Origin of the sequence: Streptomyces aculeolatus, from assembly GCF_020400605.1 — a bacterium.
GTDB classification, from domain to species: domain Bacteria; phylum Actinomycetota; class Actinomycetes; order Streptomycetales; family Streptomycetaceae; genus Streptomyces; species Streptomyces aculeolatus.
In genome coordinates this window covers 914,368-970,138 of the sequence record NZ_JAINRD010000001.1, presented here as the reverse complement: position 1 = coordinate 970,138, position 55,771 = coordinate 914,368, and the positions used below count along the sequence as shown (strand labels likewise).

Annotated in this window: 51 protein-coding genes (2 of these 51 running past the window's edge); 19 read left to right on the top strand and 32 right to left on the bottom strand. The window is 74.1% G+C overall.

The window, feature by feature from the left end:
• Both LG396_RS04250 and LG396_RS04245 read right to left on the bottom strand, forming a co-directional pair.
• A protein-coding gene (locus tag LG396_RS04250) for a bifunctional FO biosynthesis protein CofGH (RefSeq protein WP_225793596.1) crosses the window boundary here: on the bottom strand, positions 1–356 show its 5' portion. Its footprint begins 2,362 nt before the window's first position; the window shows 356 of its 2,718 coding nt (coding positions 1–356); it begins with the start codon at positions 354–356; its stop codon lies beyond the left edge, outside the window.
• An 87-nt stretch (positions 357–443) separates the two neighbouring features.
• Positions 444–1,361, bottom strand: a complete 918-nt coding sequence (locus LG396_RS04245; protein WP_225793595.1) for an LLM class flavin-dependent oxidoreductase — start codon at positions 1,359–1,361, stop codon at positions 444–446.
• A gap of 106 nt (positions 1,362–1,467) precedes the next feature.
• Here LG396_RS04245 and LG396_RS04240 point away from each other — a divergent pair, with 106 nt between their 5' ends.
• From LG396_RS04240 to LG396_RS04225, 4 genes are all read left to right on the top strand, one after another.
• Entirely contained in the window at positions 1,468–1,848 is a 381-nt protein-coding gene (locus tag LG396_RS04240; protein WP_225793594.1) for a hypothetical protein, read from the top strand.
• A gap of 181 nt (positions 1,849–2,029) precedes the next feature.
• Positions 2,030–3,532 (top strand): CehA/McbA family metallohydrolase, encoded by a 1,503-nt coding sequence (locus LG396_RS04235; protein ID WP_225793645.1) that lies wholly within the window; start codon positions 2,030–2,032, stop codon positions 3,530–3,532.
• A 486-nt stretch (positions 3,533–4,018) separates the two neighbouring features.
• Positions 4,019–6,934, top strand: a complete 2,916-nt coding sequence (gene afsR / locus LG396_RS04230) for an SARP-family global regulator AfsR (RefSeq protein WP_225793593.1) — start codon at positions 4,019–4,021, stop codon at positions 6,932–6,934.
• 612 nt (positions 6,935–7,546) lie between these two features.
• Positions 7,547–10,444: an AfsR/SARP family transcriptional regulator gene (locus LG396_RS04225; RefSeq protein WP_225793592.1), complete on the top strand. Its 2,898-nt coding sequence runs from the start codon at positions 7,547–7,549 to the stop codon at positions 10,442–10,444.
• Between the two features lie 20 nt (positions 10,445–10,464).
• Here LG396_RS04225 and LG396_RS04220 read toward each other — a convergent pair whose 3' ends face one another.
• A complete protein-coding gene (locus LG396_RS04220; RefSeq protein ID WP_225793591.1) occupies positions 10,465–13,398 on the bottom strand; it encodes an AfsR/SARP family transcriptional regulator in 2,934 nt (977 codons plus the stop codon).
• Positions 13,399–13,558: 160 nt separating this feature from the next.
• On the opposite strand from LG396_RS04220, the gene LG396_RS04215 reads away from it, so the two are divergent.
• Positions 13,559–13,891 carry a helix-turn-helix domain-containing protein gene (locus tag LG396_RS04215; RefSeq protein WP_225793590.1) on the top strand — a complete coding sequence of 111 codons (333 nt, stop codon included), beginning with the start codon at positions 13,559–13,561 and terminating at the stop codon, positions 13,889–13,891.
• A gap of 279 nt (positions 13,892–14,170) precedes the next feature.
• Here the strand turns inward: LG396_RS04215 and LG396_RS04210 are convergent, their stop codons facing one another.
• From LG396_RS04210 to LG396_RS04200, 3 genes are all read right to left on the bottom strand, one after another.
• Positions 14,171–14,551 carry a helix-turn-helix domain-containing protein gene (locus LG396_RS04210; protein ID WP_225793644.1) on the bottom strand — a complete coding sequence of 127 codons (381 nt, stop codon included), beginning with the start codon at positions 14,549–14,551 and terminating at the stop codon, positions 14,171–14,173.
• A gap of 495 nt (positions 14,552–15,046) precedes the next feature.
• On the bottom strand, positions 15,047–16,273 hold the full coding sequence (locus tag LG396_RS04205) for a flavin-containing monooxygenase (protein ID WP_225793589.1): 1,227 nt from the start codon (positions 16,271–16,273) through the stop codon (positions 15,047–15,049).
• A gap of 88 nt (positions 16,274–16,361) precedes the next feature.
• Positions 16,362–17,015 (bottom strand): TetR family transcriptional regulator, encoded by a 654-nt coding sequence (locus tag LG396_RS04200; RefSeq protein ID WP_037745503.1) that lies wholly within the window; start codon positions 17,013–17,015, stop codon positions 16,362–16,364.
• Positions 17,016–17,256: 241 nt separating this feature from the next.
• Between LG396_RS04200 and kbpA the strand changes: the two genes are divergently transcribed.
• The gene (gene kbpA / locus LG396_RS04195; protein ID WP_225793588.1) at positions 17,257–18,117 is read left to right on the top strand and encodes an AfsK-binding protein KbpA; all 861 of its coding nucleotides are present in this window, start codon (positions 17,257–17,259) and stop codon (positions 18,115–18,117) included.
• A gap of 226 nt (positions 18,118–18,343) precedes the next feature.
• Positions 18,344–21,001 carry a protein serine/threonine kinase AfsK gene (gene afsK, locus LG396_RS04190; protein ID WP_225793587.1) on the top strand — a complete coding sequence of 886 codons (2,658 nt, stop codon included), beginning with the start codon at positions 18,344–18,346 and terminating at the stop codon, positions 20,999–21,001.
• Between the two features lie 28 nt (positions 21,002–21,029).
• Here afsK and LG396_RS04185 read toward each other — a convergent pair whose 3' ends face one another.
• The gene (locus tag LG396_RS04185) at positions 21,030–21,920 is read right to left on the bottom strand and encodes an NAD(P)-dependent oxidoreductase (RefSeq protein WP_225793586.1); all 891 of its coding nucleotides are present in this window, start codon (positions 21,918–21,920) and stop codon (positions 21,030–21,032) included.
• Positions 21,921–22,032: 112 nt separating this feature from the next.
• Between LG396_RS04185 and LG396_RS04180 the strand changes: the two genes are divergently transcribed.
• Together LG396_RS04180 and LG396_RS04175 are read left to right on the top strand one after the other, a co-directional pair.
• Positions 22,033–22,530 (top strand): winged helix-turn-helix transcriptional regulator, encoded by a 498-nt coding sequence (locus tag LG396_RS04180; protein ID WP_225793585.1) that lies wholly within the window; start codon positions 22,033–22,035, stop codon positions 22,528–22,530.
• A 184-nt stretch (positions 22,531–22,714) separates the two neighbouring features.
• The gene (locus tag LG396_RS04175) at positions 22,715–23,773 is read left to right on the top strand and encodes an XRE family transcriptional regulator (protein ID WP_225793584.1); all 1,059 of its coding nucleotides are present in this window, start codon (positions 22,715–22,717) and stop codon (positions 23,771–23,773) included.
• On the opposite strand, the gene LG396_RS04170 is transcribed toward LG396_RS04175, so the two are convergent.
• On the bottom strand, positions 23,751–24,746 hold the full coding sequence (locus LG396_RS04170; RefSeq protein ID WP_225793583.1) for a helix-turn-helix transcriptional regulator: 996 nt from the start codon (positions 24,744–24,746) through the stop codon (positions 23,751–23,753). The two genes, LG396_RS04175 and LG396_RS04170, sit on opposite strands and share 23 nt — an antisense overlap.
• A gap of 62 nt (positions 24,747–24,808) precedes the next feature.
• Here LG396_RS04170 and LG396_RS04165 point away from each other — a divergent pair, with 62 nt between their 5' ends.
• Positions 24,809–25,204 (top strand): RidA family protein, encoded by a 396-nt coding sequence (locus tag LG396_RS04165; RefSeq protein WP_037745482.1) that lies wholly within the window; start codon positions 24,809–24,811, stop codon positions 25,202–25,204.
• A gap of 23 nt (positions 25,205–25,227) precedes the next feature.
• On the opposite strand, the gene LG396_RS39110 is transcribed toward LG396_RS04165, so the two are convergent.
• Positions 25,228–25,728, bottom strand: a complete 501-nt coding sequence (locus LG396_RS39110) for a hypothetical protein (protein WP_026276593.1) — start codon at positions 25,726–25,728, stop codon at positions 25,228–25,230.
• Positions 25,729–25,889: 161 nt separating this feature from the next.
• Positions 25,890–26,417: a DUF1062 domain-containing protein gene (locus LG396_RS04155; protein ID WP_225793582.1), complete on the bottom strand. Its 528-nt coding sequence runs from the start codon at positions 26,415–26,417 to the stop codon at positions 25,890–25,892.
• A gap of 406 nt (positions 26,418–26,823) precedes the next feature.
• On the opposite strand from LG396_RS04155, the gene LG396_RS04150 reads away from it, so the two are divergent.
• Positions 26,824–27,723, top strand: coding sequence for a GNAT family N-acetyltransferase (locus LG396_RS04150; RefSeq protein WP_225793581.1), 900 nt, complete (start codon positions 26,824–26,826; stop codon positions 27,721–27,723).
• Positions 27,724–27,789: 66 nt separating this feature from the next.
• Here the strand turns inward: LG396_RS04150 and LG396_RS04145 are convergent, their stop codons facing one another.
• Complete coding sequence (locus tag LG396_RS04145; RefSeq protein WP_225793580.1) at positions 27,790–28,299, bottom strand: DinB family protein; 510 nt, start codon at positions 28,297–28,299, stop codon at positions 27,790–27,792.
• A 55-nt stretch (positions 28,300–28,354) separates the two neighbouring features.
• Positions 28,355–28,921, bottom strand: a complete 567-nt coding sequence (locus tag LG396_RS04140; protein ID WP_225793579.1) for a hypothetical protein — start codon at positions 28,919–28,921, stop codon at positions 28,355–28,357.
• 139 nt (positions 28,922–29,060) lie between these two features.
• Here LG396_RS04140 and LG396_RS04135 point away from each other — a divergent pair, with 139 nt between their 5' ends.
• The gene (locus tag LG396_RS04135; protein ID WP_225793578.1) at positions 29,061–30,344 is read left to right on the top strand and encodes a glycosyltransferase family 4 protein; all 1,284 of its coding nucleotides are present in this window, start codon (positions 29,061–29,063) and stop codon (positions 30,342–30,344) included.
• A gap of 12 nt (positions 30,345–30,356) precedes the next feature.
• Here the strand turns inward: LG396_RS04135 and LG396_RS04130 are convergent, their stop codons facing one another.
• The gene (locus tag LG396_RS04130; protein ID WP_225793643.1) at positions 30,357–31,679 is read right to left on the bottom strand and encodes an MFS transporter; all 1,323 of its coding nucleotides are present in this window, start codon (positions 31,677–31,679) and stop codon (positions 30,357–30,359) included.
• 271 nt (positions 31,680–31,950) lie between these two features.
• Between LG396_RS04130 and LG396_RS04125 the strand changes: the two genes are divergently transcribed.
• Complete coding sequence (locus tag LG396_RS04125) at positions 31,951–32,919, top strand: SGNH/GDSL hydrolase family protein (RefSeq protein WP_225793577.1); 969 nt, start codon at positions 31,951–31,953, stop codon at positions 32,917–32,919.
• 67 nt (positions 32,920–32,986) lie between these two features.
• Positions 32,987–34,033, top strand: coding sequence for a GlxA family transcriptional regulator (locus LG396_RS04120; RefSeq protein ID WP_225793576.1), 1,047 nt, complete (start codon positions 32,987–32,989; stop codon positions 34,031–34,033).
• Here the strand turns inward: LG396_RS04120 and LG396_RS04115 are convergent.
• On the bottom strand, positions 33,977–34,813 hold the full coding sequence (locus LG396_RS04115) for an NAD(P)H-dependent oxidoreductase (protein WP_225793575.1): 837 nt from the start codon (positions 34,811–34,813) through the stop codon (positions 33,977–33,979). The genes LG396_RS04120 and LG396_RS04115 overlap by 57 nt on opposite strands.
• 325 nt (positions 34,814–35,138) lie before the next feature.
• Positions 35,139–35,639: an ATP-binding protein gene (locus LG396_RS04110; protein ID WP_018839465.1), complete on the bottom strand. Its 501-nt coding sequence runs from the start codon at positions 35,637–35,639 to the stop codon at positions 35,139–35,141.
• Between the two features lie 426 nt (positions 35,640–36,065).
• Between LG396_RS04110 and LG396_RS04105 the strand changes: the two genes are divergently transcribed.
• Both LG396_RS04105 and LG396_RS04100 read left to right on the top strand, forming a co-directional pair.
• A complete protein-coding gene (locus tag LG396_RS04105) occupies positions 36,066–36,359 on the top strand; it encodes a helix-turn-helix transcriptional regulator (protein ID WP_199850179.1) in 294 nt (97 codons plus the stop codon).
• A complete protein-coding gene (locus LG396_RS04100; RefSeq protein ID WP_225793574.1) occupies positions 36,356–36,952 on the top strand; it encodes a hypothetical protein in 597 nt (198 codons plus the stop codon). Before LG396_RS04105 ends, LG396_RS04100 begins: the two co-directional genes overlap by 4 nt.
• Positions 36,953–36,971: 19 nt before the next feature.
• On the opposite strand, the gene LG396_RS04095 is transcribed toward LG396_RS04100, so the two are convergent.
• Entirely contained in the window at positions 36,972–37,388 is a 417-nt protein-coding gene (locus LG396_RS04095) for an STAS domain-containing protein (RefSeq protein WP_018839462.1), read from the bottom strand.
• Positions 37,389–37,704: 316 nt separating this feature from the next.
• Between LG396_RS04095 and LG396_RS04090 the strand changes: the two genes are divergently transcribed.
• Both LG396_RS04090 and LG396_RS04085 read left to right on the top strand, forming a co-directional pair.
• Positions 37,705–38,280, top strand: a complete 576-nt coding sequence (locus tag LG396_RS04090) for a sigma-70 family RNA polymerase sigma factor (RefSeq protein ID WP_100299714.1) — start codon at positions 37,705–37,707, stop codon at positions 38,278–38,280.
• Positions 38,277–39,422, top strand: a complete 1,146-nt coding sequence (locus LG396_RS04085; protein ID WP_225793573.1) for a zf-HC2 domain-containing protein — start codon at positions 38,277–38,279, stop codon at positions 39,420–39,422. The genes LG396_RS04090 and LG396_RS04085 overlap by 4 nt, the downstream gene beginning before the upstream one ends.
• 34 nt (positions 39,423–39,456) lie before the next feature.
• Here LG396_RS04085 and purU read toward each other — a convergent pair whose 3' ends face one another.
• From purU to LG396_RS04065, 4 genes are all read right to left on the bottom strand, one after another.
• On the bottom strand, positions 39,457–40,305 hold the full coding sequence (gene purU, locus LG396_RS04080; protein ID WP_225793572.1) for a formyltetrahydrofolate deformylase: 849 nt from the start codon (positions 40,303–40,305) through the stop codon (positions 39,457–39,459).
• A 21-nt stretch (positions 40,306–40,326) separates the two neighbouring features.
• Complete coding sequence (locus LG396_RS04075) at positions 40,327–40,764, bottom strand: SCO4402 family protein (protein ID WP_018839458.1); 438 nt, start codon at positions 40,762–40,764, stop codon at positions 40,327–40,329.
• An 89-nt stretch (positions 40,765–40,853) separates the two neighbouring features.
• Positions 40,854–42,452: a hypothetical protein gene (locus LG396_RS04070; protein ID WP_225793571.1), complete on the bottom strand. Its 1,599-nt coding sequence runs from the start codon at positions 42,450–42,452 to the stop codon at positions 40,854–40,856.
• A gap of 39 nt (positions 42,453–42,491) precedes the next feature.
• A complete protein-coding gene (locus LG396_RS04065; protein ID WP_225793570.1) occupies positions 42,492–44,027 on the bottom strand; it encodes an NsdA family TPR-like regulatory protein in 1,536 nt (511 codons plus the stop codon).
• A 193-nt stretch (positions 44,028–44,220) separates the two neighbouring features.
• Here LG396_RS04065 and LG396_RS04060 point away from each other — a divergent pair, with 193 nt between their 5' ends.
• On the top strand, positions 44,221–44,916 hold the full coding sequence (locus LG396_RS04060; protein ID WP_026276588.1) for a bifunctional DNA primase/polymerase: 696 nt from the start codon (positions 44,221–44,223) through the stop codon (positions 44,914–44,916).
• Between the two features lie 285 nt (positions 44,917–45,201).
• Here the strand turns inward: LG396_RS04060 and LG396_RS04055 are convergent, their stop codons facing one another.
• The 12 genes from LG396_RS04055 to LG396_RS04000 all read right to left on the bottom strand — a co-directional run.
• Positions 45,202–48,264, bottom strand: a complete 3,063-nt coding sequence (locus tag LG396_RS04055; RefSeq protein ID WP_225793569.1) for a LysM peptidoglycan-binding domain-containing protein — start codon at positions 48,262–48,264, stop codon at positions 45,202–45,204.
• A 312-nt stretch (positions 48,265–48,576) separates the two neighbouring features.
• The gene (locus tag LG396_RS04050; RefSeq protein ID WP_037745442.1) at positions 48,577–48,939 is read right to left on the bottom strand and encodes an SH3 domain-containing protein; all 363 of its coding nucleotides are present in this window, start codon (positions 48,937–48,939) and stop codon (positions 48,577–48,579) included.
• A 150-nt stretch (positions 48,940–49,089) separates the two neighbouring features.
• Positions 49,090–49,431 carry a hypothetical protein gene (locus LG396_RS04045; RefSeq protein WP_225793568.1) on the bottom strand — a complete coding sequence of 114 codons (342 nt, stop codon included), beginning with the start codon at positions 49,429–49,431 and terminating at the stop codon, positions 49,090–49,092.
• A 43-nt stretch (positions 49,432–49,474) separates the two neighbouring features.
• Positions 49,475–49,969 carry a TadE/TadG family type IV pilus assembly protein gene (locus LG396_RS04040; protein WP_225793567.1) on the bottom strand — a complete coding sequence of 165 codons (495 nt, stop codon included), beginning with the start codon at positions 49,967–49,969 and terminating at the stop codon, positions 49,475–49,477.
• A complete protein-coding gene (locus LG396_RS04035) occupies positions 49,966–50,361 on the bottom strand; it encodes a TadE family protein (RefSeq protein WP_018839450.1) in 396 nt (131 codons plus the stop codon). Before LG396_RS04035 ends, LG396_RS04040 begins: the two co-directional genes overlap by 4 nt.
• Before the next feature lie 139 nt (positions 50,362–50,500).
• Positions 50,501–51,010: a TadE family protein gene (locus tag LG396_RS04030; protein ID WP_225793565.1), complete on the bottom strand. Its 510-nt coding sequence runs from the start codon at positions 51,008–51,010 to the stop codon at positions 50,501–50,503.
• Positions 51,011–51,052: 42 nt separating this feature from the next.
• The gene (locus tag LG396_RS04025) at positions 51,053–51,301 is read right to left on the bottom strand and encodes a hypothetical protein (RefSeq protein WP_018839448.1); all 249 of its coding nucleotides are present in this window, start codon (positions 51,299–51,301) and stop codon (positions 51,053–51,055) included.
• Between the two features lie 38 nt (positions 51,302–51,339).
• Complete coding sequence (locus LG396_RS04020) at positions 51,340–52,284, bottom strand: type II secretion system F family protein (RefSeq protein WP_037745433.1); 945 nt, start codon at positions 52,282–52,284, stop codon at positions 51,340–51,342.
• Entirely contained in the window at positions 52,284–53,204 is a 921-nt protein-coding gene (locus tag LG396_RS04015; protein ID WP_018839446.1) for a type II secretion system F family protein, read from the bottom strand. The genes LG396_RS04020 and LG396_RS04015 overlap by 1 nt, the downstream gene beginning before the upstream one ends.
• A 6-nt stretch (positions 53,205–53,210) precedes the next feature.
• The gene (locus LG396_RS04010) at positions 53,211–54,527 is read right to left on the bottom strand and encodes a TadA family conjugal transfer-associated ATPase (protein ID WP_026276586.1); all 1,317 of its coding nucleotides are present in this window, start codon (positions 54,525–54,527) and stop codon (positions 53,211–53,213) included.
• Positions 54,524–55,636: a ParA family protein gene (locus LG396_RS04005; RefSeq protein ID WP_225793564.1), complete on the bottom strand. Its 1,113-nt coding sequence runs from the start codon at positions 55,634–55,636 to the stop codon at positions 54,524–54,526. The genes LG396_RS04010 and LG396_RS04005 overlap by 4 nt, the downstream gene beginning before the upstream one ends.
• A 38-nt stretch (positions 55,637–55,674) precedes the next feature.
• Positions 55,675–55,771, bottom strand: partial view of a CpaB family protein gene (locus tag LG396_RS04000; RefSeq protein WP_026276585.1) — the 3' portion only. Its footprint extends 629 nt past the window's final position; 97 of the gene's 726 nt are visible here — the last part of the coding sequence; its start codon lies beyond the right edge, outside the window; it ends in the stop codon at positions 55,675–55,677.

The window sequence follows — 55,771 nt, the reverse complement described above, 5'->3', positions numbered from 1 at the left end:
GCGATGTCCAGCACCTCGTCGGGGGACATGAACATCCCGTGCCCCTCGCGGCGGAGCTTGCCGGGGACGGTGACGAACGTGCAGTAGTGGCAGCGGTCGCGGCAGAGCCGGGTCAGCGGCAGGAAGACGCTGCGGGAGTACGTGATGACGCCGGGCCGGCCGGCCGCCGCCAGACCGGCGTCGCGCACCCGGGCGGCGGAGGCGGACAGGTCGGTCAGGTCCGCGCCGCGGGCCTGGAGGAGCACGGCGGCCTCGGACACGTCGAGGGCGACGCCGTCGCGGGCGCGCTTCAGCGCGCGGCGCATGGCGTTGGCGGTGGGGGCGGGGACGGGCGGGGGCTTCATCTTTCCGAGCATACGAGGCAGGTCGGACACCCGGGCGGGCCGCGGTGCGGGGGTGGCGGCTGCGGCGGGCGGGTTGCGATGTACGCGGTCGTGCCCTGGTCAGAGGAAGCGGGCGTACGCGTCAAGCGCGCGCAGCACCTCCGTCTCGCCGGCGGGCGGGAGTTGGACGACCGTCTCCCGTACGCCCTGCGCGGCGAAGTACGCGAGCTTGCCCTCGCTCGGCCGCACGGCGTACGGCACCACCTCGAGAGCCTGCGGATCCCGCCCGGCGTCCTCCCACACCTGCCGCAGCCGGGGGATGCTGTCGGTGAGCCCGCCGCCGCCGATGGGCATCCAGCCGTCCGCGTACTCGGCGACGTGCGCGAAGAGCTTCGGCCCGGGCCGCCCGCCGAGCAGGGTGCGCGGGCCGTGGAGCGGGGGCGCGTCCTTGCGCGTACGGGGGGCCCGAACGGGCTTGGGGTGCGCGTCGGAGGCCCGTACGGCGGTACGGGCGGTGGGGGCCCCGTCGCCTGTGCCGCCGTCGCCTGTGCCGCCGTCGCCCGCGTCGGCGGAGTCGTACGCCGTGGGCTCCGGTGCCCAGAGCGCGTTCATCAGCCCCATCCGCCGCCGCACCGGCTCCCGCCGCCCGCGCCAGTCGACGCCGTGGTCGTCCGCCTCCTCCTCGTTCCACCCGAAGCCGACGCCCAGCGTGAACCGGCCGCCGGAGAGGAAGTCGAGCGTCGCGACCTGCTTCGCCAGCACGATCGGGTCGTGCTGGGCGACGAGCGTGATGCCGGTGCCGAGCGCCAGCCGCTCCGTGACGGCCGCGGCCTGGCCGAGGGCGACGAAGGGGTCGAGGGTGCGCCCGTACTCGCGGGGCAGCGGCTCGCCCATGGGGGCGGGCGTGTCGCGGCTGACGGGGATGTGCGTGTGCTCGGGGAGGTACAGCCCGTGGAAGCCGCGTTCTTCCAGCTCACGCGCGAGGACCGGGGGGCGGACTGTCTCGTCGGTGAGGAAGATCGTCACGGAGATACGCATTCGCGCAGTATCCGGCGCGGGCCGTACGCTGGAAAGGACCGCAGCAGCGATTCCCCCGCACTGATCCGGGAGGTTCGTGGTGCTCGTCCGACGGCATCGGTTCGGGATGCTTCCGTTATGGCTCGCGTGCGCCGTCGCGTCGTGCGTGCTCCTGCTGCCGGGCGCCGCGGCGGCCCAGACGTCCGGCGGCGGCATCGGCAGCGCGAGCAGCGCCGCCGGGCGCTACGTCGACCCGGGCATGAACGCGGGGTCCACGATGGGGGCGACCGTGGGGACGGGGACGACGACGTTCTCCGGGGGTTTCTCGTCGGGTACGGGGACCGCCTCCTCCGGCGGCACGGGGACCACGGGCGGCGACGGCGACGTCGGCTGGCAGCCGCTGCTGCTCGTCGTCGGCGGCGTGTTCCTGGTCTACGCCCTGGCCGGGAGGGCGACGCGCCTCGCCGGCGCCGCGGCGAACGCCGTGCACCGCCGCCGCGGGCGCTGACGGCGGCCCCTGCCGCACCGCCCGTCGCTCGCGAACCACGCGTCCCGCACTGTTCCCTTCCGCGTCACCTGCCTATAGGACCCGTGTAGGACCGTATCGGCGACGGCCGAACCCACGCGAAGGGACCGCACCCGTGGACAGACGCGACCTGTTGAGGCTCTCGGCGGCCACCGCCGGAGTGATGACGCTCGCCCCCGTGAGCTTCGCCCGCGCGGCGGACGGCGACGCCGGCTCCGGCTCCGGCTCCGCAGGCGGGTCCGAGGACAGCCGGACCGTCACCGGTCATCTGGAGCCGGGCGCGCCGGACTTCGTCTACCTGCCGGTCGACGTGCCGCGCGGGGTGCGCGAGATCCACGTCTCGTACGGCTACGACCGCCCCCAGGTCCCCGCGGGCACGACGGGCAACGCCCTGGACATCGGCATCTTCGACGAGCGCGGCACGCGCGACGGCGGCCGCGGCTTCCGCGGCTGGTCGGGCGGCTTCCGCACGGAGTTCGCGATCAGCGCGGACCGGGCGGCCACGACGCCGGCGTATCTGCCGGGGCCGGTACGGGCCGGCCGCTGGCACGTGGTGCTCGGCCCGTACACGATCGCCCCGCAGGGCCTCGACTACGAGGTGACGATCACCCTGCGCTACGGCCCCGCCGGCGAGACCGCACCGCCGCGGTTCCCACCGGAGCGGGCGAAGGGCCGCGGCCGGGCGTGGTACCGCGGGGACTGCCACCTGCACACCGTCCACTCCGACGGTGCCCGTACGCCCGCGGAGACCGCGGCGGCGGCGCGGGAGGCGAAGCTCGACTTCATCACCACCACGGAGCACAACACGTCGTCCGGGCACGCCGCGTGGGAGGGGCTGTGGGGCGACGACCTGCTGGTGCTGTGCGGCGAGGAGGTGACGACGCGCAACGGGCACTATCTGGCGGTCGGCACCGACCCGGGCGTGTTCGTCGACTGGCGCTACCGGGCCCGGGACGACGCGTACCCGCGCTACGTGCGGCAGATCCACGCGGCCGGGGGCCTGGTCGTGCCGGCGCACCCCAACTGCCCGTTCGTCGGCTGCCAGTGGAAGTTCGGCTACGAGGGCGCGGACGCGGTCGAGGTGTGGAACGGGCCGTGGACGACGGACGACGAACTGGCGGTGGCGGCCTGGGACAACGCGCTGACGGCGGGCCGCGAGGGCGGCGGCGCGGGCCGCGGCTCGATGGACTGGCTGCCGGCGGTGGGCAACAGCGACGCGCACCGGGACGGGCAGGTCGTGGGCCTGCCGCAGACGGTGGTGCTGGCCGACGACCTGTCCCGGCAGGCGCTGCTGGCGGGCCTGCGGGCGGGGCGGAGCTGGCTGGCGGAGTCGGCGGACGTGGACGTGGAGTTCACGGCGTCGGGCCCGCGGGGCGAGCACGCCGGCATCGGGGAGCGGCTGCGGGCGGCGCAGGACGGGAAGGTGACGGTACGGCTGAAGGTCACCGGCGGCCCGGCGGAGACGCAGGTCCGCTTCATGACGGACGAGGGCCAGCTGTACGCGACGACGCTGCCGGACGGCGCGGGAACGGTGGAGTGGGGGACGACGCCGTCGTACGCGTCGTTCGTCCGCGCGGAGGTCCGGCACCCGGCGGCGGACGGCGGGGCGAGCGGGCTGCCGGGGGCGATGGCGGCGATGACGAACCCGATCTGGCTGGGCCGCTGAGAACTGGGCCGCTGAGAAGCGGGGCGGGGAGCGGCAGCGCCCCGCCCCGGCCATCCCCGCAGGAAGGGCGGGAACGCGGGGGCTTTACAGGACCCCCGCACACCGCCGCCCGCTTTCGGACACCCCGGTTTCGACCCTGCTCGAACGGACGGCGCCCCCCGCGGACATATAGAATCCAGCCGATCTGCTGTACACGACAGGTTTGGCCTATGTGGTTGTCCACCGAGATCGTCTTCGCCTTGGTGGTCTGCACGGACTCACCGCAGTCCTTTCCTGACGGAACGTCAGCTCACCCGCGGTGCGTGGACGGGGGCGCACGGCGAGGATCACGCGCCGCGCCACTGCGCGGGGTGTGCTCCCGAAGGCCGAAAAACGTCCACTTGCTGGGCCATTGGCCCAGCCAGAGCGCTGTCGCTGCTGACTAAAACACCCCCGGCAGGGCAGACTTGGCTATCTGGAATCACCGGGACCGGGGAGGGGGCGGCCATGGCCCACGAAGACGAGACGAGTGCGCTGCGCTTCGCCGTGCTCGGTCCCGTCCGTGCCTGGCGCGGCGAGGAGTCCCTCCCGGTCGGCACCCCGCAGCAGCGCGCGATGCTCGCGGCGCTGCTGCTGCGCGGCGGCCGCACGGCCACGGCGCAGGAACTGGTCGACGGCATCTGGGGCGAGGACCCGCCGCCGCGGGCGGTGTCGGCGCTGCGGACGTACGCGTCCCGGCTGCGCCGCACCCTGGGCGCGGACGCGCTGGTCAGCGAGGCCGGCGGGTACGCGATCCGGGCCCACGGCACCGAGGTGGACATCGCCACCGCCGAGGACCTGGCCCGCTCCGCGGAGACCGCCGCCACGGCGGGCGACTTCACGCAGGCGCGCGAGTGCTACGCCGGCGCGGTGGCGCAGTTCACGGGGGAGCCGCTCGCCGGCGTCCCCGGCCCGTACGCCGACTGGCACCGCGACCGCCTCGAAGAGCTGCGCCTGACCCTGCTGGAACACCGCATCGAGCTGGACCTGGACGCCGCGCGGCACGCGGAGGCGGTGTCGGAGCTGACGGCGCTGACCGCGGGCCACCCGCTGCGGGAACGGTTCCGCGAGCTGCTGATGCTGGCGCTGTACCGCAGCGGCCGGCAGGCCGAGGCCCTGGCGGTGTACGCGGACACCCGGCGCCTGCTCCAGGACGAGCTGGGCGTCGACCCCCGCCCGGAGCTGGCCGAACTCCAGCAGCGCATCCTCCAGGCCGACGAGGAACTCGCCGCCCCGAAGGCCGAACCCCAGACGGGCGAAACCCCGTTCCGCGTCGTACGCCCCGCGCAGCTGCCGGCGACGGTGTCGGACTTCACCGGCCGCGTAGGCGTCGTGGAGGAACTGGGCAAGGAGCTGGCGAACGCGCCGGACACGGTGATGGCGGTGTCCTCGGTCTCCGGCATCGGCGGCGTGGGCAAGACCACCCTGGCGGTGCACGTCGCACACGCGGCGAGGGAGTCCTTCCCCGACGGCCAGCTCTACGCGGACCTCCAGGGCTCCGGCCCGTCCCCGGCCGAACCGGCCGCCGTCCTCGGCGCGTTCCTCCGCGCCCTGGGCACCCCGGACGCGGACATCCCGGAACCGGTCGACGAACGCGCCGCCCTGTACCGCTCGGTCCTCGCCGGCCGCCGCATACTGACCCTCCTCGACAACGCCCGCGACGCCGCCCAGATCCGCCCCCTCCTGCCCGGCACGGAGGGCTGCGCGGCCCTGATCACGTCCCGCACGAGGATGACGGACCTGGCCGGCGCCCACCACGTCGACCTCGACGTGATGGCCCCGGACGAGGCGCTGCTGCTCTTCACCCGCATCGTCGGCGCGGAACGCGTGGACCTGGAACGCGACGCGGCCATGGACGTCGTGGCCGCCTGCGGCTTCCTGCCCCTGGCCATCCGCATCGCGGCATCCCGCCTGGCGGCGCGCCGCACGTGGACGGTGTCGGTGCTGGCCCGGAAGCTGTCGGACGAACACCGCCGCCTGGACGAACTCCGCGTGGGCGACCTGGCGGTCAAGGCCACCTTCGAACTGGGCTACGGCCAACTGGAACCGGAACAGGCCCGAGCCTTCCGCCTCCTGGGCCTGGCAGACGGCCCGGACATCTCGGTGACCACGGCAGCGGCAATCGTCGACCGCTCCGCGGAGGACGCGGAAGCCCTCCTGGAGGACTTGGTCGACGCCAGCCTCGTGGAGTCCGCCGCCCCGGGCCGCTACCGCTTCCACGACCTGGTGCGGTTGTTCGCCCGCGACTGCGCGGAGCGCGAGGAGCCGCCGGCCGAGCGCGAGGCAGCGCTGTCGCGGCTGCTTGACTTCTACCTGGCGACGGCAGCGCGGGTGTATGAACTTGGCCGTCCCGGCGACACACTGACCAAGCACCTGAACCCGGTGGCTTACAGAGGTCTTGCATTCGACGGCCGTGACGCAGCGCACGACTGGCTCTTCGCCGAGGCGGACTGCATGCTCGCCGTCGCCCGTCAGCTCGCCGAGGGGGAAACCCTCGCGCGCACCGTGGACCTGCTGCTTGTCAACAGGGACCTGGCCGAGTCCGGTGCCTACTCCCTGCTGTTCGTCCGCGCCGCGGCGTCCGTGCTCAAGGCTGCGCAGGAGGCAGACGACCTGCGCAGCCAAGGCCGGGCGCACACCGTACTGACGTTCTCTCACGTGTTCTCCGGCCGCTTCGAGCAGGCCGATCAACATGCTCTGCACGCGGTGCTCCTCGGCGAGTCGTCGGGAGACGGGTGGGTGTGCGGAGAAGCCTCCAACGAGCGCGGGCTCGTGGCCGCCATCCAGGATCACCCCGAAGAGGCCAACGCCTATCTGGAGCACGCGCTGCAGGCGTATCGGACCGACGGCAACCTCGACGGCGAGGCGGCCGCGCTCAGCAACCTCTCCCGGGGGCACACCGACGCCGGCAGGATCACCACGGCCGTCAGCCTGGCCGAGCAGGCGATTGCCATCTACCGGAAGCTCGACGCTCCGCTGGGTATGGCCAGCAGCATGTACGCGCTCGGGATCGCTCTCACCGAAGCGGGGCGCCACGACCAGGCGATCGAGCAGCTCAGCATGGCGCTGCGGCTCTTCCGGGCTGAGCGGATGCGGCTGTGGGACGGCATGACGCTCTTCCGCCTGGCACAGGTCTACTGCAGCGCGAACGAATCGGCGCAGGCGGCCGCCCACGCCGAACAGTCGCTGACCCGACTCCAGGGAATCGGTGGGGCGTGGCACCGTGCCAACGTGCTCACGATCCTCGGCCAAGCGCTGGACCAGCTAGGACAGTCGGATCGCGCACGTGCCTGCTGGAACGACGCGCTGGCACTCCACGACGCCAACGGCGCCGCGCAGGCAGCCGAGGTACGCGCTCTGCTCAGTTCCGGTGCGCGCGCCTGAGGCTGTCTCCCTCTCGCTAAATGTCACCGTTCATCGAACGTTTATCACCAAACGGCATTCTTCTTGTCAGAGGCCCGTCAGCCCGGGGGAATGATGGGCCCCAGGGTTGGTCGCTCACCAGCACCGTTTATGGTGAGCGACCACCCGACGCCCGTCCGGCGGCCCGCGGGGGAGCCGCCGGACGGGACGTCAGAAAGCACGCCACTGAACACAGGGGGTTAACAAAGATGCCGGACGAGAAGGAGCCAGAGGTCACGCCCAAGGGTGGCCACCGGCCGCAGCCGCCGGAGGACGACGCTCTTGTCGAGAGCAGCTCGACCAAGGGCGACGACCCTGACAAGGGAGATGACTCGGGGGGAACCGTAAAGCCGCTTGGCGGCCACCGGCCCTGACTATCCAAAGGACGGCCCGAGGGGGGGCCAGACGGCCCGGTCGCGGCAGCAAGATGGGGACTGCTGCGGCCGGGCCTTTCTTTTGTCTCGGAGCGCAACTTGCCATATCCCAACCACACCGTCCGTCGACATCAGGCCGTACGCCCCGGCGCTGCTGACACAGCACCGCGCCCCACGGCAGACTGTCGGCCTGGGCTGGGTGTACCGGAAGGGGTGGAGTATGGCCGGGCGTCCTGCGCCACCGCCGGGGCGCGGCGGGGGCGGCGGGTTTCTGTACTTCGGGCTGCTCGGGCCGGTTGCGGCGTGGCGTGGGGGCAGCCCCGTCAACGTCGGGCCGCCGCAGCAGCGCACCGTGCTGGCGGCCCTGCTGATCGGCTCCGGCCACCACGCCGCCACGCACGAACTCGTCGACGCACTCTGGGGCGAGGACCCGCCGCGCGATGCCGTGGGGATGGTACGGACGTACGTATCCCGGCTGCGGAAGGCACTCGGCCCGGACGCCGACCTCATCACCGGCCACGCCGGCGGCTACGTGCTACGCCCGGCATGCAACACCGTGTCGGACGTGGTGATCGCCGAGCAGGCCGTCGCCCTCGCCGACACTGCGGCGCAGACCGGGGACACCGGGAGGACCCGCGGCCTGCTCCGCGAGGCCCTCGGCCTCTGGGACGGCGAACCGCTCGCCGGGTTGCCCGGCGCGTTCGCGGAGGCCGAGCGCGCGCGGCTCACCGAGTGGCGGCTGTCGCTGCTGGAGCGCCGGCTGGCCCTCGACATCGAGGCGTACGACTACGCCGAGGCCATCTCGGAGCTGACGGCGTTGACGGCGGCGCACCCGCTGCGGGAGCGGCTCCGGGAGTTGCTGATGCTCTCGTTGTCCCGCAGCGGTCGGCAGGCGGAGGCGCTGGCGGTCTACACGGACAGCCGACGGCTCCTGATCGATGAGCTGGGCGTGGAGCCCGGCGCGAAGTTGGCGGAACTGCAGCAGCGGATCCTCCGGGGAGGTGAGCAGCCCGTGGCACCCGTGGCCACCGTGACCACGCTGCTGTCACCTGCCCAGCTGCCGGCGAGGCTGGCGGACTTCACGGGCCGGGACGCGTTCGTGGACGAGTTGGGCAAGCAGTTGGAGCAGGCGTCCGGCATGGTGATGGCGGTCTCGTCGGTCTCCGGCATCGGCGGCGTGGGCAAGACCGCCCTCGCGGTGCACGTCTCGCACGGCGTACGGGAGTCGTTCCCCGACGGCCAGCTCTACGCGGACCTCCAGGGCTCGGGCCCGTCCCCGGCGGAACCGGCCGCCGTCCTCGGCTCGTTCCTCCGTTCCCTGGGCACCCCGGACGCCGAGATCCCCGAGCCGCTGGAGGAACGCGCGGCGCTCTACCGGTCGATGATCGCCGGCCGCCGCGTCCTGGCCCTGCTCGACAACGCCCGCGACGCCGCCCAGGTACGCCCCCTCCTCCCCGGCACCGAGGGCTGCGCCGCGGTGGTCACCTCCCGGGCCCGCATGACGGACCTGGCCGGCGCCCACCACGTCGACCTCGACGTCATGGCCCCGGACGAGGCCCTGCTGCTCTTCACCCGCATCGTCGGCGAACACCGCGTCGCCCCGGAACGGGGCGCGGCGATGGACGTGGTCGCGGCCTGCGGTTTCCTGCCGCTGGCGATACGCATCGCCGCGTCCCGCCTGGCGGCACGCCGCACGTGGACGGTCGCGGTGCTGGCCCGCAAACTCTCCGACGAACACCGCCGCCTGGACGAACTCCAGGTCGGCGACCTGGCGGTAAAAGCCACCTTCGAACTCGGCTACGGCCAACTCGAACCCGAACAGACCCGCGCCTTCCGCCTCCTGGGCCTGATCGACGGCCCGGACATCTCCCTCCACGCGGCAGCCGCGATCCTCGACCGCCCGGAAGAGGACACAGAAGACCTCCTCGAAACCCTGGTCGACACCAGCCTCCTGGAATCCGCAGCCCCGGGCCGCTACCGCTACCACGACCTGCTCCGCCTCTTCGCCCGCACCTGCGCAGAACGCGAGGAACCTCCGGCGGAACGCGAAAGGTCGCAGTCCCGCCTCCTGGACTTCTACCTATCCACCGCCGCCCGGACGTATGAACTCGGCCGCCCCGGCGACACCCTGATCAGACACCTGAGCGCGGTGGCCCGCTCCGGCCTGGACTTCGACGACCACCATGCGGCACAGGACTGGCTCTACTGCGAAGCAGAGTGCCTGCTCGCCGCTGCCCGCCAGTTCGCCGACGGCGCGTCGCTCCCATACACGGTGGACCTGCTGCTGACCGCCAAGGACCTCGCGGAATCCGGCCTCTACTCCCCGCGGTTCGTGCCCCTGGCAACGTCCGCGCTCCAGGCCGCCGAGCAGCGGGGAGACCTCCGCAGCCAGGCCCGTGCGCACGCCGTCCTGGCATCAGCCCATCAGTTCACGGGTCGATTCGAGCTGTCGTACGAACACGCCGCAGATGCCCATCGACTGGCCGGAGCCTGCGACGACATCTGGGTGGCCGGTGAAGCCGCGAACGACCGTGGTGTGACGGCTTCCGTCCTTGGGCACCGTGAGGAAGCCGCAGACAGCCTCGAACAGGCCCTGGCCGCGTACCGCGAGGACGGGAACCTCGACGGGGAGTCCTGCGCGCTGGGCAACCTCGCCCGTCTCCACATCGACACGGGTGAGACGGCCAGGGCCATCGAACTCGCGGAGCAGACCGTGGAGATCGACCGGAGAGCCGGTGCGTGGCTCCGCATGGCGTGCAGCAGGTACCACCTGGCTATCGCACTCAACACCGCGGACCGGCACGCAGACGCCCTTGCCCAACTGGACCTGGCCGTCCCGGCCTTCCGTCAGCACCGGATGGGCCTTTGGGAGGGCCTGGCCTACTTCCGTATCGCCCAGATCCGCCTCGACATGCGGCAGCCGGCGGAGGCCACCTCGTACGCCGAGAAGGCCCTCTCCCAACTACGCGGCATAGGTGGCGACTGGCACCGCGGCAGCGCGCTGACGGTACTCGGCCGCGCGCTCGGCGAACTCGGCCAGACCGACCGCGCCCAGGCGTGCCTGTCGGAGGCCCGCGAACTCCGCGAGTCCGGCTCGACGCAGGCGCAACAGGCGTAAGAACCCGCCGCCGGGGGTGGTCAACTCGGCGCAATGGACGCCAGTAGGGCGCCGGCTTCGGCGGCTTCGGCGGGATCCGACTTCTGCAGCAGGGTGAGCGCTTCGGTCCAGCAGGCACGCGCGCGGCCTGGCTGGTCCAGCACCAGCAGCGTACGGCCCAGGAGGGTGAGCACGACCCCGCGATGCCATTCGCCGCCGATACTCCGCAGTGCCCCGAGCGCCTGCTCGGCGAGGACGGCGGCCTGGGAGTGCCGCCCGGCTGCGAAGGCCGCTTCCGCCATGCGGAAGTGGGTCAGGCCGACCCACGTGTGCATACGGTTCTCGCGGAAGACCTCCAGCGCCGCGTCGAGGTGCGGGAGCGCGTCGTCCGGCCGACCCGCCACAGTGAGGACCGTACCGAGGGCGTACATGCAGTTGGCCATCCGGAAGCTCGTGCCGAGCCCGTGGTGGAGTGCGACGGACTGCTCAGCCAGTTCGACGGCGAGCGTTGTCCGGCCGGCATCGCCGTGCATGCGTGACAGGTTCGCCAACGCACCGGCCTCACCTAGCAGGTTCCCGTCGGCACGGTAGGCGGTTAGGGCTTCCTCCAGGTGGATCGCGGCCTCGGCGGAGCGTCCCTGGAGGTCGGCGACGATGCCCCGGTCGGTGGCGGCGTGGCAGCGGACGACCGGATCTCCGCTTGCGCGTGCCAGCCGCATCGCCTCGGCGGCGTGTTTGTCCGCCTGCTCGAAGCGGCCGGAGTCGATGTGCGAGGCGGACAGCACATTGTGCGCCCGGCCCTCGCTCCGCGGGTCGCCCAAGCGCTGTGCTGCCTGCAGCAGGTGGTCGGCGACCTCCACGAATCGGTGCGCGTACGCGCCGGACTCGGCCAGGTCCACGGTCACCATCAGCAGGTCGACGGCGCGGGCAAGGGTGCCTTCTTCGCCCGCGAGTTGCCGCACCGTGGCCAACAGGCAGTCCGCCTCGCCCAGGCGCCAGTCCTGTGCGGTGTGCCGGTCGGCGAAGGTCAGACCCGGGTACTCCACCGGGGCAAGGTGCAGGGTGAGGTTGTCGCCGGGGCGGTCCAGTTCGTACACGTGCGTCGCCGTCGCCAGGTAGAAGTCCAGGAGGCGGGACCGGGCGTCCTGTCGTTCCGTTCGTGGTTCCTCGCGTTCCGCGCAGGTGCGGGCGAAGAGGCGGAGCAGGTCGTGGTAGCGGTAGCGGCCCGGGGCTGCCGACTCCAGGAGGCTGGTGTCGACCAGGTCCTCCAGCAGTTCCTCCGCGTCGTCCTCCGGGCGGTCGAGGATCGCGGCTGCCGCGTGGAGGGAGATGTCCGGGCCGTCGATCAGGCCCAGGAGGCGGAAGGCGCGGGCCTGTTCGGGTTCGAGTTGGCCGTAGCCGAGTTCGAAGGTGGCCTTCACCGCCAGATCGCCCACCTGGAGTTCGTCCAGGCGGCGGTGTTCGTCGGAGAGTTTCCGGGCCAGCACGGAGACCGTCCATGTGCGGCGTGCCGCCAGGCGGGACGCCGCGATGCGTATCGCCAGCGGCAGGAAACCGCAGGCCGCGACCACATCCATCGCCGCCGCGCGGTGCGGCTCCACCCGGTCGGCGCCGACGATGCGGGTGAACAGCAGCAGCGCCTCGTCCGGGTCCATCACGTCCAGGTCCACGTGGTGGGCGCCGACGAGGTGGGCCATGCGGGCGCGGGACGTGATCAGTGCCGCGCAGCCCTCGGTGCCGGGCAGGAGGGGGCGTACCTGGGCGGCGTCGCGGGCGTTGTCGAGCAGGGCCAGGACGCGGCGGCCCGCGAGGACCGAGCGGTACAGGGCGGCGCGTTCGGTGAGCGTCTCGGGGATGTCGGCGTCCGGGACGCCGAGCGCGCGCAGGAACGAGCCGAGGACCCCCGCCGGGTCGACCGGGGACGGGCCCCAGCCCTGGAGGTCCACGTACAGCTGGCCGTCGGGGAACGACTCCCGGGCCGCGTGGGCGACGTGCACCGCCAGGGTGGTCTTCCCCACGCCGCCGATGCCCGAGACCGACGACACCGCCATCACCATCTGCGGCGCCTGCACCAGCTGTTTGCCCAGCTCCTCCACCGCGTGCCCGCGGCCGGTGAAGTCCGTGAGCGTGGCGGGCAGTTGCGCCGGGGCGACCGGCTTGGCCGCCGGTGCGGGCGTCGGCTGGTCCATGCCGCGCAGGATCCGCTGCTGGAGCACCGCGAGCGCCGGGCCCGGTTCGACGCCCAGTTCGTCCGTGAGCTGGCGCCGGGTGTCCGTGTACACCGCCAGCGCCTCGGCCTGCCGCCCGCTCCGGTACAGCGCCAGCATCAGCAGCTCCCGGAAGCGCTCCCGCAGCGGGTGCGCCGCTGTCAGCGCCGTCAGCTCCGAGATCGCCTCCGCCCGCCGCCCCACCTCGACGTCCAGCTCCAGCCGGCCCTCCAGCAGCGACAGCCGCCACTCCGCCAGCCGCGTCCGCTCCCGCTCCGCGTACGGTCCGGGCAGCCCCGCGAGCGGTTCGCCGTCCCACAGGTCCAGCGCGCCGCGGCGCAGCTCCCGGGCCCGCTCCCGGTCGCCGGCCGCCACGGCGGTGTCCGCGTCGGCCGCGAGGCGGGTGGCGGTCTCCACGTCGAGTTCGGCGCCGGGACGCAGGTGTACGGCGTAGCCCCCCGCTTCGCCGCGCAGCAGGTCGGCGTCGGGGCCGAGGGCGCGGCGCAGCCGGGAGACGTAGGTGCGGATCGTGCCCGTCGCGTCGCGCGGCGGGTCCTCGCCCCACACCGCGTCGACCAGTTCCTCCACGGCCACGTGCCGGCCGCCGCGCAGCAACAGCACGGCGAGCACGGCCCGCTGCTGCGGCGAGCCCATGCCCAGGGGCTGCCCGGCGCGGCCGACCCGCACGGGTCCCAGCAGGGCGAAGCGCACCGACGCGCCTTCCGCCGGGCCGTCTTCCGGTAACCCGGCGCGCCGATCGTCGGACATCGCCACCCCCAGTCCAGTCCCCCGCACCCAGTCTGCCGCACCCCGGCATCCCCCGCCACCGGCCCGTTTGCGCCGCCGGGCGGCCCGGGTTGACAGCGGATTGACGGCCTTCGACGTACCGTCCACAGCGTGTCCATGGCGGTCCGTTTCGCTGGACGGCATGAGCGACTCGACTCCACGGAACGAAGCGCAGGCACACGGTCTCCGTCTCGTCGGCGGCACCTTCCCGGACGAGCTGTTCACCTCCCTGCCCGTACGGCGGTCGTCGGCGCCGCCGCCTCATCTGGTGCCGGTGCTGGCCGAGTTGTCGCGCGGCACGCCCGATACGGTCGCCTGCCGCAACCTGCACCTGTCCCCGCGGACGTACAGCAGGCGGGTGGCGGAACTGCTGGAGTGCCTCGGCGCGGAGAGCAGGTTCCAGGGCGGGGCGCAGGCGGTGCGGCGGGGGTGGCTCGTGGGGGCGTGCCTCGCCGACACGGCGGAGGGCGGCTGACGCGAGCGGCGGGGGCGGCGGGGCGGTCCGGCTTCGAGCCGCTACGGCCGCGGGCGTCCAGCCGCTACGTGCCGCCCGTACCCCGGCAGCGCGGGCAGCGGCACGGCGGCCAGCGCCGGGGCAGCGGCACCGGGTCCGTGTCGGAGGGCCGGTAGCGGGTACGGCTCGCGGGGCCGCGGCGGCCGGTCCGGGAGACGCGGTAGACGGTGAGCGTCAGGCCGGGGTGGTCCGGTGGCGGGCGGAGCGGCTTCGCGGGCGGCGGGCCGCCCCCGGGGGCGGTCACCGGCGGCCGGGCGCGGTTCGCAGCCTCGGTGGTTCGCGTGGGTCGCGTGGGTCGCGTACGTCGTGTGGTTCGCGTGCGTCGCGTGGGTCCCGTGGTGCCGGGATGTCGACGAGGTCCAGATAGGCGAACGCGAAGACCGCCGCCTCCGAGCGCGTACGGACCCCGATCTTCCGTACGGCGTTGCTGAGATGCGCCCGCACCGTCCGTTCCGAGATTCCCAGCCGGCGGGCGATGAGGCGGTTCCCCACTCCTGTACCGACGAGGAAGAGCGTCTGCCGCTCACGATCGGTCAGAAGCGGGATTCCGGCCGGATCTCCCGGCGCCCGTAAGCGCCTTTCCGCAGCGGTCCCACACGGGCTCGGATTCCTCTGGCCCACGACAGTCAGCCCTCCAGCCCCCCGGTTCGCAGTGGCACGGCAGCCGCGAAAGTATGCGGGCGGCCACAGCAGGGTCAAGGAATCCGGACGTCCCGGCGCAATGCTGGCGATTACTCGCCAACGTCGCCGGGGCGCCCCTGCGGCCCGTCCCGTACGCCCCGACAGACCCGCCCCACCCGCGGACAACACGCCCGGCACACCCCCGCGGAGGGGCTGAACGAAAGCTTGACGTGGCCGTTAACCAAACGTTGATCGGCCCCTGCCATTCTCTTCTCAGGCCCGCAACAGGGGGAAAAGTCGGGCCGAGCGGTCGGCCGCTTTCTACACCGATGAGGTGAGCGGCCAACACGGTGCCCGTCCGATGACCATCAGGGGAAGTCGTCGGACGGGCACCGTCCTCGTTTTCCGGCCGCGGGGCACCGGCGTAGCGGCGCGGTTCCTCTCCGGTGTTGCGGCAAGCGCCTCGGTTCTGGCGCGGTGGGCGATGTGCGGGGGTCAGGTTTCGGTTCTGGCTGCTTCTGTGGCGAGCTCGCAGGCCTGGGTGCTGATTTCGCGGAGGCTTCCGCTCACCGGTCGTGCGTAGCCCACGAAGTGCAGTCCCCTGGCGCCCTCCGGCGACCGCCAGCCGCGGGTGCGCGGCAGTCCGTCGGGGTCCAGTACATCCAGGTGGCCGACCAGTTCCTCCAGGCCCCGGCGCCAGCCCGTCGCCGCGATCACCGCCTCCGGTTCCGTGCGGTCGCCGTCCGCCAGGATCACGCCGTCCGTGTCCAGCGACGCCACCGCCGGGACCGGGAGCACCCGGCGGGCGCGTACCGCCGCGGCCAGGCCCGTGTCCACGACCGGGACCGCCCCCTCCCGCAGCCGGGTGTAGAGCCCGCTCGCCGGGCGGGGCAGGCCGTATGCGCCGAGGTCCGGGAGACCGGTCCGGCTCACCCGGCCGGCCAGGCGGTCCACCGTCCGGGCGGGCAGCACGCGGCTCAGGCGCCGGCCCGCCACCGCGCACCAGCCGGCCGCCGGCCTGCGGACGAGGTGGGGCAGCGTCCGTACCGCCAGCCGCACCCGCTTCGCGCCGCCGTCCGCCAGTTCCACGGCTATCTCGGTGCCGGTGTTGCCGCCGCCGACGACGAGGACGTCCTTGCCCTCGTACGGGGCGGGGCCGCGGTAGTGCGCGGCGTGCAGCAGTTCGCCGCGGTACGTGTCGCGGCCCGCCCAGTCCGGTACGTGCGGGGTGTGGCAGTAGCCCGTGGCGACGACGACGCGGCGGGCGTCCAGGACCCGGCCTCCGGTCGCCGCCACCGTCCAGCCGGAGCCGGAGCCGGAGCCCGAACCGGAGCCGGAGCCGGAGCCGGAGCCGGAGCCGGCGCGGTCTATCCGTGCCACCTCCACGTTGTGCACGATCTCCAGCTCGTGGCTCTCCGCGTACTCCTCCAGGTAGTCCGCGAGCTGGTCCCGCCCCACCCACCGCCCGTACCGGCGCGGGATCGGCGTCCCCGGCAGCCCCGACATCCCCCGCGGCGTGTGCAGCCGCAGCCCGTCGTAGTGCCGGCGCCACGAGTCGCCCACCCGGGCGCCCCGCTCCAGGACCACGGCCCGGATCCCGGCCGCACGCAGCGCCGCGGCCGTCGCGAGCCCCGCGGGGCCGCCGCCGACGACGAGCACCGGACGGTCGTCCCGGCCGGGCGGCGGCTGTGCGCGCTCTGCATGGACACGGTCAGAAGACATGCGGGTGAGCGTAGTGCGGCCACGGCCGCGGTCCGACGGCTTGCCCGGCTCGGTGCACTAACGATTCGGCAGCGGCTACGCTGCGCGCTCACACCTGCTTCGGCGGCTTCCGCCCGGTCACCCCGAGGTGCACCAGCAGCGCCAGCGACGGCTTCAGGTCCGCCTGCTTCACGCCCCACGTCTGGAACGCCTTCTGGTGCGCCGCGACCCCCGCGAGCATCACCACCAGCGACCCGGCCACGGCCGCCGGCTGCACCGAATCGTCGACCTTGCCCTTCGCCTGCAGCTCCCTGATCGACTCGGTGAGGGACTTGGTGACGGAGTTGAGGATCTTCATCCGGATCTTGTAGAACCGCTTGTCGCCCTCCGCGGCCCCGAGGTCGACGACCCGCAGGATCGCCTCGTTCCGCCGCCAGAACCCGAGGAATCCGTCGACCAGTTCCTCCGCGGCCCGGGCCCCGGACTTGCCGGCCCACGATCGGCCGGCCACCAGCCCGGTCAGGTCGGCGCCCTCCTTGGCCATCTGCTCCGCGAGCTCCAGGACTGCGCCCTCGACATCGGGGAAGTACTGGTAGAAGGTCGCCGGTGAGGTTCCCGCCCTGCGGGCGACGTCGATCACCTTCACGTCCCGGTACGGCGAGGAGTCGAGCATCTCGCCGAGGCATGAGAGCAACTTGGTGCGGGTCGCCTGGCCGCGCCGGCCGGCGACACGGCCGTCGACCGTCCGAACTTGACCTGTCATGCCGTCAGCTTACCGACGCGTGATCGAACCGCGATCTGACGAGGGCAAACGGGGAGGTCACACGGTCGGAAGTGCGCGAATTGCCACTCTCGAACAGAATTGACCCGACGTTCGGGGTATTTTCGCAAGAGCCGATGTCCGCCCCGGATACGTTGGCGATGCGACCCATCGCACGATCCACGTCCCGCCAGTCCCCCTCAAGCCAATCCCCACCACGGTCCACGGAAGGACTACGACGGCCATGGACGCATTCGCCGAGGGCTCACCCTGCTGGGCCGACGCCAGCCTGCCCGACCTCCGCGCCGGAGAGCGCTTCTACGGCGAGCTGTTCGGCTGGACGTTCACGGAGGGCGGCGCGGGGACGGATTCCAGCCCGGGTTTCCCCCGGCATTCGCGGGCGCTCCTCGACGGCAGACCGGTTGCGGCGCTCGTCGCCAAGAAGGACGGCCGGATGCCCACCGCCTGGGGCGTCCACCTGGCCACCCCGGACCTCGCCGGGACCGTGGCGAAGGTCCGGGAGGCCGGCGGCACCGTGCTCACCGAGCCGGAGGCGGCCTCGGACGCGGGCCGCTCGGCGGTGGTCGCGGATCCGGACGGCGCGGTGTTCTCCGTCTGGCAGGCCGGCGCGCGGCCGGGCTTCGGCGCGACCGACGTGCCGGGCGCCTTCTGCTGGGCCGAGGTCTACGTGCGCAACGCGGAGGCGGCGGACGCCTTCTATCCGGCCGTCTTCGGGTACGAGCTGACGGCTCCCCCGTTCGACGCGGGCGACTTCATGGCGTGGGCACTGCCGGACTCCGGCCGCCAGGTGGCCGGCCGGGCGCTCGTCGGCGACGTGCTCCCGGCGGAGATGCCGCCGCACTTCCTCGTCTACTTCCGGGTGGGCGATGTCGGCGACGCCCTGCGGACCGTACGGCGCGGGGGCGGGCGGGTGCTGGTGGACCGGCAGGAGATCCCGGGGGCGACGTTCGCGGTGGTGGTGGACAACCAGGGGGCGGCGTTCGCGGTGATGGACGGCGAGTCGGGCGGGGACGACGGCGAGGCCGCCGGCGAGCCGGCGGCGGAGGCCCCCTCCGCGGCCGCCACCAGCGCGGACGGGACCTGAGCCGGTGCGCTCCCGGGCCCCGCGGGCGGCACGGCCCGCGGGGCCCGGCCGGACCCGGCGGTTCCAGGGGCGGCGGTGTCCGGAGCCGCCCCCCGGGTTAGCCCCGGCGGGTTCCGGAGTGGAGAATCGGCAGGCGTACTTTCGGGACTGACGGCCGTACGCCTGCGGTGAGAGGCTGCAGGGGGGCCCGGTTACGGGAGCCCCCCACGGGGAGGTGGATGGTTACGTGGTCGAGCAGCTTGCGCAGCACGACCCGAGGCGGATCGGTCCTTTCGAGGTGCTCGGCAGGCTGGGCGCCGGCGGGATGGGTCTCGTCTATCTCGCGCGGTCGGCCTCCGGCCGCCGCGTGGCGATCAAGACTGTCCGCACCGAGCTCGCCGAGGACCAGCTCTTCCGCGTGCGCTTCACCCGCGAGGTCGAGGCGGCGCGGGCCGTCAGCGGCTTCTACACCGCCCCCGTCGTCGACGCCGACCCGCGCGCCGCCGTGCCGTGGCTGGCCACCGCGTACATGCCCGCGCCCTCGCTGGAGGAGATGGTCAACGACTGCGGGCCGCTGCCGCCGCAGGCCGTGCGGTGGGTGGCCGCGGGCGTCGCGGAGGCGCTGCAGTCCATCCACGGCGCCGGGCTCGTCCACCGCGACCTCAAGCCGTCCAACGTGCTGGTCCTGGAGGACGGGCCGCGCGTGATCGACTTCGGTATCGCCTCCGGCGTCTCCAACACCCGGCTGACGATGACCAACGTCGCCGTCGGCACGCCCGCGTACATGTCGCCGGAGCAGGCGCGCGACTCCCGCAGCGTGACGGGCGCGAGCGACGTCTTCTCGCTCGGCTCCACCCTCGTCTTCGCCGCTACGGGCCATGCCCCGTTCCACGGCGCGAACCCCGTCGAGACGGTGTTCATGCTGCTGCGCGAGGGGCCCGACCTGGAAGGGCTGCCGGGCGAGCTGCGGCCGCTCATCGAGGCGTGCATGCAGATGACCGCCGACCACCGGCCCACGCCGGAGGCGCTGCAGTCCGACCTGGCGCCGCACCTGTTCGGCGCCGCGGGCGACGACTCCGGTACGGCGTCGGCGTGGCTGCCGCGTACCGCGATCCGGATGATCGAGGCGCGCCGCGGGGCCGCGGCCACGCTGGGCGGGGCCGGGCACGGCGGGTCGGCGGGGCGGAACGGGGGGTCGCGGGGGTCCTCCGCGGCGCGCCGGTCGATGCCGCCGCGGCCCACGCACCCGCCGGGGCAGCCGCCGGCGGTGGCACCGTCCGCCGGGCCCGGAGGCGGACCGGGGGCCGGGGCCGTACCGCAGTCCCCGCCGCATTCCGCGCCGCACTCCCTGCCGCAGTCGGCGCCCCCTTCCGTACCGCAGTCCGCGCCGCACTCCGCCCCCGGGCGGCACGCCGGGCCGCCCGCGGGGCCCGCCCATGCCGCGCCCGCCGGTGCGCAGGCGGCTCCGGCGGCGCCGCCGGAGCACGCGCCCGCGCAGCCGCACGCTCCCGGCGCCGAGGTCCAGTTGGCCGGCTCCCCGGTGCCCATCGGCCCCGGCCCCCGCGTCGTGGACGCCCGTGCCGCGCGCGCCCGCGCCGCCGCGGACGGCGGCCTCGACCTGGGCTGGGCCCGGCCCCGCGGCTCGGCGGGGGCGCACGGCGGGCACCGGGCGCCCGCAGCGCACTCCGGCAGCCACCCGCCCGTCGCCTCCCCGCCGACCACCGCCCCCGCGCCCCCGGCCGAGGTCGCGCCGCAGGAGCCGGCGCGCTGGCGGCCGTGGCGGTTCCGGATGTCCAACGACGTCTGGGGCAAGCCCGTCGTCTCCGGCAACCTGCTCTACGTCACCTCCTTCGAGGTCCACGCCCTGGACGTGACCAGCGGCAGGCGGCAGTTCAAGACCCGCGAGGTCGCCTGGTCCATGGCGCTGGACGAGGGCCTGGTCCACGCCTCGGACGGCCCCAGCCTGTACGCCCTGGACGCCGCGGACGGCCGCGAGCGCTGGCGCCAGGCCACCGGCGGCTGGGTGTACTCGCTCCAGGTCGCCGCCGGCACCGTCGTCACCGGCACCCGCGGCGGCGGCATGCAGGCCCGGCACGCCGCGACCGGCGAGCCGCTGTGGGAGCTGACCGGCGCCCAGACGGAGTTCGAGACGCAGGAGGCCGGGCCGCTGGCCCACGACGGCACGGTCTACGTCTGGGGCGAGGGCCGGCTGCGCGCCCTGGACACCCGCTCCGGCGCCGAGCGCTGGTCGTACCCGGTCGGCGACGCCGCCGCCTGCGGCGGCGTGCCGGTGCGGCTGCTCCCGGTGGATGCCACCGCCGGTGCAGCCGCGGGCCCCACGGTCTTCGTGTCGGCGGGCAAGCGGGTCCTGGCCCTGGACGCGGCGTACGGCACGCTGCGCTGGACGTTCGAGGCCCCCGCGGTGCTGCTGAGCCCGCCCGCGTACGCCCCGGGCGCGGCCCTGACGGGCGGCGGCGTCTTCGTCGCCGACCACCTCGGCACGGTCTACGCCCTCGACGCCGCCGACGGCCGCGAGCGCTGGCGCATCGCCACCGAGGCCCGCCAGTCCATCGAGCCCGTCCTCGTCGCCGACGGCCACGTCCACGTCGGCAGCGGCGCCGCCCTCTACACCCTCGACGCCGTCGCCGGCACCCCGATGTGGCGCTTCGCCACCCGCGGCGACCTGATCGGCGCCCCGGTCGCCGCGGACGGCCGCGTCCACTTCGGCTCCGCCGACCACTGCATCTACGCGGTCGACGCGGTCGGCGGCCAGCTCCGCTGGAAGCTCGCCACGGACGGCGAGATCACCGGCTCCCCCGTCGTCGCCAACGGCGTCGTCTACGCCTGCAGCAAGGACCGCTGCGTCTACGCCCTCGACGCCGAGAAGGGCACCGCCCGCCGCTGACGCCGCGGGCGCACCCCCGCTCCCGGCGTCAGCGCAGCAGGAGGTCGACCATGCCCTGCGGGTTGTTCGCCTCGCGCTCCGCCAGGCAGCGGCGCATCAGCTCGAAGTACGGGGTGACGAGTTCCGGGCTGACGCCCTGCCCGCGTGCGGTGTCGAGGAACGTGGGGGTGCCGGCCACCTGCATGGCGAGGCCGGCGACCTCCTCCTCGGGGTCGGCGCCGGTGGTGAGTTCCCCGGCGATCCGGTGGGCCACCGGCGCCATGGCGGTGAGCCAGCCGGTCAGCAGCCCGGCGAACTCCGCCGGGTCCACGTCCTCCCGGCGGACCAGGGCGAAGGCGTGCGTGACGCCGGCGAACATGCCGTACATGGCGCTCAGCAGCGCCACGTCCTGCAGCGCCGCGAAGCCCGGGTCCGCGCCGGCGTAGGTGGCGCCGGCCGGGACGGCGAGGGTCGCGCGGTGGTCGTCGAAGAGGTCGCGCGGGCCGCTGTAGAGGACGTAGCCGCCGGCTTCCGGGACGCCGATCATCGGCGGGATGGCCATGATCCCGCCGTCCAGGTAGCGCGCGCCCCGCTCCTCCGCCCAGGCCGCGCGGTCGCGGGCCTGGTCGGGGGTCGAGGTGGTCAGGTTGACGACGTCCTTGCCGGCGAGGTCCGCGCCGGCCAGCACCTCGCCGACCGACACGTCGTCCAGCAGGCAGACGACGACCAGGGGGCCCGCGGCGACCGCCGCCGCGGCGGTGCCGGCCGTACGGGCGCCCTCGGCGGCCAGTGCCGCGGCGCGGGCGGGGGTGCGGTTCCAGACGGTCGTCGGGTGGCCGGCGGCGAGCCAGGCGCGGGCCAGCGCGGTGCCCATCGCGCCGAGACCGAGGAGCGTCACGGGGGCCTTCTCGGGGCTGTGCGGTTTCGTGTCGGGTGTCATGACGACAAGGCTGGTCACGGGCCCGCGGATGATCAAGTACGCACTTCGGAGTGGGTGGTTACCCTGGGGTGAGCGAGCACCCCGGCGGGGTGCGGAAGCGGGAGGCGACGGCATGACCACGCTGAACCGGCCCGGTGCACCGGACGGCCACGTCTGCGGCATCGACGCCGCGATGGAGGTCATCGGCGGCAAGTGGAAGGTGCTGATCCTCTGGGCGCTGGACGACCGGCGGGACCTCCGCTTCGGCGAGCTGCGCCGGCTGCTGCCGGGGATCACCGAGAAGGTCCTCGCCTCGCACCTGCGCGAGATGGAAGCGGACGGGATCGTGCGGCGGGTGTCGTACGAGGAGGTGCCGCCGCGCGTCGAGTACTCGCTGACGGAGTCGGGCACCCGGCTGAACGCGGCGCTGGTGCCGCTGGCGCACTGGGGCCGCGAGCGGCGAGCGGACGGGCAGGGCGCGGACGGGCAGGGCGCGGAGAGGCGGGTCGCGGACGGGCAGAGCGCCGATGCGCGCGCTGCCCGTACCCCCGTTGCCGACCCGACCGCCCCGCCCGCACCGCCCACCCCCCGTACGCCCGCCGCCCACGGCAGCGGGGAGCGGGCCCGCTAGGCCGCCGGCCGCCGGTGCGGTTCGCTTCCGGCGCCTGGACCGAGGGTGTCCGCCGCGGCGCGCGGCTGACAAGGCGGATCCCCGTTCGCGTACGTTCGGAACGTTGCTCACCTGTTCCGAACGCGCCCCAACAAGGCCGGTTTCAGGTCGCCGGGCACCCGCGGGTGCCGCCATGCTGGGGGCCATGAGCCAGGAGGAAGACGGCTTACCGGGGCCGCGGTCGGCGGCGCCGGAGCCGGCGCAGCTGCGTACGAGGACCGAATACGTCGCGGCGCTGCGGGCGTTGCGCACCTGGTCCGGGCTGACGTACCGCGAGCTGGAGGCCAAGGCCACCGCGCACGCCGACACCCTCCCGGCCAGCACGATCGCCACCACCCTCGGCCGCACGACGCTGCCGCGGGAGCGCTTCGTGGACGCCTACGCCCGCGCCTGCGGCCTGGCCGAGCGGGACGTCGGCGCGTGGCTGGAGGCCCGCCGCCGGATCGCGACCCGCGAGCACGCGCCCCCGCCGCCCGGCGAGGACCCCGCGCCCGCCGCCCCGCCGCCCGGCGACGAAGCGCCCCCGCCGCCGGCCGCGCAGGACGACCGCGGCGCACCGCCGCCCGCCGCCGGCGCGCGGTGGCGGTGGGCGGCCGGGCTGCTGGCGGCGGTCGGGATCGGCGCGGGCGGCACGCTGGGCGTGCAGGCGCTGCTGCCGGGCGCGTCCGAGTCCGGCGGGCCGCGGGCGGCGGTCAGCGACGATCCGGTGCCGGGGATCGAGGGCCTGAAGGAGTTGAGGGCCGTGGGCAGTTGGGCGCAGCTGCGGCCGGCCCGTACGCCCGGGCTGTGCGTCACGGAGGGCACGGACCGCACGGGCCGCTACCCAACGGCGGTCGCGGCCCAGCAGCCCTGTGCGGGGGCCGTCCAGCCGCGGGTCTACCTCGAACCCGTCGGGGGCGGCGAGGTGCAGATCCAGTGGCACCATCCCGAGCACGGCATCGGCTGCCTGACCGCCATGCTCGAAGGGCCCGGCCGCGCCCTGCTCGAGCCCCGCGACAGGTGCGCCGACGACGACCCCGCGCAGCGCTTCCGGCTCGAGCCGGCCGGCGGGCGGGGCGAGCCGCGCTTCCGGATCCTGCCGGGTACCGGCGCGTGCCTGGCGCCGCGGGACGAGGACACCGCCCCCGGCGCGGAGATCGTTCAGGCCCGCTGCTCCGGCGCCGCGGACCAGGTGTTCCGGATCAGCCTGACCCCGCCGCCGTAGCCGGGCCGCCGGCGTACCGGGCGGCGAGGGCGGCGGCGCGGTCGCGCAGGGCCGTACGCAGCCACTCGGGCGCCAGCGCCTCGGCGTCCGTGGCGAGTTGCCACACCGCCCACTCGGCGTGCCGCGCGTCCTGGAACGCCGCCTCCAGCCGCAGCCGCCCGTCGGGCTCCACGTCCTCGGCGAGTACGGCGAGGGCGGTGCCCACCAGCTCCTCGCGGCGCCGCGGCGCGACCCGTACCACTACGGCGACCTGGTCGCCGCCGCTACGGAACCGGGCGCTCCGCTCCTGCCAGGCCCGGTCGAGGTCGACGCGCTCGGGCCGCTCGGCCGGTTCTGCGAGTTCCTCGGCGGCGCGCACCCGGGAGAGGCGGTAGGTGCGATCCTCGCCGGCGCGGGCGGCGAGGAGGTAGCCCTTGTCCCGTACGGTCACCAGGCCGACCGGGTCCACCGTGCGCCACGTCGCGGCCCGGCCCTCGGGGGCGTAGCGGATCCGCAGCTTCCGCCCGGCGAGCACGGCGCCGCGGATCGCGGCGAGCACGTCGTCCGGCACGTCCTCGGCGGTGAGCGGGCGGGCGAGGAGGTCGGTCCCGGGGTCGACGAGGAGCCGTTCCGCGACGCCCGCGGCGGTGTCGCGGTAGCCGGGCGGCAGCGCGTCGACGACCTTGAGCATCGCCGACGCGAGCGCGGAGCCGAGCCCGAACGCCTGCGCGCCGCGCCGCGATCCGGCGATGAGGAGGGCGAGGGCTTCGTCGTGGTTCAGCCCGGTCAGCTCGGTACGGAAGCCGGGCAGCAGCGCGAACCCGCCGTGCCGCCCGCGTTCGGAGTGCACCGGGACGCCGGCGGCGGAGAGCGCGTCGATGTCGCGCAGCACGGTGCGGGTGGAGACCTCCAACTCGCGGGCGAGCACGGCGGCGGAGAGCCGGCCGCGCTGGCGGAGCAGCAGGACCAGCGAGACCAGACGATCAGCGCGCATACGAGAAAATCTAGCAAGATATACGACACAGGATGTCGTCATTCGTTGCGAGGCTGACGACCATGGAACGCACAGCGATTAACCCGGTCACCTGGTCCACGGAGATGGGCTTCAACCAGGGCGAACTCGTCTCCGGCCACACCCGGACCCTCTTCGTCTCCGGCCAGACCGCCATGAGCCCCGAGGGCCGGCCGCGGCACGCCGGCGACATGGCCGCGCAGCTCGCCCTCAGCCTCGACAACCTCGAAGCGGTGCTCGCCGGGGCGGGCATGTCCCTGGAGAACCTCGTCCGCCTCAACGTCTACACCACCGACGTCGACGTCCTCTTCGAGCACTACGGCGCGCTGGCCGGACGCCTCGCGGCGGCACAGGCGGCACCGGCGACGACGATGCTGGGGGTGACCCGCCTGGCGATCCCCACCCTGCTGGTCGAGTTGGAAGCCACCGCCGTCGCCTGACCCGCCCGCGGCCCGGACAGACCCTAGCGCGGCCGGATCTTCACGATGAGCCGGTCGTCGTCCGTCCACCGGAAGTCGGCGGAGATGTCGCCGGCCTGGACCTGCCCCGAGCCGCCCAGCGAGCCGCTCAACGGCGACGGCTGGTCGTCGGTCGCCGTGAACTCGGCGCCGCCGTCCGCGACCTGGCCGAAGGCCAGCGTCTCGGCCTCGAACCGGTCGGCGAACCGGATCACGTCGCCGGTCCCGACCACGACTTCGCAGGTGCGGTCCAGGCAGGCTTCGAGGTCCCGTCCGTCCGCCGCCTTCTCGGGCGTCGGCGTCGGCGTGGGAGTCGGGGTCGGGGTCGGCGTGGGAGTCGGCGAGGGGGACGACGAGGCGGCCTTCTCCCCGCCGGCCGGCGACGTGCCCGCCTCCGGTTCCCCGTCGTCGCCGCCGCACGCCGCCAGCAGCAGCGCGAGGGCGGGCGCGAGTATCCCGCGCGCCGCGGTTGCCGCGCGTCGGCGGGTGGCGTGGGTGTCCTTCATGCTCGTCTCCCGTCCCGGGGCGGTCCGGCGGATGTCCGCCTTGCGGCGGCCACTTTGCGGCACGGCACCCGGGACCGGTCCCGGCCCGCCCTCCCCCGGCGGCGGTACGGGCCTGCCCGGCGACTCCGCCGGGCAGGCCCGTAGGGGGTGCCGAGACGGGCTCAGCGTTTGAGGGTGAAGGTGAAGTCGCCGGTCAGCCTGGTGTTGAGGCGGACGGCCGAGACGAGCCTCCCTTCTTCGGCCAGTCGCTCCGCCTCGGCCCGCGTGAGGCCGCAGCCGTCGGCGATCAGCCGCACCGGGCGGACCGGGATGCGGGCCGCGAAGCGCACCGCGACGTCGACGACCTCGCGGTCCAGGTGGTCCGTGCCGCCGGTGTCGAGGCGCCAGGCGCCGGCCCAGTCGAGCGCCACGCGGTTGCGGCGCTGGAAGGACGGGTCCTGGAGCAGGGTGGCGGCCAGGTGGATGTCGTTGCGGTGGAGCCGGTCCAGGAGCCCGGGGGGTACGGAGCGTACGTTCACCCGCTCCAGGACGGTGAGCTTCGCCGTCTGCCCGCAGCCCGTGCAGAGCACGAGGAGCCAGGCGTCGAGGAGTTTGTGATGGGCGTTGACACGGAACTTGCCGTCCGCCCGGAACCGCCCGGACGTGCACGCGTGGCAGCGGCGGCGGACGAGCGGCAGGCGGGTGGGCATGACCAACCAGTCTGTGAGCACAGAAGTACACCGGAATCTGTGTGAGAAAACCGCAGCAAAAAGCAGCGCGGCGGCGCCCGCACGAAGCGGCGCACGACGCGCGACCAATCAGCGCTCGGGAGGTCTCACACGGTGTACAACGGCACGCCCTTGCCTCGACGACTCGGCCGCGGCCACCGTACGGGCACGTGACGGCGCCGCTCCACCCGTTTTCCCGGGGCCGCAGAAAAGCCGTGGACGGCCCGCGGGCGATCACCTAATGTGTGACGTCACGCCCTGAGACGGACGGAAGGAGGCGAGTGCCGTGAAGTTCACACCTGTCCAGCGCTCCCCTCGCCCGCAGTCCGGCGTGGTTCGTTAAATCCCGACGGGAGCGCGCCAAGCAGCACGTATCCCGGAGGAATCCATGACCGATCCGGTCATCCGCGCGCTCACCGAGAGCGACGCGCATCTCTTCGACGCACTGCCCGACCCCCTCGGCGCACGCGAGTCCCACCGGCGCACCCGTTTCCGTACGGAGTGGAAGCGCGTCGCCCTGCGCGACGGCGAGGTCGTCGCCCGCGGCGCCTGGTGGGGCGGCCCCGACGACAAGGAGCCGCTCACCGTCAACTGGTTCGACGTGGCCGAGGGCGAGGAGGCGGCGGGAACGCAACTCCTGCGCTCCGCACCCTGGCAGGTCGAACTCGAGATCAACCTGCCCGGCGACTGGCGCGACCGGCCCGCCCTGCGCGCCGCCGCCGAGGCCCGCTTCGCCGCCGCCCGCGCCGCCGGGTACGAACTCCTCGTCGAGCGCTTCCTCTACCGCTGGACGCCGGACCACGGCCTGCCCGAGCGCCCCGGCCGCCTGCGCTTCGGCGCCGAACCCGACGACGCGGTCTTCTTCGACGTCCTGCGCCGCATCCACTCCGCCACCCTGGACGCGCACGCGCTCAAGGCGGCCGAGGAAGGCGGCCTCGACCAGGCGGCCCAGGAGGAACTCGACATCTTCCACTGGTTCCCCTCGCCCCGGGAGTGGTGGCAGACCGCGTACACGCCGGACGGCGACCTGGCCGGCATCCACATCCCCGCCCACAACCCCTCCGGCCCGACCATCGGCTTCATCGGCGTCGTCCCGGAGCACCGCGGCAACGGCTACGCCTACGACCTCCTCGCCGAGTGCACCCACGTACTCGTCGAACACGGCGCGGAGTTCATCAGCGGTGCGACGGACCGGGGCAACTTCCCCATGGCCGCGAACTTCACCAAGGCCGGCTTCCCCGTCGTCAAGGAGCGCATCAACTTCCACCCGGCGGGCAGGGAGGCGTAGCCGGTGAGGCGCGGGGTCCGGTGCCGGGCGGCCGGACCCCCCGCCTCGCGGCGCCCGCCGGGCCGCTCAGGCGCCGACCGTGCCGTCGACGCCCTCGCGCAGGAAGTCCGCGTGCCCGTTGTGGCGTCCGTACTCCAGGAGCACGTGCACCATCACCATCCGCAGCGACACCTGTTCGCCCCACCTCGGCTGGTGCCCGAGGAGGTCGAGGGACGCGGCCTCCCGCTCGATACGGCGCGAGTTCTCCACCTCCGCCTCCCAGGCCCCGAATGCCTCCGCCCTGGTCGACCTGCTCGCGTCGTACGCCGCCTGGAAGTCGATCCGGTCGGACCAGACCATGGGCGCGTCGGCGTCCTCGAACACGCGGCGGAACCACGCGCGTTCCACCTCCGCCATGTGCCGCACCAGACCGAGCAGGGAGAGCGTGGACGGCGGCACCGACTGCTGCCGCAGTTCCTCGTCGGTCAGCCCCTCGCACTTCATGGCGAGGGTCGCGCGGTGGTAGTCAAGAAACGCCCGCAGCGTGTCGCGTTCGCTGCCCGAGCGGGGCGGACCCACGCGGTTGTCACCGGTCACCGGCCGTACTCCTCGCTCGCGCGCCTGCCGTTCCGGGCCAGTATCTCCCCAGACCCTAGGCGGCGCGGGGCGGTTCCTCGGGCCGGTCGGCGGGGGACTCCGGCTCGTCGGGCCGCCGCGGCTTGTCGGTGGTGGAGACGACACGGCGGTGGGCCTCGGTCGTGGTCCCCTCCGCGGTGAGGGGGCGGCGGTGCTCCTTGCCCCAGACGCCCGGGCCGATCAGCATCAGCGCGCCGCCGATCACCGCGAACGCCGTGCCGACGTCCAGGCCCGTGCCGTCCGTGCTGACCTTCAGGCCGCCGACCAGCTGGCTCTGCCGGAACATCCACAGCGCGCTGATGAACAGCACCAGCAGCCCCGCGAGGATGACGAGGACGCGCGAGCGCGTCAGGGTCCCGTAGAGCGCCAGCAGCGCGGCGAACGCCATGGGCAGGAAGATCGACCCGAAGAGCTGGGCGCGGGTGGTCGAGATGCCGTCGAAGACGTCGCCCAGCCCGTAGTGCCGCCCGTCGCGGCCGTTGTACCAGGGGAGCCAGGCACTCCAGACGACGGCCACGGCGCCGATCAGCACGAGGACGGATCCGACGACGTAGCGCTTCTTGTGCGCGGTGTTCTCCAGCATCTTCGTACTCCTCCGATGCCGTAGTCCCCCATCCGACGCTACGTCCCTCCCGCCCCTCCCGCCACTGGAAGAACCCGCGGGGCCCGTGCGGCGAAGAACTAGAGTCCTGTTCGACACCATCTGGGGGGCACGACCACGCATGCGTATTTCATTCCTGCTGCACAACACGTACGGAATCGGGGGCACCATCCGTACGACCTTCAACCTCGCCCGCGCGCTCGCGGAGCGGCACGACGTGGAGATCGTCTCCGTCTTCCGCCACCGCGACGAGCCCATGATGGGAGAGCCGGCCGGCATCCCCGTCCGCACCCTCGTCGACCTGCGCCGGTCGAGCCCCGACTTCGCGGGCGACCTGCCCGGCCACCGCAGGCCCGCCCGGGTCTTCCCGCGCGGGGACGGCAGATACGGCCAGTACAGCAGGCTCACCGACGACCGCATCGGGGCCCACCTGCGCTCCGTGGACGCCGACGTCGTCATCGGCACCCGCCCCGGGCTCAACGTCCACATCGCCCGCCAGACGCGCCGCGGCCCGGTCCGTGTCGGCCAGGAGCACCTCACGCTCGACGGCCACGGCCACCGCCTCCGCCGCGAACTCGCCATCCGCTACGGCCTCCTCGACGCCGTCACCACCGTCACCGAGGCCGACGCCCGCGCCTACCGCACCCGCCTGAACCTGCCCGGCGTACGCATCGAGGCCGTTCCCAACAGCGTGCCGAAGCCGGCCGTCGCCCCCGCCGACGGCAGCGGCAAGGTGGTCGTCGCCGCCGGCCGGCTGACCCGCGTCAAGCGCTACGACCTGCTGGTCGAGGCGTTCTCCAAGGTCGTCGCGGCCCGCCCCGACTGGACGTTGAGGATCTACGGCAGCGGCGACAGGACCGGCAACGAGCGCGACGCGCTCAGGGCGCTGATCGCACGACTGCACCTCGGGGAGCACGTCTTCCTGATGGGCAACGCCGACCCCCTGGAACGGGAGTGGGTCAAAGGCTCCCTGGCCGCGGTCACGTCCAGCAAGGAGTCCTTCGGCATGACGATCGTGGAGGCGATGCGCTGCGCGCTGCCCGTCGTCGCCACGGACTGCCCGCACGGGCCGGGCGAGATCATCGAGGACGGCGTGGACGGCCGCCTGGTGCCGGTCGGCGACGCCGAGGCCGTCGCCACCGCCCTGCTGGAGCTGATCGAGGACGACGGCCTGCGCCGCCGCACCGGGGCCGCGGCCCTCGCCGCCGCCGAACGCTTCGACCCGGCGCGGATCGCCTTACGGCACGAGGCACTCTTCACGGAGCTGGTCGAGCGGGCCGGGGCCCGGGGCCCGCGGAGCGCGGTACGCGACCTGGCACTGCGCTCCCGCGGCACGGCCTACGGCGGCGCGTACGCGCTGCGCCGTCTGACGGCGGCCGCGCTGCGCCGGGCGGGACGGAAGTAGGCGGGCGGGGGGCTACGCCGCCGCCCGTACCGGCTCGTCCTCCCGGGCCCGCCGCACCACCAGCGACATCATCGCCGCCAGCGCGCACAGCCCGCCCGACGCCAGCCACACCATGTCGTACGAGCCCGTCACGTCGCGCGCCACGCCGCCCAGCCAGGCGACCAGCGCCGCGCCTATCTGGTGGGAGGCGAGGACCCAGCCGAAGACGATCGCGCTGTCCTCGCCGAAGTGCTCGCGGCAGAGCGCGAGCGTGGGCGGGACGGTGGCGACCCAGTCGAGGCCGTAGAAGACGATGAAGAAGATCATCGGCGGGTGGATGGACGGGCCGAGCAGGAGCGGCAGGAACATCAGGCTGAGGCCGCGGAGCCCGTAGTAGACGGCGAGCAGCCGGCGGGCGTCGTAGCGGTCGGTGAGCCAGCCGCTGGCGATCGTGCCGATGATGTCGAAGATGCCGACGACCGCGAGAAGCGAGGCGGCCGCCGTCATGGCCATGCCGTGGTCGTGGGCGGAGGGCACGAAGTGGGTGCGGATGATGCCGTTCGTCGAGGCCCCGCAGATCGCGAACGCGCCGCAGAGGAGCCAGAACGTACCGCTGCGCGAGGCGTCGCGCAGGACCCGCAGTGCCCGCCCGGCGGCGCCGCGCCGGGGCGGCGGCTTGGGGACGAACTCGGCGGCGCCGTAGGGGGCGAGGCCGACGTCGGCGGGATGGTCGCGCAGGAGGAGCCAGACGAAGGGGACGGCGGCGGCGGAGACGAGGGCGACGGTGACCGTGGCCGGCCGCCAGCCGTGGGTCTCCACGACCCAGGACAGCAGCGGGAGGAAGACGAGCTGGCCGGAGGCGGTGGCGGCGGTGAGGAGGCCGGTGACGAGGCCCTTGTGCTTGACGAACCAGCGGTTGGTGACCGTGGCGGAGAAGGCGAGGGCCATGGAGCCGGTGCCGAGGCCGATGAGCAGGCCCCAGTAGAGGATCAGTTGCCAGCTCGCCGTCATCCAGTGGCTGAGCAGCGCGCCCGTGGCGATCATCAGGAGCGCGACGGCCACGACGCGGCGCATGCCGAAGCGGTCCATGAGCGCGGCGGCGAAGGGGGCGGTGACGCCGTACAGCGTCAGGTTGACGGAGGCCGCGAGGCCGATCGTGCCGCGCGACCAGCCGAACTCGTCGTGCAGGGGGCCGATCAGCAGCCCGGGGAGCGCGACGAAGGCGGCGGCGGCCACGACGGTCACGAAGGTCACGGCCGCGACGAACCAGGCGCGGTGCACGCGCCGTCCGGCGGGGCGCTTCCCCGCGGCGGGCGCGGGCGCATCGGTCCGGGTCCCGGTGCCGGCGGAGGGCATGGATGGCTGCGTCACCCGTCGAGGATGTCCCGGAGATCACGCCGGGACGAGTGGCCCGAGGGCCAAGGTATGCAAGGATCGGGCCACCTCGCGCCGGGGAACGCGTCCATCCGGCCACGCCCCTCCAGGCGATCGACACACCGCGCCGCTTCACCCGCAGAGGCCCACCCCCCACAAGGCTTTTGTTACTGTCCGCAATGGATCAAGCGCTCTCAGTAGCTGCACTTCTCTATGGCCGAAGCGCCATCGACACCGTATCCCTGGAGGATTCGTGGCCCGTTTCCGCAACCGCCTGGCCCTGCTCGGCTCGGCCGCAGCCCTCGCTGCCGGGGCCGTCGTCCCCGCGCAGTTCGCCGGGTCCCCGTCCGCCGCCGCGGCCGAGGAGTACCAGTGGGTCGCCCTGGGCGACTCCTACACCGCGGGGGTCATCCGGGCCGCGGGCGACGCCTTCGAGTACCCGCGCGACGGCTGCGAGCGCACCGACCGGTCCTACCCCCAGGTCATCGACCGCGATCTCGGCGGTCTCTTCGAGCTGACCAACGTCAGCTGCGGCGCGGCCACCGTCGAGGACGTCACCGACACACCCCAGCAGCCGATCGGCCGTCACCTGCCGCCCGTCTCCGAAGACCCGGACCACCCGTTCCCCGCTGTGCCCACTCAGTCCGAGGCGGTGGGCGCCGACACCGACGTCATCACGGTCGGCGCGGGTGGCAACACCCTCGGCTTCGCCGAACTCCTCAACAAGTGCATGCAGTTGGGCGGCGAGAACGACGGCGCGGGCACCCCGTGCAAGGACGGCCTGGCCGCCGGCGTCCCGGCCCGGCTGGACAAGGTGAGCCGCGAGTACGACCGGATGCTCACCGTGCTCAACGAGCGCGCCCCGCAGGCGAAGATCCTGGCCGTCGGCTACCCCACCGTCGTCCCCGCGGACACCGCCAAGTGCGGCTACGGCGACCTGACGAAGTTCGGCACGATCACACAGGGCGACCTGAACTGGCTGCGCCAGGACGTGCTGGAACCGCTCAACAAGGCCATCGAGAAGTCGACCGGCACCCAGGAGGCCGCAAGCTTCGTCGACCTCTACGACTCCTCCCGGAACCACAGCGCCTGCGACGACGGCAAGTGGGTGGAGGGCGTCATCACCCTCCCCGACCAGCTGTCCTTCGTGCACCCCAATGCCCTCGGCCACCGCAACGCCGCCGACCACGTCGAAGAGGCGATGCTCAACACCATCAGCTGACCCAGGCCCACTGCACCCGGCCCCCGGCTCTTGTGGCCCGGGGGCCGGGGTGTGCAAGGATTGGGCCATGGGTTTTGTGCAGCGGTCCGCCGGCGTGCCGGACGCCGCCCCGGTGCCCGTGTTCCGGTGTCCGGAGCGGCATCCCGTCGCGGTCTTCGTACGGCACGGGATGCTGCCCATCGAGATGGGCATCGTGCACCGGCTCTTCGGGCGCGCCCGGAGTGCGGCCGGGGACCCGCTGTACGAGGTTGTGACGTGTTCCGTCGCGCCGGGCGAGGTGCGCACGGACGCGGACGTGAGCATCAACGTGCGGTACGGGCCGGAGGCGCTGGCCCAGGCCCGTACCGTGATCGTGCCGGCGTCGCACGAGGCGGACGAGGCGTACACGCGCGGACAGCTGCCCGAGGAGCTGGCGGGAGCCCTGGCCCACGTGCGGCCGCAGACGCGGCTCGCGTCGATCTGCACCGGCGCGTTCGTGCTCGCCTCCGCCGGACTGCTCGACGGGCGGCCGGCGACGACGCACTGGGCGTCGGGCGACCGGTTCCGGACGCTGTTCCCGAAGGTGCGCTTCGACCCCGACGTGCTGTACGTGGACGACGGCGACATACTCACGTCCGCGGGGGTGGCCTCCGGCGTCGACCTGTGCCTGCACATGATCCGGCACGACCACGGCTCGGCCGTGGCCAACGACGTGGCGCGGCGCACCGTCGTACCGCCGCACCGGGACGGCGGGCAGGCGCAGTTCGTCCGCCGGCCGGTGCCGGAGCCGGCGGTGTCGACGACGGCGAAGGCGCGGGCGTGGGCGCTCGCGCGACTGCACGAGCCGCTGGCGCTGCGGGACTTGGCGGCGTGCGAGTCGATGTCGGTACGGACGTTCACGCGGCGGTTCCGGGACGAGGTGGGGATGAGCCCGGGGCAGTGGCTGACGGTGCAGCGGGTGGAGCGGGCGCGGCAGTTGCTGGAGGACACGGACCTGCCGGTGGACCGGATCGCGGCGGACGCGGGGTTCGGGACGGCGGCGTCGCTGCGGCAGCACCTGCAGTCGGCACTGGGCGTCTCACCCAGCGCGTACCGGCGCACCTTCCGCGCGGACGGGGACGGGGCGGTCGCCTGAGGCGCTGTGGATGCCCAGGCCCCGTTCTCCCTCCGCCAGTTCCGGCCGCAGCTCCAGCCCCTCGTCGTAGTCCCCGCCCCGCTCCGGCCGGTACGGCAGCGGGGCCGTCGTCCCCAGCCCGTGCAGCCGCTCGCGCAGCGCCTCCGCCACCGCCGGGTAGTCCTCCCGCGTCAGGCGGTCCGCGCCGTAGACGACGAACGGCGGGAGCGGTGCCATGCCGGTGTAGAAGAACGTGCCGTGGTGCAGCGGCCACAGCACCTCGTCGATGTGCCCGTGGATGCCGCGCGGGCCGAAGCTCGCCTCGCGGGCGCCGACCGACGTGACCACGACCGCCCGCTTGCCGGCCAGGCCCCCGTCCCCGTACCGCCGCGTGTTGCCCTGCGCGTCCTTCACCTTCGACGCGAGCCCCTGCACGAGCACCCGGTCGAACCACCCCTTGAGGATCGCCGGCGGCCCGAACCACCACAGCGGGAAGTGCACGACGAGCGCGTCCGCCCACGCCAGCTTCTCGTGCTCGGCCGCGATGTCGGCGCTGACCGTACCGGCCCGCCAGCCGTCCTCCTGGGCGTCGCCGACCAGCAGGCGGCCGCCGGCCGCGTCGCCGGCCGCGTCGTCGCCCGCGTAGTCGTCCGCGTCGAGTACGGCCTTGAAGCCCATGGCGTACAGGTCGCTCTGCCGGACCTCGTGCCCCGCGGCGCGCAGCGCGCGGACGCCGTCGTCGCGGAGCGAGGCGTTGAGGGAGCGGTGTTCGGGGTGGGCGAAGAGCCAGAGGATGTTCATGCTTCGAGCCTCGCGCCGCCCCGGACCCGGGACGAGAGCCGTGTCGCCATCATTCGCAATAATCGCGCCACGGGCCGGCCGCCCGCCCGCGACGCGCCCGCGACCGGAGAGGGTCGAGTGGCGGTGCGCCCGTGCAACCCCGAGCCCTGCACGGCGAACCGCCACCCGGCATCGGCGGATGGGGACGTGCGCCGGATGCGCGACCCGCCTTCGCCAAGGGCGTCCGACCGGCCGGCAGCCCTCGGCGTCCCCTCACGACGAATCGCTGCCCACAAGGGTGATCAGGCCCGTACGCCTCGTCAACACCTGTTCCGCACCGGAGGTGTCACGTGCTGTTCGTGCCGGCGCGTGCGTGTTCGTGCGCGCCCGCGAAGAGCGCGCCGTCCGCGCCGTCCGCGCGCTCCCCCGGCGGCCGGGCGAGGGCACAGGCGCGGTCGATCTCGCACCAGATGACCTTGCCGAATCCTTCCGCCTGCCACCCCCAGCGGTCGGCGATGGCGTCGACCAGCTCCAGTCCCCGGCCGTGCGTCTCGTACTCCTGCGCGCGCCGCTGCCGCGGCGGGGCGGCGCAGGTGTCGACGACCTCCACCCGGTACGGACCGCAGTCCGCCGGCGAGGCGGGGAGGGCGAGGCGTAGCTCGGCGGGGCGGTCGGTGTGCACGACGGCGTTGGTGACCAGCTCCGAGACGAGCATCACCAGCGACTCGGCGTACGGCTCGTCCGCCTCCACCCCGGTCCATGCCAACCGCGCCCGCGTCCACCGCCTGGCCCGGCCGACCTCGACGGGGTCGGGCCACACCTTGAGATGTACCTGCAGGGTCTGCACCGCTCACACCATCCTCGGGATCACGCTGCGTGATCTCTCTGCCGTCCAGGATGATTGACGTAGCGTCACGGCAACAAGCGCTTCGGGCATATCCCAGCGCGAAAGAGTGCGCGTGCGGCATACTGTGCGACGCTCGCGGCCGACGGTCGAACGCCGGTCCGGCGTCGACCACTCATGCTGCTGTGACCTTGCACGAGTCCGGCAATTCCGCACCGCCCCGGCCACCGATTCTCGGGCCGCGGGTCCGTGTCGCCGCATGACAACTCGCACCTGATGAAGGGTAGTGGAGTCGGGGCCGACTTCGTTGCGTAACGGAAGAGTTCGCCCATGCGTGTTGGGGCTCTGCCCAGTTTCGGCACTCTCCGTAGTTGAATCGCCGCCCCCTTCCTCTTGCGCTGCCGGGCATCGATGTATAACTTCTTATACATGAGCGAGCAGGTCCACAACAGACTGGCGGTGATCCGCGCAGAGCGGAGCGTGTCGCGGAAGCAGCTGGCCGAGGCCGTCGGCGCGCACTACCAGACGATCGGGCACATCGAGCGCGGGCAGTACAACCCGAGCCTCGACCTCGCTCTGCGCATAGCGGAGTACTTCGAACTGCCGGTGGAAGTGCTGTTCGCCCTCCGGCCGTTCCGCCCGCTCAGCGACGAGCTGTACGGGCCGCAGGGCCACGGGAACGCACGCGACAGGCAGGACAGCGCAGACAGGGGAGCACGATGACCCAGCCCACGACCGAGCGCGCCTTCGGCGACGCGAAGAAGGCCACCACGTACGACCGCGCCGTGTTCCGGGTGATGAACGACGCCGCCGTGCGCCCGGCGTTCGCCACCGCCGGGCGGCGCCGCGCCGTCGTCGGCGCCCATGCGGCGCTCACCGTCGCGACGCTGACGTGCACCAGCCTGCTGTACGTCCGCGATACCGCCTGGCTCGTCGCGCCGTTGGCCGTCCTGCTGGTGCTGTGGGTGGTCGCGACCGGCACGCTGAACGGCGGCACGCGCGGCCTGCTGGAGCTGCGTACGCGGATGCTGGACGAGCGGCAGCGCGCCGACCGCGACCGCGCCGGGGCCGTCGCGCACCGGGCGGCCACGGCGCTGCTCGCCGCGGCGGCAGGGGTGTTCGTGCTCGCCGAGGCGGTGGGCGCGGACGGGCTGCCGGGGGTGCCGGCGGTGTGGGTGCTGGTGTACGCGCTGGCGACGGTGTGGCTGATGCCGCTGTGGGTCGCGGGGCTGCAGGCGCGCGACGAGCCCGCGGACGACTTCTCGGACGACTTCGCGGACGAGTTCCAGGACGGCGCCGCGGACGGGGCCGGCTGAGCCCCAACTCCCCCGGCGGCTACGCCGACAGCGGCTCGGCCGTGCCGCTCGTCGCGTCGTCCACGTCCGCGTACACGGCGAACAGCCGCCGTACGCCCAGCGCCGCGAGCACCCGGTTCACGTGCGCCCCGCCGGAGACCGCGGTGCGCGAGACGCCGCCGGTCGCGCCCGCGGCGCCCACCCCGCCGTCCGCCGGCAGGATCAGGCGGAACTCGCCGCCGCAGGAACTCAGCAGCCGGCGCGCGGCGATGAGTACGCCGACGCCGCTGGAGTCGCAGAAGCGGACCGCGGAGAGGTCGAGGACGAGGCGGCGGCGGCCCTGGGCGACGGCGTCGTGCACGTGCTGCCGTACGCGTGGCGAGGTGACCAGGTCCAGCTCGCCGCAGACCCACAGGACGTACCAGTCGCCTCGGTTGTCGGTGGTCACCTGCAGCAAAGACACCCGGTCGCTGTCCTTCCGTCGCCTGTCAGCCTGTCGCGCCCGCTCGCCCGTCCGTTTCTGCCATTCGCGTCTGCCGTGTTGCACGTGTCACCTGCTGTGCCCACGGCACACAAGATGAAACACCGACCCTATGCGCAATCGCCCCACACGTCCCCCGCATTCCGGGCAGCACCGGATAACCGTTGGCAATTCGTTGCCTTCTGCTGCGCGCCATCCGGTACAGATAGCGCTCCGAGGGCATGCGCCCCCGCTCCCCGGCGCTACATTCGTGGGCAGCGGTAACCAGGGGCGGGCGACGGATAGGGGGCGCATGGCGCACGGCACCGGACCGCACGGCACCGGCCAGGGCGCCTTCCCGCCCCGCTGGAACCGCAAGATGCAGCAGCGGCTCGCGCGCGGCGAGGCCGCGGCGCTCAGCGAGCTGTACGACCGCTTCGCGCCCCTCGTCTACGGCCTCGCGCTGCGCGTGCTGGAGAACGAGGAGGAGGCGAACGGCGTGCTGTCCGAGGTGTTCTCGTACGTCTGGCAGCACCCCGACGCGTACGACCCGAAGCGCGGCCAGCTGCGCTCCTTCCTGGCGGGCCTCGCGCACAAGCACGCCGTGCGGCGGCTGCGCTGGGCCGTGATCCAGGCGGGTGCGGCCGGCGAGATCGCGGACAGCGAGGAGCGCATCCGCGCCGTCACCGCCGCCGCCCGCGCCGACTACATCGTCACGTCCATGCCGGAACCGCTGCGCGCCGCGCTGGAGCTGGCGTACTTCAAACGCCGCGACTACCGCCAGACCGCCGCGGAACTCGGCGTCTCCGCCGACGAGGCGCGCCGCCGGCTGCGCCTCGGGCTGCAGATGCTGGCCACCGCGTACACCGAGGCCGGGCGGCCCTCATGATCATGGGGCCCTACGACCACCGCCGGCTGAAGTCCCTGCTCGGCGCGTGGGCGCTGGCGGCCTGCGCCCCCGAGGAGACCGCGGCCGTGGAGGCGCACTTGACCGACTGCGCGCCCTGCGCGGACGAAGCACTACGGCTGCGCGATGCCGTACGCCTCCTGCACCCGCACGACAACCTCGACATGGACCCGGCCCTGCGCAGCGGGGTCCTGGAGCTGTGCCTCACGCGGCGGATGCCGGGGATCCCGATGCCGCGCTGGTCCGTGCCGTACGACGCGGAGGCCGCCCGGCTCGACGCGCTGCTGGACGACATGGGCGAGGCGGACTGGGGCGCTCCGGTCCAGCTCGCGTGGTACGACGACGACCGGCCGTCGGTGCGCGAGACGTCGGTGGCGGGGGTCATCGGCCACCTCCTGGCCGTCGACGGGCTGCTGGCCCTCGCGCTCGGCCTCCCCGACCCGCTCGCCGCCGACACGCCCGCCGACGAGACCCACCCGCGCACCGTCGCCTCCCCCGCCGGGCGCACCGAGGCGCTGTGGCGGGAGGCCGGGTCGTCGTACGCCGAACAGCAGTCGCTCGCACGGGAGTTCCGGCGCAGGCACGCGAGCAAGATGCGCGACGAGTGGCGGACCCAGACGTACGCGCTGATAAGGACCGCGGGGTTCGCCGGCGGCGGCGTCGCCGACCTGCTCGTGCCGTACGGCGGCGGGGCCACGCTGCCGCTGCGGGACGCCTTCCTGGACCGGGCCTTCGAGTGCTGGATGCACGCCTGGGACATCGCGGAGGCCGTGGACTACCCGTACGTGCCGCCGACTCCCGAGCACATGCACCTCATGATCGACCTGGCGGCGCGGCTGCTGCCGCAGACGCTGGCCGCCCGGCGCCGCTCGGGGCGCGCGGCACCGCCGCGCACGCTGGTGGCGGCGGGTGCGCCCGGCCGGACGCTGCACCTGGAGGTGGAGGGCAAGGGCGGCGGGAACTGGTACCTGCCACTGGACTCGCCGGCGGCGCTGGAGGGCCTGGAGTTCTGCCGGCTGGCGGCGGGGCACGTGTCACCGGAGGAGGCCGCGGTGGGACGCGACGGGGAGCGCGAGGCGGTGGACGACTTCCTGTACGCGACGGCGTCGCTGTCGCGGCTGTAGGAGCCGCGGCGGCGGGGCGGAGGCGTGCCGGCGGCTACGCGAAGACCACCGTGCGCGTGCCGTTCAGCAGCACCCTGTGCTCGCTGTGCCACTTCACCGCCCGCGCCAGCGCCTGGCACTCCACGTCCCGGCCGACCGCCACCAGCTGCTCCGGCGTCACCTCGTGCCCGACGCGCTCGACCTCCTGCTCGATGATCGGGCCCTCGTCGAGATCCGCGGTCACGTAGTGCGCGGTGGCGCCGATCAGCTTGACCCCGCGGGCGTGCGCCTGGTGGTACGGCTTCGCGCCCTTGAAGCTCGGCAGGAAGGAGTGGTGGATGTTGATGATCCGCCCCTCCATCTGCTTGCACAGGTCGTCGGAGATCACCTGCATGTAGCGCGCGAGCACCACCAGCTCGACGTCCTCGGCCCGGACCAGCTGCAGCAGCCGCTGCTCCGCCTCCGCCTTGGTGTCCTTGGTGACCGGCAGGTGATGGAACGGCACGCCGTAGGAGCCGGCCAGCTCCTCGAAGTCGGTGTGGTTGGAGACCACGGCGGCGATCTCCACCGGCAGCGCGCCGATGCGGGCGCGGAACAGCAGGTCGTTGAGGCAGTGCCCGAACTTGCTGACCATGAGGAGCACCCGCATCTTGGTGCCCCGCTCGTGGATCTGCCAGTCCATGGCCCACGACTCCGCCACCGCCGCGAAGCTGGCCCGCAGCTTCTCGACGTTCGCCTGCGACTCGGCGGAGAAGTGCACCCGCATGAAGAACAGGCCGGTGGTGGGGTCGCCGTACTGCTGGCTGTCCTCGATGTTGCAGTCCGTCATGAAGAGATAACTGGAGACTGCATGCACGATGCCCTTTTTGTCCGGGCAGGACAGCGTCAGTACGTACTCGCTCATGGGCCTACGATCCCACACCCGTCAGGCGGCGCCCGTCATGATCGCCAGCACCTCCAGGGAGCGCGGCGGGGCGTCGGGATCGTCGCCGTCGTTCTCCGCGAGCCGTACGTGCGCCTCCCGCGCCGCGCGCACGGCCTCGGGCCAGGCGTGGTTCTCCATGTACGCGGTGACCGGCGAATCCGCGCCGACCTGGTGCATGATGCGCAGCACGCGCAGCACGGCGACGTCGACGAGCGCGGCCTCGCGGGAGTCGCGGAAGATCGTCCCGACGTACTTCTCCGCCGACCAGTTGTCCAGCCAGGTGTCCTCGACGAGGCGGTAGACGGCGTCGGTGACGTCCCCGTACCCCGCCGTCCCCGCCGCCCAGTACTCCCGCTGGAAATCCTGGTCGGAGAGCATGTGCAGCGCGGAGCGCACATTGGCGCGCCAGCGCCACCACGGCATGTCGTTGATGGGCATGGGCACCATGGTGGAGTAACGGCGGTCGCGGCGGGAAGCCCTTTCACCGACGGGACCTCCGGCGTCCCTCCCGGTGCCGTTCGCGGGGCTCACAGCTGCGTCGCCTGGCGCTGCGTGAGGCCGTACTTCTCCGCGATCGGGTTCCAGAGCCCGGCGGCCTCCTCCTTGGCGGTGGTGGCGTCGCCGCTGGCGGCGTTCCCCGCCGACAGGTGGTTCCCGCCGCCGCCGCAGCCCTTGCCGCGCTTGGCGGCGTCGGCCCAGGCGGCGTAGTGGTCGTCGGCGGAGGCGCTGGCGTTCCAGGCGTCGGTCAGGGAGCGCGTCAGGTCGGCGTTGGACGGGAGCTTGTCGACGCTCAGGTCGGAGAGCCGGGAGACGAGGTCGCGGCGCTGGCCGGCCGCGTCGCGCAGGTCCTTGGCGGCCTTGCCGAGCGCCTTGCACTCGCGGATGTTCGCGACCGAACTGATCACCGCGTCGCGGCTGTCGTTGCTCTCCGCCAGCAGCGCGTCCAGCTCCTCGGCCTGCGCCTCGGCGGGGTCGTCCTTGACCGGCTTCTCGCCGCCGTCGTCCTTGCCGCCGCCGTCGTCCTTGCCGCCCGGGTCCTGGTCGGCGCTGGCGCTCGGAGTGGCGCCGCTGGCGGTGTCGCCGCCGCCGTCGCCGCTGCTGAGGAGCCAGCCGGCGGTGATGCCGACGGCGGCGCATGCGGCGGTGCCGATGGCGATGGCGGCCCAGCGGGGGATGCCGCCGCGGCGGTCGTCGTCATCGTCGTAGTAGCGGCCGCCGGGGCCCTCGGGGCCGTTGCCGTACGGGCCCGGGGGCGGGCCGGCGGCGTGCTGGCTGCGCGCGTGGGGCGGGGCGCCGTACGGGGGGTTGCCCCCGGGGCCGCCCGGCCCGGGGCCGGCGGGTCCGCCGGGGCGGACCGGGGGGAGCCGCTGCGTGGCGCCGGGGTCGCCGGCGGGGGCGCCGGGGCCGCCGGGGGTGTCGCGGAACAGGCCCTCGAACTGCGTGTGCACCGGCGCCGCGTGGCGGCGCGAGCGCGGGGAGTCGTCGTCGAAGGCCGGCGGGGCGAACGGCGGCTGGCCGGCGGGCTGCGCCGGGGGCTGCACGGGCGGGGCGCCGGGGTGCGGGGGCGGCTGCTCGCCGGCGGCCTGCGGGTCGTAGGCGCCGGGCAGGGGGCCCTCGTACGGACCGGGGAGCGGGGGGATGAGCTGCGTCGCGTCGGCGTCGTCCCCGGGTCTCTGCTGCGGTGCGGCGGCGACCGGGGGTATGAGCTGGGTCGCGGCCCCGTCGTCCGCCGCGCCCGGCGGCGGCCCCGCGGGCGGCTGGTGCGGAGGGCCGCCGTACGGCGGCCGGGGGGCGGTGGGGTGGCCCGTGGCGGCGGCGGCCTCCGGGCCGCCGAGCGCGCCGGGGCCGCCCGGCGCGCCCGCCGACCCGGGAGTGGCCGGGAGCGGCCAGGGCTGCGGGTCGGCCGGGGGGGCGCCCGCGGGCTGCGGGCGCTCCGGACGGTTGCCGAGGTGACGTATCTGCTGGGTCGACTCGTCCTCGGTCTCCGCGGCTGCCGCGGCCGGGGACGGGTCCTGCGCCCACCACGGCTCGCCGCCCGGGGGCGGCCCGGCGCCGTCCGACGCGGGGGGCACCGCTCCCGCGCGCTCCTCGCGCCGGGGCTCGCTGCCGTGTCCGTCGTGGGTCAACGGGACTCCTCAGGGGTACGGACTCTGACCGTCCGGACACTACCTGCTCGGTGCCGCGGTGAGCCAAGAGCCCAGCCCATGGCACCGGGCGGCGAACTCCCGGACCGCCGGCTCCGCCTCGTACGGCTCCAGGCTCCGCGCCAGCCGCGCGAGTTCGGCCGCCGCGCGGCCCGAGGCGAGCCCGTCGAGCAGCCGCAGCGCCCGCGTTCCCGTCCGGCACGCCTGCACCGGCTCGCGCCGCCCGCTCTGCGCCCGTCCCAGCGCCGCGAGCGCCAGGCAGCGCAGCCGCGCCGACGACTCCGGCAGCCCGGCGAGCGCCTCCTCCGCGCGCCGCTGCGCGGCTTCGTAGCGGCCGAGTTCGAGCAGGGCACAGGCCAGTTCGTAGGCGAGCGCGGGACGGCCGAAGCGGGCCAGCCACGCGGGCTCGCGCCCGCGCGCCGGGTCGCGCGCGGGCTCCCGTGCGCCGCCCGGCACGCCCGGCACTCCCGCAGCTCCCGCGGGGCCCGCCGGGCCCGCAGGCGCCGTCGGGCCCGCAGCGCCCGTCGCCGTACCGCCGCGCGTTCCGCTCGACTCCGCCTGCTCCAGCGCCGTCCGCGCCCGCGCCGCCGCCTCCCGGAACGCCGCCTCGTCCCCGAGCCCCGCCGCCCCGCGCGCCTCGGCGGCGCTGAACAGCGCCTCGGCGCGCGGCGGCACGCGGTCGCGGGTGCCCTCCCGGGCGGTACGGGCCAGTTGGACGACCTCGCGGTGGTTGCCCAGCGTGGCGGCCAGCCTGCTCATGCCGGCGGCCAGGACGTAGCCGCCGAAGGCGCGGTCGCCGGCGGCGTCGGCGAGGCGCAGGGCCTGGACGTAGTAGCGCTGGGCGACGCCCGGGAGGCCCGTGTCGGCGGCCATGCCGCCGGCAAGCTCGGTCATCCGGGCGGCGGCGGCGAGGAGTTCGCGCCCGACGCCGTCGTCGTAGCGGCCGGCGAGCAGGCCGGAGACGACGGAGTTGAGGTAGTGCACGGTCACCGGCCGGTAGTGGCCGCTGCCGTGCCGGCGGTCGAGGGCGGCGAGGGTCGCTGTGGTCTCCCGTACGGCCGTGACGTCGGTACGGGTGACGGACCGCCCCGAGGTGCGGGCGAGCGGCGGCCCCGGCGCGCTGATCAGCCAGTCGCGGCTGGGCTCGACGAGCGCGGAGGCCACCGGGGTGGCGCGGGTCAGCACCTCGCGCCGGCCCACGTCGGCGCGCCACAGCTCGCAGACCTGCTCGACGGCGGCGGTGACGGTCGGGGCGTAGATGAGCCCCAGGGCGGTGCCGGAGTGCCGGGAGTCGGCCATGCCGACCTCGTCCAGGGTGACCGCGCGGCCGAGCTTGCGGCCCAGCGCCTCGGCGATCATCGCGGGCGCCTGGCCGCGGGGGCGCTGACCGCGCAGCCAGCGGGCCACGGAGGTCTTGTCGTAGCGCAGGTCGAGGCCGTGTTCGCGGCCGCACATGTTGACGCGGCGGGCCAGCCCCGCGTTGGAGCAGCCGGCCTCTTCGATCACCACCTGAAGTCGTACGTTCGGCGTGCGTGCCTCGATTGGCCTGGCGGCCATGGGTAGTCCTCCCTCAGGGGGCCGTGCTCGGCCGGTTCCTGCCGGAACCGCCAGGACGATCATTTCCCGCGAAATAAGCGGAAAACGCCATGCTCCCCACCCGCGCATCCGTGCGCCCCGCTGCCGCAACGTTGCTGCGGGCGAACCCCCGGAAGGCCCGTAACCCCTGCTCACGGCTGGAGTTGAGCCGTCCGTGAAGGAGACCCTGGGAGCAGAGGCGACGCACGTACCCCGACAAGAGAATCCGCGCGGGCAGAGCGAAGAACTGCTGTCCGCAGCCCTGCGGTACGCGGAGGGCCGGCACTGGGACGTCGTGCCGGGCACATGGATGGAGACCGACGACGGGACCGGCGCACAGCGGTGCTCCTGCGGCGACGCGGCGTGCCACGCGCCGGGCGCGCACCCCGCGCGGCGCGACTGGAAGGCAGCCGCTACGGCCAGCGCCACCACCCTGCGCCGCATGTGGTCGAAGCACCCAGGGGCGGCGGTACTGCTGCCCACCGGGCGGGCGTTCGACGTCGTGGACATCGCGGAGGGCGCCGGGTGCCTGGCGCTGGCGCGGCTGGAACGGGAGCGCAGGGAACTGGGGCCGGTGGCGGCGGCGCCGGACCGGCGGATGTACTTCTTCGTGCTCCCGGGCGCCACGGCGAAGGTGATCGACGGACTGCACGCGCTGGGCTACGCCTCGTCGGCCGCCCTGGACCTGGCGGTACGGGGCGAGGGCGACTGGGCGGCGGCGCCCCCGACGCGGTTCGGGACGAGCGGCTCGGTGCAGTGGCTGCGCCGGCCGACGGTGTCGGACCCGTGGCTGCCGGACGTGACCGACCTGATCAGCACACTGGCGTACGCGTGCGGCCGGGACCGTCTGGGGCCGCGGCGCAGCGCGTAGCGCACGGGGGCGGGGCGGAGGGCCGCCGGAGCACCGGGCGGGGGGCGCGGTTCATGGGGGCGTCAGGCGCTCCCCGCGGGGGGCACGGCCGACGAAGGCGGCCCGACCCCCGGCGTCGCAGGCGCCGGGCGGCCGATGGCCGCGTACGCGGCGGCCCGCCGCCCGTACATGCCGGGCCCGTCCCTGCCCCGCGTCTTCCCCACCGCACGCAGACGCCGGCGATGCGGCCTCCGTACCGCGTCCGGGCCGGTGCCGTCCGCGTCCCGCCGGGCCCGCCGCAGGGGGCTAGCTCGCCGCCCCGGCGGAGCCGGCCTGGGCGCGCCAGGCCGGGAGGAGTTCGTCCAGCAGCGCTTCGGTGCGCGGCGGCAGGCCGCGGGCGCCGTGCAGGGCGCCCGCGCGGCCGAGCAGGTCGGCGGCGGTGGCCTCCAGCCGGGCGGTGTCGCCGGTGGCGTGGACGGCGCGCAGCAGTTCGTTCCACAGCCGCTCGTCCGCCGGCGCGACGACCAGCGCCGCCTGCACCGCCGCGACCGCGCCGTCCGCCTGCCCCGACTCGCGGCGCAGCGCGGAGAGCGCCAGGCCCGCGTCGGCGACGAGCAGCGGCAGCTGGGCCTCCACGATCTCGTTGGACAGCCACCCGTACCGCCCCTGCGGCCGGTCCGCGAGCAGCGGGCCCGCGGCCAGCGCCAGCGCGTCGTTCAGCAGCCGCTCGCGCGTCTGCGGGCTCGACTGCCTGGTGGGGTCGGTCGCTTCGAGGTGCAGGGTGCGCAGCACGTCCCAGTCGGAGACGACCGACGTGGACAGCGCGAGGCGCCCGTCCGCGTCCGGCGCGAGCCGCGCCGCGCCCGAGGGGTCCCGGCCCAGCCAGTTGACCAGCCGCTCGACGAAGGCGTCGCGCACGTCGTCTGTCACGCCGCGCGGCCACAGCGCGGCGGCGAGCACCTGCGGGTGCACGCCCTCGCGGTGGAACAGCAGCAGCGCCAGCGCCTCGCGCAGCAGCGGGCTGCGCTCGCCGTCCGGCTCGGTCAGGCCGGCGATCTCGTACGAGCCGAGCAGCCGCGCGTACACCGCGGGCCGCCCCTGCTCCGACAGGTCCACGGTGAAGCCGACCTCGCCCGCCGCGCGCGTGACGGAGATCCCGCGTCCGTCCGTGCCGCTGGTCGCCGCGCCTTCGACCTCCACCTGCGAGAAGAGCTCCACGAGCGCCTCGTGCTGCTCCTGCGGCAGCCGCTGCGCGGCCAGCTCCAGGCCCAGCAGCGGGGCGCGCAGCCGCCCGTCGCGGGTGATCTCGAACTCCCAGGAGGCGCCGCTCAGTTCCTCCTGGCCGGTACCGACGAGGTAGCCGATGCCCAGGCGCGAGGAGCCGCCCGCGAGGTGCGCGAGCTGGTCGGCCTCGGCGGCGGTGGGCTCGGTGGCGACGAGGACGAGGTGCGGCGCCCACTGCGTACGCCCCGTCTGCCCGGCGCGGCCGGTGAGCACGCTGTCGTGGCCCGCGTTGCCCAGCGCGTTGGCGCGCTGCGCGGACTCGGCCTCCATGACCTCGATGAGCGCCGGCACGTCCTCCAGGTAGCGCACGCGCGTCGGCGCCAGCTCCGTCAGCCGCTCGCCGAAGCCGACGACGGTCACCGACATCCGGTCCGACCAGCCGTTGGTGGCCAGCTCCGCGGCGATCGACGACAGCACGGCGAGCCGGTCCGCGGGGGCGCCCTTGACCGCGGCAATGCCGGGGACGGCCTCCAGGTTGAGCAGCAGCCGGGCCTCCTCGCGGGTGCCGAGGCTGGCGAGGCCGGGGTACGGGGCGGCGGCGTCGCCGCCCTCCTCGGGCTGCGGGTAGCCCTCGATGTCGGCGCGGTCGATGCGCCAGAACGTCTGGTCCTGCCCGGTGCGCCACGGGGCGGGCGGCTCGCCGGCCACACCGGCGAGCTGCAGGTACAGGTCGGCCTCGGTCAGCCAGGCGGCGTAGATGGTGGGCAGCGGGCGGGCGGCCTCGGTCAGCGACGCGGACAGGCCGCGCAGGGCGCGGTCGAGGAACCGCACGCCGCCGGGGTCGGCACCGACGAGCAGCGCGTCGCGGGCCAGCGCGGCGCGCCCGGTGGGCTCCGCGCCCGTACGGCCGGCGCCGCCGCTCTGGAACGCCGCCTGCCACAGCGCCTGCCGGCGCCGCCGGCTCAGCGCGCCGAGCACGCCGGCGGCGAGCAGCGGCGCGGCGATGAGCACCTCCGGCAGGCCGATGCCGCCGCCGTCGCTGTGCACCTCGGGGACCGCCTGGTCGCCGCGGTCGCCGCGGTCGCCGGAGTCCGTGCCGGTGCCGCCGCCGTCGCTCTCGCGGGTGGGGACCTGCTGGACCGACTGCTCGCCGCCGCGGTCGCCGCCGTCGCGGTCGACGGCCGGGGTGTCGGGCACGAGGCGCTCGCCGCGGCCGGAGGTGGCCTGCCGGTCGTCACCGCCCTTGTCGCGCTCGTCGAGCGTGGGGCTGGACCTGTCGTACTCGTTGATCTGCTCGGCCTCGGACTTGGACACCTCGTTGCGCTCGTCGGGCATCTCGACCAGGTCGCCGCCCTGCGCGTCCGCGGGCATCTCCATGATCCAGCCGGGGCGGATGAGGCTGGCCTGGCTGAGCTTGGAGCCGTCGGGCTGGATGCGGTCCTTGTTGAGCTGGTAGATCTCGCCGTAGCGGCGGCCGTCGCCCAGGTGGCGTTCCGCGATCTCCCACAGCGAGTCGTGGTGGCGGCCCTCGGGCGGCTGGATGCGGTAGAACTTCGTGTCCCGCTCGGCCTGTTCGCGGGTGTCCTTCTGCACCTCGCCGCCGGCGCCCTGGCCCCGGGGCGTCTCCACGTCCACGGCGGGCCTGGCGGTGTCGACCTGCTGGCCCGGGGTCTGCTGGGCGGCGGCGACCGGCGGCTGCTTGTGCTGGTCGAGCTGCTGGCCGAGGTCGGAGAGGCCGGGCGCGAAGCTGGCGGCGCTGGCCGTGAGCAGCAGCACGGCGGCGACGAGCTGGCGGGCGAGCGCCTGGCTGGCGCCGGAGCCCGGCACCCGGCCCGGCATGCCCATCCCGGAGACGGCGGCCCTGGCCTCGACGAGCACGCAGGCGGCGAACTGCGCCCAGGCCAGCCAGACGACGACCGCGAAGACCTTGACGAAGACGTCGGCGGTCACGTCCTCGTTGAGCATGCTGACGGAGGGCGCGGAGTCGGGCAGCGGCCAGCCGATGAAGTAGGCGAGCGCGCCCGGTACGCCGACGACGAGGACCACGAGCGCGAGGAAGGCGAAGAACGCCTTGATGACGTCGCCGAAGGTACGGCGCTGGATGCGTACCGGTACCGGAGTCCTGTTCGCACTGCTGCGTGCCATCGCTGGTCCTGAGCCCTCCCGGTCGGCGCGGCGCGGACCGCGACCCCCTGATGCGCGCGTTTCGCGCGCAGGCCGCTGGGCGGCGTCCCCGTACTTGCCCACCTGACGTTACCGAAGGCCGTTTTGGGGGTCGAGCCCAGGCAGGTGACTGCATCGTCACGACCTCGTCACCGCGGCCGTGCAGCGCACGGTGGCAGAGCAGCATGAGGGGGGCGGCGGCGGGCCCGCGCGCACGGCAAGGCCGCCGGCGCCGCCCCGCGTTCTGCGGTGCGGCCCCGGCGGCCCGGGCGTACGGGCAGTGCCCGCGCGCGGTCAGCAGTACGGGATGTGGTCCACGTTCTTGACGTAGCGCGCGGCGATGAAGCCGTTGTGGGAGCTGATCTTGTACCAGATGGCGTTGCCCCACACGTCCTGGCCGTCGACCTTGCAGTCGATCCAGACGATCTCGCCGCGCGGGATGAAGCCCTTCTCGTGCGAGGCCGTGGTGGGCTGCGAGCGGATCAGGATGCCGGGCTTGGCGATCACCACGCCGCGCTGCGAGTGGCTCCAGTCGTCCCAGGTCTTCATCGCGGGCGTGTGGCCCGCCGTGGTGGCGGCGACGGGGGCCGCGCCCAGCAGCCCCAGCGCCATGGCTCCCGCGGTGAGCGCGACGGCGGTCTTCGTTCTCTTCAGCACAGATGCCCCTTGACAGTCGATCGGAGTGAGGCGGTCGCCTCGGTCCGGTTTGTATGACTATCTGACCGATGTCTGGGGCGTAGCTCGCCGAGGAGGGGCTATTTCCCCCGATTGGCAGGACGGCCTCCCGCGTACGGCCCACAGCCCCCGCTACGCGGGGCCGCCGGCGGTCTCCACGAGGTGCACCAGCAGCGCGGCCGCGTCCTTGACGTCGCCGGTCGTGCCCGGGAGCACCATCGTGCCGACATGGTTGCCCCAGCCGGGCGAGACGTTGTACTTGGTGCCGTTCAGCGTCAGTGCCACGGTCTTGCCGCGCGTGAAGCGCACCATGGCGGCGCCCGCCACCGCCACCGGACCGCTGTCGATGATCTGCCCGTTCGAGTCGAAGAGGTTCAGCGTGCCGTTGTCCACGGTGATCGTGCCGTGCTGCGCCAGGGGGCGCAGGCCCTTGCCGATCTGCACCTGGTCGAAGACGTGCTCGGGCTCATTCACAGGCTCTGCCTCTCGGGTCTCGGATCCGCCGGACGTGCGCGGCCTACGGCTCGCCGACCTCCGTGCGGGGTTCGGCGCGGGCCTTGCCGGTGGCTTCCAGGGGCCCGCTGAGGGCCAGGCCCGTCAGCAGCGGGCGGTAGCTGAGGACGACCTCGACCTCGACGAAGGTCTCGCCCTTTGCCTTGCACGTCGCGGACTCGACGTCGCCGTTCTGGACCGTCACGTGGGCCATGAACTCCTGCACCCGGCGGTTGCAGTTCTCGTGCCGGATCGGAGCCTCGAACTCGGTCTGGCCCTCGTACAGCGCCTCCTTGTCCGTGTCCTGCGCCGCGTACCTGGCCGCCTGCTCGGCGATGTCCGCGGCCCGCTCGCGCTGCGAGATCGCCAGGCCGCCGTCGACGACGAACGCCGCCAGCGCCATGAACAGGAACGCGAAGATGATGACCGCGCCCGCGCCCGAGCCCCGCTCGTCCAGCCGGTCCGACCGCCGCGCAAGGCCGTCGCGCAGCCGCGCGGCCAGGGTCCGTACGCGCCTCATGCCGCCCTCCTGTACGGGTCGAGCGGCGCGGACGACGAGCCCGTCATCCGCGGGTCGATGTCCAGGCCCAGCATCCCCAGGCCCTTCACCTCGCAGGTCACCTCGACCGTGATGATGCTGCTCGCCTCGCCCGGCTCCGGCGGCGCGAAGTCCCCCGACAGGTCCACGTCCACCGGGCCCGTGCACACATCGCCCTCCAGCTGCGACTCCGCCGCCCGCTGCGCGGCGCGCTGCGCCTCGCCGACGGTGCGCTGCAAGGACGCGGCCCGTACGGCGTCGCGCGCCGCGCCGTCGACCCCGCCGCGGCCGTCGACCAACTGGCCGAACGCGACGAGGACGAGGATAAAGAGGAACATCACCGGGGCAAGGATCACCACCTCGATGGTCGTCACCCCCCGGTCGGACCGGAGGTCACGGCGCCCGCCCGGCTCCCCCTGCTCCCCCGGCTCTCCCGGTCCCTCCGGCGCCCGGGCCCCGTGCTCACCCAGGTCGCCGCGCGCCCCGTTCACAGCCATGCGTCCCCGTCCCCCGTCATCCCAAGTCCGGTACGAACCGCTCGATCGGCCCCTCCGACTCCGCCCGCGCCTTGAGGTCGATGAACGGGAAGACGTTGACCACATCGCCCTCCACCTCCACCCCGACCCGGTCGTCCGCGCCCTCGTACACCCGGATGTCCGGGCTGGTGAGCAGCTTCGGGCCGACCGTGTTCAGCCGATCATGCGCCGCCTGCCGGGCCAGGCCCTGCCAGCCGCCCGGGTTCGACTCGGCGGTCCTGCGCGCCTCGCGCGCCCCGTGCTGCGCCGTCGCCTGCGCGACGTGGTCGGCGAAGAAGTACAGCCCGAACTGCACGGTGGCGAAGATCATGAAGTACAGCACGGGGGTGAGCAGCACGAACTCGATCGCGGACATGCCGCGGTCGCCTCCGCCCACGCCGTGCCGGCCGCTGCCCGGCCCCGTGTCACCGCCGCCGCCGTCGCCGCGGCAGGCGTCGAGCCTGCGCCGCAGCCACGCCGGCGCCTGCCGCCGTGTCGTCGTCGTCATGATCGTCAACCCACCCGTGAGCCCGCCCCGTCAGCCGCCGGCTCAGCAGCCGTCGGCGCCGGCGTTCTGGATGCAGTCCTCCACATCCGACGCACCGTCGCTCAGCGCGCGGTTGATGATGACGGCGACCGCGCTGACGATCGCCACCACGATGGCGGAGATGATCACCCACTCCACGGCGGAGGCGCCGCGGTCCAGTTCGCCCGAGCGGGCCCGCTCCACGCGGCCGCGCAGGAAGGTGACCAGGAAGTCGATCGTCGGGTGTCCGGTGCTGGTGAAGCGGTTCTTCATGACGTCGTTACGTCCTCTCTGCGTAGCGGGGGGATGACTCAGACCTGCAGCACGCGGATGGCCGCGGGATAGACCAGGAAGACCAGGAACCCGGCGCACAGCAGTAGTTGTGCGACGAGCATGGACTGCGACTTCTCGCCTGCCGCCCCCTCGATTTCGGCAAGCTCGCGATGTCTCATGGTCTCCGCCCTGGACGCCAGCGACTCGCGCACCTTCGCGCCGTCGTCGGAGACCAGTGCCAGCGACGCCGACAGGTCCTTCAGCTCTTCGATCCCCAGCTCGTCGCCGAGATTGCCGAGCGCCTGCCACTGGCTGGTGCCGGTGATCCGGGCGTCGGCAAGTGCGTTGCGCACCCTGCGCAGGGCCCAGCCGTCGCTGATGTCGGCCGCGGCCATCAGGGCCTCGGGCAGGCCGCGCCCGCCCGCCAGGTTCATCGCCACCAGGTCCAGGTACGCGCCCACCACGCGGCGCAGGTCCTTGCGCTTGTCGGCGGCGTCCCTGCGTACCTCCAGGTCGGGCAGGAGGAAGAAGAGCAGGGCGGCGACCAGCGCGAGCCAGACCGGGATGACCGGGTTCAGGCCGAAGCCGGCCACCGAGATCAGCGCGTACACGCCGGGGCCGAAGACCAGCCCCACCGCGGACAGCAGCACCTTCGTCGCCAGGAAGCTCTCCCAGGACCGGTCCAGCACCGCCAGGTCGGAGCGGAGCGAGCGCTGCTCCCAGCCCTGCCGCAGGTAGAACTCCGCGGCCCGCTCCCCCACCTGCGCGCGCAGCCCCCCGAAGCGCCCTTCCTCCTTCTGGTGCGGCGAGGACGTCGTCGTCCGGCCGGAGCCGCGGGCGCGCATCGCGTCGACCCGCGCGACCGTCGCGACGGCGCCGCGGCGGCCGGGGGCGATGGCCCGTACGAGCAGGTAGATGCCCAGGCCCATCACCGCGCCGATGACGACGGAGTACGTCAGTGTGTCCGCACCCTGGAACTCCATCAGGAGACCTCCTCACGCGGCCGGACGAAGGCGACCTGCTGCGGCTGCTGCTTCGCGCCGGCCAGGAAGCGCTCGGGCGTCTCGATCGTCGACAGCTTGCGCAGCCACCAGAAGCCGGCCGCGAACAGCCCGCAGACGCAGGCCAGAACCGCCTGGCCGACCGGCGAGCCGTACGGCTCGACGAAGCCGCGGTTGAAGACCGACAGGCCGAGCACGAACGCCACCGAGACGCTGACGACGATCTGCACGCTGCGCCGCGTGGAGGCGCGCTGCGCCATCACGCGCTGGCGCATGTCGACCTCCTCGCGCGCCGACTTCGCCAGCGCGCCCAGCACCTCGCGCAGACCGGGGCCGCGCAGCCGGGCGTTGAGGATCAGGGCCGCGATGATCAGGTCGGCCGAGGCGTCGTCGAGGTCGTCGGCGAGGTGCTGCAGGGCGTCCGGCAGGGGCGTACGGGAGCGCAACCGGTCGACCATCGCGTCCAGATGCGGCCGCAGCGCGGGCGCCGAGGCCCGGGCGGAGGCCGGAATGGCCTGCTCCAGGCCGACCGCGCCGGCGATCGTGTCGCGCAGCGACTCCGTCCACTGGGCCAGCGCCTCGACCCGCTTCATCGCCAGCCGCTCGGCGGCGGCGCCGCCGAAGAGCTTGTCCCAGAACGCCACCAGCACGCCGGTGGCCAGGCCGGCGACCGGCCAGCGGGTCAGCAGCAGCACCAGCAGCCCGGCGACCGCGGCGAGCGTCGCCCGCTGGCTGGCGAACCGCACCAGCTCCGCGGCCCGTTCGCCCTCCTGCTGCTTCTCGTGCTCCGGCTTCGCCGGCAGGCCGCGGATCGCCACGATGAGCAGCGCGACACCGCCGCCGATCACCGCGCCGGCGAGCAGCCCGTAGCCCATCGTGACGGAGAAGACCGAGCCGTTCATGAGCCGCTACCTCCAATCCCCGCTGGGCTGGTATCCGAACGGAATGAGCTCGTCGATGCAGTGGATCGGCGCGTGCGGGTGCAGCAGTCCGTCCGGGCCCTCCTTGAAGACCTCGGACGACATCACGCGGCCGTCCACGCCGTTGACCTCGCGCACCGAGGTGACCGAGCGCTGGAGGCCGCCGCCCTGGTGGTAGAGGTTGCGGCGCTCGATGAAGACGACGAAGTCGATGGCGCCGGCGACCAGCATCTGGCTCGCCTCGACCGGCAGCCGCTCGCTGGCCTGGAGTGCGTACGTCGAGATGCGGTTGAACACCTCGGAGGAGCTGTTGGCGTGGATCGTGGACAGCGAGCCGTCGTTGCCCTGCGACATCGCGTTCAGCATGGTGACGATCTCGTCGCCGAGCACCTCGCCGACGATGACGCGGGACGGGTTCATACGCAGCGACCTGCGCACCAGCTCGGCCATCGTGATGGCGCCGTGGCCCTCGGAGTTGGGCAGCCGCTCCTCGAACGCGACCACGTTGGGGTGCAGCTCGGGGAACTGGTCCAGGCCCAGCTCCAGCGCGCGCTCCACCGTGATCAGCCGCTCGGGGGCGGGGATCTCGTTGGCCAGCGCACGCAGCAGCGTCGTCTTCCCGGCGTTGGTGGCGCCGGCGATCATGATGTTCTTGCGGGCCCGCACCGCGCAGGTGAGGAACGAGCCCAGCTCCGCGGAGATCGTCGCGTTGCCGACGAGGTCCGGGAGGAACACCTTGCCGAGGCGGGCACGGCGGATGGACAGCGCCGGGCGGCGGGTGACGTCCATGACCGCAGAGAGCCGGGAGCCGTCGGGCAGGCGCAGGTCGAGCTGCGGGTTGGCGGAGTCGAACGGCCGGGAGGACAGGCCGGAGTAGGCGCCCAGTATCTGGATGAGCTCGACGAGTTCCTCGTCGCTCTCGGCCACCGGATCGACCTTGGCCTCGCGGCCGTCGGCGTAGCCGACGAAGACGTGGTCGAAGCCGTTGATGTCGATGTTCTCGACCTCGGGGTCGTCCAGCAGCGGCTGCAGCCGGCCGACGCCGAAGAGGGCCGCGTGCACGGCCGCCGCGTACGCCTCCTCGGTCTCGGCGTCCAGCGGCGTGCGGCCGTAGTTGATCTCGGCGCGGGCGTAGTCCTCCAGGATCTGCGCGATGACGGCGCGGGCGAAGTGCCGCTCGTCCTCGGCGGACATGGGGGTGACGCCGGCGAGTTGGTCCTCGTGGCGCTGGCGGGCTATCCGGTCGCCGGCTTCCTGGCGGAAGCGCTTGACGAGGCCGTGGTCCACTGCGGGTCCGCTGGTCATCGGGCGGCTCCATGGCGGGGGCCGGGGCCCTGCGCGGTGCCCGGGCCGGGGTTGGCGCCGGGGTTGGTGCCGGGGGCGCCGTAGGCGGGGTGCTGACCGGGGGCGGCGGGCTGGCCGGGCTGGCCCGGCGCCGGGGGCTGCTGGCCGTGGGGCTGCTGCGCCGGGTGTCCGGGCCGGCCCGGCTGGGCGGGGTGGCCCTGCTGCGGTACGGCGCCCGTCCCCTGGGCCGGGGTGCCGCCGCCGTACGGTGCCTGCGGCGCCCCGCCGCCGTACGGCGCCTGCGGTGCGCCCGCGGCCGCCGGCTCGGCCAGCAGCGAGGTGCCGAAGTTCTGGTGCAGGTCGCTGGCGACCTTGCGGATGGAGCGTACGAGCATCGACTTCTCCGCGCGCCCGCGCCGCCGCCCCGCCAACTGCTCGGCGCCCGCGAGGTCGTCCGCGACCACCCCGAGCACCCGGGCGCCGGACTGCGACGCCGTGAGCATGTCGTTGACCTGCGCGGCGACCTTCGCGGCGCCGGACGGCTCGGTGACCAGCAGCACGCCGATCAGCGGCGTGCCCAGCGCCGCCGCGCCGCGCTGCGTGCCGTGCAGCCGCGCGGACAGGGACGACGCCCGGTCCCGTACCCGCGCGATCTGCTCGGGCAGCGCGCGGGCCACCAGCAGCACCAGCGCGGCGTGCGAGAACAGCTCGACGGTCCCCGAGTCCACGCCGACGCGCCCGCAGTCGGCGATCACGTCCGCGCCGCCGTGCGGCGACTCGGCGAGGGCGGCGAACGCCCGGCCCAGCGTGGGCCAGAGGCGGGTGAGGCCGGCGGACTGGTCGGAGTTGCCGAGGCCGACGATGACGTCGAGCCCGCCGGACATCGGCTGCGCGTGGTCCCACAGCTGCTCCGCGGCGATGCCGCGGCGGGCGGTGGCGGCCAGCGACAGCATGCCGGTGTTCGGGTCGAGTGAGCTGCCGTTCTGCCCGACCGAGCGGTAGACGAGGTCGCCGCCCGCCGGGTCCGCCTCGGCGAGCAGCGCACGCCGGGGCCAGACGGCGGCCAGCGCGACGGCGGTCGTCGTCACGCCGGGCGCGCCCTTGTCGGCCGCGACTGCGATCAGCGCCATGGTGAGTTCCCTCGCTCCCGTGAAGACCCGTTACGACGTCAGCTACCGCTGGATACGAGAGTCAGGCCGATCTCCTTCTCGGACGCCGCCGCCACGAGAGGACCCGCCTGTGCCTTGTCGACGAGGAGATTGACG

What these genes read in the sequence shown, in the direction of transcription:
- LG396_RS04245 (WP_225793595.1), bottom strand. Translation starts at nt 1,361, where the DNA reads ATGCGTATCTCCGTGACGATCTTCCTCACCGACGAGACAGTCCGCCCC.
- LG396_RS04240 (WP_225793594.1), top strand. Translation starts at nt 1,468, where the DNA reads ATGCTTCCGTTATGGCTCGCGTGCGCCGTCGCGTCGTGCGTGCTCCTG.
- LG396_RS04235 (WP_225793645.1), top strand. Translation starts at nt 2,030, where the DNA reads ATGACGCTCGCCCCCGTGAGCTTCGCCCGCGCGGCGGACGGCGACGCC.
- afsR (WP_225793593.1), top strand. Translation starts at nt 4,019, where the DNA reads ATGGCCCACGAAGACGAGACGAGTGCGCTGCGCTTCGCCGTGCTCGGT.
- LG396_RS04225 (WP_225793592.1), top strand. Translation starts at nt 7,547, where the DNA reads ATGGCCGGGCGTCCTGCGCCACCGCCGGGGCGCGGCGGGGGCGGCGGG.
- LG396_RS04220 (WP_225793591.1), bottom strand. Translation starts at nt 13,398, where the DNA reads ATGTCCGACGATCGGCGCGCCGGGTTACCGGAAGACGGCCCGGCGGAA.
- LG396_RS04215 (WP_225793590.1), top strand. Translation starts at nt 13,559, where the DNA reads ATGAGCGACTCGACTCCACGGAACGAAGCGCAGGCACACGGTCTCCGT.
- LG396_RS04205 (WP_225793589.1), bottom strand. Translation starts at nt 16,273, where the DNA reads ATGTCTTCTGACCGTGTCCATGCAGAGCGCGCACAGCCGCCGCCCGGC.
- LG396_RS04200 (WP_037745503.1), bottom strand. Translation starts at nt 17,015, where the DNA reads ATGACAGGTCAAGTTCGGACGGTCGACGGCCGTGTCGCCGGCCGGCGC.
- kbpA (WP_225793588.1), top strand. Translation starts at nt 17,257, where the DNA reads ATGGACGCATTCGCCGAGGGCTCACCCTGCTGGGCCGACGCCAGCCTG.
- LG396_RS04185 (WP_225793586.1), bottom strand. Translation starts at nt 21,920, where the DNA reads ATGACACCCGACACGAAACCGCACAGCCCCGAGAAGGCCCCCGTGACG.
- LG396_RS04180 (WP_225793585.1), top strand. Translation starts at nt 22,033, where the DNA reads ATGACCACGCTGAACCGGCCCGGTGCACCGGACGGCCACGTCTGCGGC.
- LG396_RS04175 (WP_225793584.1), top strand. Translation starts at nt 22,715, where the DNA reads ATGAGCCAGGAGGAAGACGGCTTACCGGGGCCGCGGTCGGCGGCGCCG.
- LG396_RS04170 (WP_225793583.1), bottom strand. Translation starts at nt 24,746, where the DNA reads ATGCGCGCTGATCGTCTGGTCTCGCTGGTCCTGCTGCTCCGCCAGCGC.
- LG396_RS04165 (WP_037745482.1), top strand. Translation starts at nt 24,809, where the DNA reads ATGGAACGCACAGCGATTAACCCGGTCACCTGGTCCACGGAGATGGGC.
- LG396_RS39110 (WP_026276593.1), bottom strand. Translation starts at nt 25,728, where the DNA reads ATGAAGGACACCCACGCCACCCGCCGACGCGCGGCAACCGCGGCGCGC.
- LG396_RS04155 (WP_225793582.1), bottom strand. Translation starts at nt 26,417, where the DNA reads ATGCCCACCCGCCTGCCGCTCGTCCGCCGCCGCTGCCACGCGTGCACG.
- LG396_RS04150 (WP_225793581.1), top strand. Translation starts at nt 26,824, where the DNA reads ATGACCGATCCGGTCATCCGCGCGCTCACCGAGAGCGACGCGCATCTC.
- LG396_RS04140 (WP_225793579.1), bottom strand. Translation starts at nt 28,921, where the DNA reads ATGCTGGAGAACACCGCGCACAAGAAGCGCTACGTCGTCGGATCCGTC.
- LG396_RS04135 (WP_225793578.1), top strand. Translation starts at nt 29,061, where the DNA reads ATGCGTATTTCATTCCTGCTGCACAACACGTACGGAATCGGGGGCACC.
- LG396_RS04130 (WP_225793643.1), bottom strand. Translation starts at nt 31,679, where the DNA reads ATGCCCTCCGCCGGCACCGGGACCCGGACCGATGCGCCCGCGCCCGCC.
- LG396_RS04120 (WP_225793576.1), top strand. Translation starts at nt 32,987, where the DNA reads ATGGGTTTTGTGCAGCGGTCCGCCGGCGTGCCGGACGCCGCCCCGGTG.
- LG396_RS04115 (WP_225793575.1), bottom strand. Translation starts at nt 34,813, where the DNA reads ATGAACATCCTCTGGCTCTTCGCCCACCCCGAACACCGCTCCCTCAAC.
- LG396_RS04105 (WP_199850179.1), top strand. Translation starts at nt 36,066, where the DNA reads ATGAGCGAGCAGGTCCACAACAGACTGGCGGTGATCCGCGCAGAGCGG.
- LG396_RS04100 (WP_225793574.1), top strand. Translation starts at nt 36,356, where the DNA reads ATGACCCAGCCCACGACCGAGCGCGCCTTCGGCGACGCGAAGAAGGCC.
- LG396_RS04090 (WP_100299714.1), top strand. Translation starts at nt 37,705, where the DNA reads ATGGCGCACGGCACCGGACCGCACGGCACCGGCCAGGGCGCCTTCCCG.
- LG396_RS04085 (WP_225793573.1), top strand. Translation starts at nt 38,277, where the DNA reads ATGATCATGGGGCCCTACGACCACCGCCGGCTGAAGTCCCTGCTCGGC.
- purU (WP_225793572.1), bottom strand. Translation starts at nt 40,305, where the DNA reads ATGAGCGAGTACGTACTGACGCTGTCCTGCCCGGACAAAAAGGGCATC.
- LG396_RS04075 (WP_018839458.1), bottom strand. Translation starts at nt 40,764, where the DNA reads ATGCCCATCAACGACATGCCGTGGTGGCGCTGGCGCGCCAATGTGCGC.
- LG396_RS04065 (WP_225793570.1), bottom strand. Translation starts at nt 44,027, where the DNA reads ATGGCCGCCAGGCCAATCGAGGCACGCACGCCGAACGTACGACTTCAG.
- LG396_RS04055 (WP_225793569.1), bottom strand. Translation starts at nt 48,264, where the DNA reads ATGGCACGCAGCAGTGCGAACAGGACTCCGGTACCGGTACGCATCCAG.
- LG396_RS04040 (WP_225793567.1), bottom strand. Translation starts at nt 49,969, where the DNA reads ATGAGGCGCGTACGGACCCTGGCCGCGCGGCTGCGCGACGGCCTTGCG.
- LG396_RS04030 (WP_225793565.1), bottom strand. Translation starts at nt 51,010, where the DNA reads ATGACGACGACGACACGGCGGCAGGCGCCGGCGTGGCTGCGGCGCAGG.
- LG396_RS04025 (WP_018839448.1), bottom strand. Translation starts at nt 51,301, where the DNA reads ATGAAGAACCGCTTCACCAGCACCGGACACCCGACGATCGACTTCCTG.
- LG396_RS04020 (WP_037745433.1), bottom strand. Translation starts at nt 52,284, where the DNA reads ATGGAGTTCCAGGGTGCGGACACACTGACGTACTCCGTCGTCATCGGC.
- LG396_RS04015 (WP_018839446.1), bottom strand. Translation starts at nt 53,204, where the DNA reads ATGAACGGCTCGGTCTTCTCCGTCACGATGGGCTACGGGCTGCTCGCC.
- LG396_RS04010 (WP_026276586.1), bottom strand. Translation starts at nt 54,527, where the DNA reads ATGACCAGCGGACCCGCAGTGGACCACGGCCTCGTCAAGCGCTTCCGC.
- LG396_RS04005 (WP_225793564.1), bottom strand. Translation starts at nt 55,636, where the DNA reads ATGGCGCTGATCGCAGTCGCGGCCGACAAGGGCGCGCCCGGCGTGACG.